Below are 53022 nucleotides of genomic sequence, written 5' to 3' on the forward strand. Positions count from 1 at the left end.
GGAGTCAGCGCTTATGCGCCATTGCGCTCGGCTTCTTCGAAGGCTTTGCGAACATCGTCGGCGTCAGGCTGCGTATAGACTTTGTATGAATTCGGATTTTTATGGTGCATGGCTTTTTGGATGATATTCGGCTTAACACCCTTCTCGATCATGCGATATCCGTAAGCATGGCGGTGACCGTGCTCGGTTGTACCCAGTTTTTTCCTGTGGACAAGCCCGATTCTATTCACCGCGTCACAGTGTTGCCGATTGAAGTTCTTCAGCGTTTCGGGACGACCATGAGTGTTAGTGAACGCATATGGGTGATCATCGTCAGGTTCTGGGTCTACCCGCTGATGCTGCAAGTACATGATGAAGTTATACAAGAAGTCCTTCGATGCTTCAGGAGGGCAGAAATGTACTTCTACATAATCCTCAGTAAGCATCGGCGACTTCCAGCCAGCATGGAGCGCGTTTGACGTTGGATACTTATGCCTAGGCTGCATGCTATACCGTCGATTCAGATAATCTTGGCGATTCGTATAGCCTTCTTCAGGTGCTCTGCCCAAAGACGGATGACTGATCCGAACCACCGCCTCATTCAGCTTGCGGTCGATAATGATATCTTGCAGATACGTGTGAAAAATCTCACTCTTCCTAAGGCCACCGTAGTGCATCAGTATCGTCATCGCCCTACCTTTGTAGTCAATAAAGGCATGCTCTGTAGCGTTGGGATCGCTACACGACCTCGTCCAACCGTTGGTAAGCAGATTATGGAACTCACGCTCAGGAAACCGCTTGGTAATTTTCTGTGACATGGGTATATCAGGCCCTCGCACAGTGCGCACCAATTTCAATTTCCTGGCTGCCTCGTCGGGATTGCGAAGGTGAGCCAGGAAAACATTAGCTTCCTTGTGATAGTAGGCACACCAGTTCATACGCTCCTCAAGTGAGGTAGCAGTACGAAATGGATTGAGTCGGGGCTGACCAAACTCGGGCTGTTCGGCGAGCCAGTCTGTGTAGGCGGTAACATGGCCTATCATTGTACGTGCATCAGTTGCGGAACGCGTTAACCAATAAAGCCCACTAGGATCTCGCTGCGTATCGATATCAATAGTCCCGTATTCGACAGCGACCGCAAAAGACTTGAGCAATTCAGTAGCTTTTTCGAACACGCCTTCATTAGCTTGAATGTACTTAACCAGCATTCGAATCGCGTAAATGTTCCTCGTTCGCCATTCTTCACTTTTCCTATAGTAATCCGGATCAGCCAAGAATCGTAAATGAGATATTAAAATACCATCTTGAGTGAGCAACGCAGGGAGCTGACGCTCCTTGCCGGTACTGTCATTCCTATATAGTGTTTTGATTTTCCTTACAAACGCCATGCTTTTTCCGTCGCAGGATATAAAACTTTCACGAGCACATCGCTACCATCGATTTTTTAGAAATAGCAAAAATACATGAGCGCCGCCACCCAAGAATGCAAAATTTGGCCGGCCATATTAGAGACAATAAGCCCCTTAATACTGCCTAAATTTAAAATTGGGATGTGAGGGTGTTCGTTTTAGCGCGAAAATTCAAAATCATGGTGGTCAAATTTGAAATGCGAGAGGGCTAGGGGGCTTTTCGTGCGCAGAATTCACGTAGCGAACGCTAATTCAGAATTGGAGATTTCTGCGATTTCTGTGAACTGCATCACATTATGTGGAGGGGCGTGACGTTTTTGCGCTCACGCCCGACGCCATGTCGGCCTGTCAAATCGAGGCTAATGCAGCATCGAGCGCTATGGCTAAGCTGGCTGCCAGAAGCGGCAACTGAAGTTATTCAGCGTCCCACTATAGGGATCTGGTTTAGCATCAAGGGCTTCAGGGATGTCGTGTCCAGTTCCACCCTGGCGGAAGAAATCCCTAACAGCGCACAATGCCTGTCCCTTCAAGTATTCCCATTGGCGGTACAGTTCATCTTGGTGATCACGTGCTGCCTTGGCTTTGCTGGGCTTACGTTTAGAAAGGGGCTGTGAGTAATCCGGTAGCGGTGAATAGGCGTAGATAAACGTGATCTGTCCCCTCGCCCAATCTGATGCTGGGGAAGACCGCCAACTATAATCAATGCTGACGGTTAACCGATTACTGAGATGAAAGGGCGATCTCATTTGGTCATCAATTCGAAACAGCTGCCCTTCTTCCTGTTCTGTTTCAACGCGATCTTTCATTGCAGCTACAGCATGGGCCAGGTCTCGACCGGCGTGTAACAGATCGGCCTTGGTTTGCTCGCGTTTTGCAAAAGCCTTGGCTTTGTTGTGTGCGGCCATAGCACGCTCGAACGCCCCTAGTTCGGAACCCACATGCTCCCCGCACTCCCTGAGGCCAAACTCATAGAGTGGAGAAATGCGCTCTTCCATCACACATCTGTCAATTGCCGAGTCAAGAGCCCGCATGTCCACAGCGCTGATCGCTCTCTGCTGATCTTGCGGCAAGTTTATGTAGGTCATAGCTAGTACTTTCCTTATCTACTATCTTGCCCCTTTCCCCGGCCAACCTGAACAAGGCAACGCTTGGGTCAACGCCAATGAAGGGGATGGATCAAATCCCGCAATCGATACGGTCAGTGTCTCTGAGCACAAATCGTCGAATAGGCGCATCGATTGCAGTGCTTGCCTCGGCTCGCTTTACGCTCACCAGCACGCAATGCCGCGATCGCCTTAAACACACTGGTACTGCTCGCTCTTGCAGACGGAACTGCGTCTTCAGAAAGGCCCGTGACGAGCGAATGAATAGACATTCGGTTGCAGCGTCTGCCTCCCAGGTTCTCCAGGATGGGTCGAACATTTCGCGCTACGGTACTCAGGCCTACCCCCGTGCGCAGCCAGATCACATCACCACTCGCATCACGAAGCATCCAGGGCATGGTTATGGCCTGGCCATTCACGCTGGCAGTCGTTTCGGGAACGTAAGACGCGCTGCCCGGCTGCCATGCAGCACCTCGATTGAAGGCGATCCAGGCATGCTCAATCAGCATTTTGTCCTCCTCCAATGTCGGCAACGGCTTCTCGCCCCACGCTTGCAGGAAGGCATCATCGGTCTTCATTCCATCGCGGTAGACGTACTCAAGCCCTGCCAGCACTGCTCGACGAGCCCGAATTGAGACATCCAACTCCTGCTCGATCGGAAGGCCCAATTCGTGGGCATAGTGATATTGCAGGGAGCAGGTCATGAATCCATCAAGGACGGCGTAGGTCATCGCCACGGGTGGTGTCATGGATACGCGCGAGACAGGCGCCGCTACTGGAACAGAGGCTCGCGCGACACTGGCAGGGATGGCTGAAGGATCACACAAGGGGTCGGGAATCGTCGCTGCGTCAGTGCCGCCGTAGACCTTCAACCGATCTTTCGCCCTGGACAGGCCAACGTACAACAGATTGTTCCGCTCGATTGCCTCACCTTGGAGCCGCAGGGCTTGCGTGCTGTGCAACGCTTCAGGGGGCAGCAGCAACGCCTGGCGCTCATCAAAACGTGGCGGTGCCTCTGCGCCAAACTTGCTCTTTTCCACGTTGGCCATGTGCACGACGTCGAACTCAAGCCCTTTGCTGCCATGGACGGTCATGAGCCTCACAGCGTCGATCGCAGCCGCCTCGGGTGGAAGCGCGCGCTCCGCCGAGCGTTGCCCGATGTAGCGCCGAAAATCTTCTCTGACCAAAAACTTCGATAACGTCGCCTGGCTACCTACGCCATCGCTGTTGCGAACCCCGTAGAGGAATTGCCACAACGCCAGGCGATTGATCTGCGCCGCAGCAGACTGGTCAGCCAGCGACTCCAACCCAAAGCCTTTTTCAAACAGGAGGTCACAGACAAACACCCAAGGGCGAGAGCTTCGCGTTGCACCTTCCAACAAATCACTCAATTCCTGGACAACCTGCTGCCCTTGCGCCGAGAGGCCTGCAGTGGGACGGCTCAGCCAACGACCACGCTGGTGGTTGAAACCGATCTTAGACTGGTTCGTCAGCGCCTCGATGTCTGCCGCCGGCATCCTCAAGTTTGCACGCCCGAACAAGCCGAGGAGCGCTCCAGGCGAACGCTGCGTCAGCAGTTGCATCAGGCACATGAATTCTTTGACTTCAGCCCTCTGATTCAACTCACCCAGGTGCAACACAGGAATGCCAGCCGCCTCGATGTCTTGAGCAAGCTTGTCTACTTGGGCATTCGTTGAGCTGATGATGCCCTGACTGCCGTACGAGTGCCCCGCCGCTCGACACTGAGTAATCTCGCCGACGATGACACTGCTCTGAGCATCCCTTTGGGTGTGGAATAAAGCTGGCATGACCCCGCTCACGGAGCGAGAAGGTGATACAGGATCCAGAGGCACGAATGGCTGCAACACATGGTAGGTTCCAGCCCGCTCAACCAGACGAAGAATCTCTGGAGAGCTGCGCCGGTTGATGTCCAAGCTGTACCGCCTGATAGAGGCGGCCTGTCCTCTAGCAACGTACGCCTCGTCAAACTTGAGCAAACTTTGGATCGACGCACCACGCCAGTGATGAATAGCCTGACGAATATCACCGACCACCCACAGGTAACGTTGCGGCGATCCGATCTTTTTGACGAACTCGATCATCACATGATTGACGTCCTGGTACTCATCTACCAAGACGTGATCGTACTGTTCTAGGAAGGCAGCCAGGGACGCACGATCATCACGAGCCTGTACAGTGGGTCGAACCAGAAGGTCTGCATAGTCCACCCACCCTTCCCGCCGTAGTACGGCTTCGTAGGCCCTGTAGAGGGTCACTATGTCGTTCCGCTCTCGCTCGACATCGGGCTGAACCGCCGGCAATGCTCGAACGATCGCAGCGTATTCGTCCGGGGTGACCAATTCTTCTTTGAGACGATGGATGATCCTCAACACATCAGGCAACCAGTCATACGGGTTGCTCAACCTGAAGAAATATTCGAGCTGCAGGGTGGGCAATTCTTCGACCATCATTCTGACTTGCTGCAGCGCGTCAGCAATCTTGATCTGAGGTGTCAGACCGAAGAGAAGGTGGTGCTTTCGCAGGAGCTCAAGCCCAAACGAATGGAAGGTGCCAGCCCATACCTGTGAAGCATTCGGAACATTGGCTGCGGTCAGTCGCTCGACAAGCTCCTGGGCGGCACGGTTGGTAAAGGTCATCACCAAAATTCTATTGGCGGGAACCCCAATGGCGATCAAATGGGCCACTCGGTGTACCAACGTCGTGGTCTTACCGGTTCCTGGGCCCGCAACCACATTGACGAACTTCTCCGGAGCCTCAGCCGCAAGACGCTGGGCATCGCTTGGGGGATGTGCAGGCGCCGGAGGAACTGGAGGGACATCTGGGAGCAGCAGCGCATCAGCCAGTTGCTGCCTTACGACTTCTAGCGGCAGCAGAAAATGCGACGCTATCAATCGAGAACGCCATCTAGCTGACCACAATGCCCTGGCCGTCGTCCTAGGTAGCAACAGTTCTCGCGCAAAAACGTTTGCTTGGAGCTCGTTGCGCTCCCATGCACCATACCCTTCCACCACCGCACTTCCGGGACTAGTGCTGCTGGGGGTGCTAGCAGCGGTGGTTGTATCAGCTTCATCGTCGGGGTCTGCGATGAAAGACACGGTAGAGGTACCTGGAGCAGGTTGGGGTGAGTCGAGATACCAATGGCCCAGTTCGTGAGCCAACAGATAAGCCTTCGCCTCCTGTCGAACGTCATCACGAATCAGGATCGTGCGCATCGACCGCTGCAGGAGCGCATCTGCCCCGCCCAATGCATAGTCATCGGGTGACACCCACTCGATCGCAATGCCTAACGTCGCTTCAGCAACGTCAATCAGTTGCTGGCTGGTCGGATACTGTTCACCGCACGCAGCGATGAGTTTCGCCCGTGCATTGATAGCCTGAATTCGTGCACGGTCGAAAGGATTCATATCAGTCCCCTAAGCCCAACAGTTGCGCCTCTTCGTCATGAGGTAAGTGGAGCGCTTTCACCGCCTCCTCCCAAGAAACAGGCTCTGTTAGCACTCTTGGTTGGCCGTTGGGCGCCTTAAAGGAAGGTGCCGCTAGCTGACGGAAATTCAGACTCACCGCTTCATTCATCGCTTCTGGCGAAACCTGGAAGTACTCGGCGACATCTCTCATCAAGACTCCCGGTGCACGAACTATCCCAACCAGCACCTCGTTGACCAATCTTCGCTTGCCGGGAAGGCCCAGGTGATTGGCCAGCTCATTGGCTTTAGGGCCTACAAAGCCTGCAATCGCGGCTTGAGCACGTACCACTTCAGCTGGATCAGCGATTACTCGGGCAGCGGTAGTAGCGACTGCTTGGGCAGTGGTAGAGACTGCCTGGGCTTGTGGGCAATGAGAAAGCTCCTCAGCCAATAGCCCACCGACGATTTGAGAAGCAGACCGTCCGTATTCTTTCGCGGTCAACTTGAGCTCCAGACTGAGCTTGCGATCAAGTCGGGCCATCCATTGTTCGGACTGGCCATCATAGCTCGCCACCTTCTGCTCATAGCCGTCGAGCACCTTTCTCCCGCTATGCTCTTCGATCGCATCCTCAAAACGCTCGTGGCCACGCTCGACCATCTCTCGAACGAGCACAGAGAATTTCTTACCCTGCTCCTCCGCAACGGCCTTAAGCACTTCATGCATCGCTACCGGCACATACACGCCTACCGTCTGCAATGTGCCCTTGGTGCTAGACACGGATGCAGATCGCGGCGCCTGCGATGCACGAGGCAAAGCGGGTTCGTAATGACTGCGCATAGACACCTCCTGTGGCGACGCTTGGGTTTGTAGACCTTCGGGAATCACGGGCCCGGGTTCGTCCTGCCCTGGCTCACCCTGCTGCTGTTGCTTCTGGCGCTGTTTCGGTTGTTTCGGCTGTTTCGGTGCATCGTGAAGCGATGATGTTGTTGAGCGATCCATGGTCGGCGGAACCACCATGTTGGCAGTCAGGTCGGCCATGACCTGCTTGGCCAGAAGATCTGGGGTCGCCGCCTGCACCTCCAGGATCTGTCCCTCCGGCATCGCAACCGTACACCGACAAACGCCCCCTACCACCTGAAAATCCGCCGTCGCAGACACCCATCCCAGGTAATCCGACCACGCCCTAAGCGGAGCGCTGAGGGCTGGAGACGGCAAATTGACATTACGTTTCATGGTAGACTCTGGGCATCTGGACGGAAGCAGTGGCGCGCTAAAAGGCGCCTGTATATCATCTTTATATCACTTGCGATGATAGGGACACAATTGATCGACGCTCATTTTTCCAAGGCTATCCGAGGTTCAGTGAGCCAATGGATGCACGATAACTCGCTCGAATCCTGCCTCGCAGCGCTCGACAACCCAGTGGATCTTGGCGCCTACCTGCTACCCCAGGTCATCGCTGCTCTCACCGCTGTGGGCGTCGATCTGTACGACGTCCAGCGCAGTGCTTGGACGAATCCGTTGATTCATCTGCGCGCTGTTTTTGACATTCACGATCTGCCAGATACGCCAACTGCGTTCATCCCCGTGCCTGACGTTGCCAGCACCGTCGCTGCCAGGGCCAGTGCAGTGGTCTGCCTCGCCGCGCTCAATTCGGACACCATTTCATATGGCTCCGAGAATGACGGCCACCTGTTCGTGAACTTGGTGGTGCTTCCGGGCGACGGTGACTTCGCTGACAAATCAAAGAGCAATATGCGCGGCCACACCGACGGCGTGTCGTTCCCGGTTCGCGGACAGCCGCATGAGTTTGACCAGCGCGTAGCACCCTCCCCTGACTTCGTTTGCCTGAGCGGTCTTCGTAATCCCAACAGCACTGCCACCACGGTCATGCCACTCTCTGCAGTCCTGCAGAAGCTGACGGACGAGGAGATCGAAGAGCTCACGAAGCCTCAGTACATCCTCCGCCCCCAAAAAACTTTCAAGGTTGGGCTGCGCAAGCTCTTGGGCAAGGACAGTCCTCTGCTGGAGGTAATGGTGGACATCCAGCTGCTGTTCGAAACCCAGGATGGACACTGGATTCGCTACAGCCACAGTGCGGCAGATACCGATTTTGACTCTGAGCTTGCGAGCCAAGCGATCAAGAGTTTCGAGCAGGCCTGTCAGGAATGCTCCGCGTCGGTGGTCATCGCACCTGGCGATATCCTGCTCGTGAACAATCGCGTTGGACTGCATGGGCGCGGCGTAGTGGGTGGCGAGGCAGGTGGCGACTCACGGTGGCTGCTGCGTACCTACGGCCTGGATACCCTGGAGTTGCGGGCTGAACAGCGCTATCCCGACAGTACCTTCAAGCTCTACCCGTGATTTGGGCGGGATGCTGTATGTGGCATCCCGCACTACTTCCTAGCGCTGTACGAAATGTGTTCGAGCGAAGGCCAGACAAGGCGAAAACAGGCGACGAAGCGGAGTTTACTGGAGTAAATGAGCATCCGAGCGCGTGTTCAACGCAGCATGGGCGAGCTCGGATGCATTTCGTACAGAGCCTAGCGCTGGACGGTTTTTTCACTTAGCAAGATCAGTTCATGCCGACCGACTGACCATACGAGTTTCGTTCGTCGTTGTACGCGGTACAAAGCACGTGGATCACGCTTTGAGTATCTTCTTCAGTCCAATCTGGAGTCGGCTGCCATTTGGAGTCGTAGAGACCCATCAAGGCATCCTCTTGCCCCCAAAACGTGGAGAATATAACCGCACCGCTCGGGAATGGGATGAACTCATCCACAAGTAGCCCATGTTTGGACATATGACCATCGAATGTCGGAGCACCTTCAAAGTCGGGCACTTTGGAGATTGGTGTACCTATTTTGGCGAAGCATGCATTCCAAAGCACACCAGAAATGTCTGACTCATAATCATGGTCGAAGTACTGAGGGGCGACGCTATCGTTGCCCTTGGGAATTCGCAATCGATCACAAAGCATAAAAGCGAATGTTGGGCCCTGGGCAAACTGAGAATCTTTGAAGGCAGACCTTGCCTTCTTCATCAGCGTATTAATAACTAGCAAAAAAGAACGCGGATCGTATGAGCCATCATCAAACGGCGGTTTAAATGGAGCGATCTCCCTTTCTGCCATCGCGATTCTATTACCCTTCCGAAGCTGGTCTTCGATTTCGATATTCTGATTCATCGCGTCTTCATGCATCTGATCTGATCGAAGCGAAGCCTCCACCAGATCCAAAGATTTCAACTCAACATAGAACTCCTTTCCATTCGGCAGAGCGCAAACGAAGTCAGGCTTCGAATCTTTTTTCGCCACGATCCGCTTAGTCTTGAAGTGCTTGCTGAGCTTCGAATATACAAGTGCTTCGCCGTAGAACTCAAACATCTGCCTGAACCCTTGGCTATCGGACACATCCTTCACACGACCAAATGACAACTTCAGCTCATGAACAAGAGCCTTTAACTCATCATCCGCATATGATTCTTCTTCCAGCCTTTTCAAATGATCCCACGATATAGAGCTCAAACTGTGATCTGCCGAAAGCCTATGGAGCTGGTGGTGCCAGTAGAGATACTTATCATTTACAGGAAATACGCTCTCATGGGTGCGTTTGTAAGTTTCTTTCAGCTCAGCCGCTTGTTCAGGTTTGAGAGTTGTTTGGGAGGCAATATTTAGAAGATTTTGTAGCGAATTTAGGTCTGGCTTGAGGGATGGCAAATGCTGTTCTATCACTCGCGTTATAGCGTCGAGTCTTTCGTAAGCAAACTCAACCAAGTGGGTAGTGCGCTCTTCTCGCGGGAGAGTGCGCTGGTACATCAGAGCGTTGTGGAGAGCCAGGGACAGAGCTGATGCGCCTTCAGGTTGAGGGTGCTGGGCTTGCTGGGATTGTGAGGGCTGGTGAGCTTCTGGAGGGGTTGGGCTGAGCTTTGTGAAGGCAGGCGTTAGCTCTCGGGGGTTCAGGTTCTGCTCTGGCAGCTGGGCCGGAGGAGTGCTAGATGATTCCATTCGGGGTAGCTCCTTGTAGGGGTTTCTGGACTTAGTACTTAGTACATAGTTTGTGGAGATTGGGTCAAGGCACCGGGAGACATCCTCTGTCGAAAACCTGGGTTAATGAGTGGACTGGTGGTTTTTTGGGCGTTTCGGGGGTAAGGGACTGCGGGGAAGGTCTAGATAGTATGAAAAATTACCGGTTGTAATGGCGCGGCATGCAGGCCTCCGGTGGCCGGCGGATCAAGCGCAGCCTGTACATCGACGCCAGCGGCGTGCGCTTCATCCGCGACGACGAAGAGCTGAGACTCTCCCAGGTACACCTGCTGACCGACTACATGAGCCGCAAAAAGGCCGAACTCAAGGCCTGGAACGAAGCCCAGGGCAATGTCGCCGCGATGTCCGCCAACCGCCGGCGCATGACCAATATCGGCACCTTCCGCGCCTATGCGTTGGCCTATCTGAAAAGCCACCCGGAAATCCAGCCGAACATGACCTGCATGGTGCGGCAGATGCAGACCACGGCCCAGGGCATTCCGCTGGAGATCTACTGCTTCACCCGCACCACTGCGTGGGCCGATTACGAGCGCATCCAGGGCGATATCTTCGATTACCTGCTGGCGGTGCTGCCGGAATTTGGCTTGAGCCTGTACCAGCAGCCGAGCGGCGGTGACTTGCGGGCGGGGATGTTGCCGGCGGTGTTGGGCGCCAGCCATTTGCCGGCGCCCGAAAGCCGCGCGCTTTAAGCCACGGAGCGGCTGGGCGACTTGATGCCCAGCCGACTGATCCACACCGCCCCCAGAATCACCAACCCGCCCAGCAGCAACCTGCCCAGCGGCTCGTGCTGGTTCCAGATCAGCAGGTTGAGCAGCAACCCCACCGGCACATGCAGGTTATTCATCACCGCCAGGGTGCCGCCATTGACCATGCATGCACCCTTGTTCCACCAGTACATGCCCAGTGCCGTGCTGACCAGCCCCAGGAATACCAGCACGCCCCATTGCAACGATGCTTCCGGCAGGTAGTTGGCTTTGCCGAACATCAGGAACGCAGGCAACGCCACCGCCAATGCGCCGAGGTAGAAGTACCCGAAACGCCGGTAATGCGGCAGATCGCTCGGATGACGGGCCACCAGATGCTTATAAAGCACTTGCCCGGCGGCGTAGGTGAAGTTGGCCAGTTGCAGCAGCAAAAAGCCCATGAAGAAGTTCGGGGTGATCTGGTCAAAGCGAATCACCGCAGCACCCGCTACCGCGACCAGTGCGGCCACCAGCGCCCACGGGTTGAAGCGGCGATTCAGCGCGTCTTCGATCAAGGTCACGTGCAACGGCGTCAGGATGGTGAACAGCAGCACCTCCGGCACCGTCAGCACGCGGAAGCTCAGGTACAGGCACACGTAGGTCACGCCAAACTGCAGCGCGCCGATCAGCAGCATGCCGCGCATGAACGCCGGCTCCACCGAACGCCAGCGGGTCAGCGGGATAAACACCAGCCCGGCCAGCACCACGCGCACCAGCACCGCGAAGTAACTGTCGACGTGACCGGCCAGGTATTCGCCGATCAAGCTGAAAGAAAACGCCTGGATCAGCGTCACAACAAGTAGATAGCCCATGCTCGCCTCATTTTGAATGGGCGCGACATTAGCGGTTTTCGGCCTTTTACGAAACTCAAGGCAAAAAAAACCCGACCTCGCTAAAAGCGTCAGTCGGGCAGGAGCACTCAGGAGCAAAAAGTGCAAAGGGAGGTTCGATACGCGTACTTGAAGGGTTGCGTGGAGCTATCTAAACAGCGGGCGATTATCTGACGATTAACATCTCACGCCACTTGTGCCAGCAGTGCCTTGGCCTGGTTCACGCCCTTTTCCTGGAAATCACCGCCCAGGTTCACCCCTTCGGCGTGAATGAACGTGACGTCATGGATGCCGATAAAGCCCATGACCTGACGCAAGTACGGTTCCTGGTGGTCGGTGCTGCCACCGGCATGGATACCACCGCGAGCGGTCAGCACAAAGGCGCGCTTGTCAGTCAGCAGGCCCTGTGGACCGGTGGCGGTGTACTTGAAGGTCACGCCGGCACGCAGCACATGGTCGAGCCAGGCTTTGAGGGTGCTGGGAATCGCGAAGTTGTACATCGGCGCGGCCATTACCAATACATCGGCGGCCAGCAGTTCGTCGGTCAGTTCGTTGGAGCGGTCCAAAGAGGCCTGTTCGATGGCGGTGCGCTGCTCGGCAGGTTTCATCCAGCCACCCAACAGGTTGGCGTCCAGGTGCGGCACCGGGTTGACGGCCAGGTCACGCACGGTGATCTGATCCGCCGGGTGGGCGACTTTCCATTGGCTGATGAATTGTTGGGTCAGTTGGCGGGAGATTGAGTCCTGCTGACGGGCGCTGCTTTCGATGATCAGAACACGGGCCATGATTATGTAAGCTCCATCGGTGAATGCTGTAAGGCGATGGAGTGAAGGTTAATCAGGGCTCGTTCGATTAAAAAGCGTAAAAAACTGCTATAACCCATCTAGAAATTTGTTTATAAGCGGAGTATCGCTGTACGCAATCTCCGCTTTTGCCTTATTTCGGTGCGCACGTCAGCTGGATACGCATCTTGATAATGGCACGGCTGAAATTGACCGTGGTGTTGGTGGTTTTCCCCGCAGCCACCGTGAGCTTGCGAGTACGCGGGGCTTCCGGGCCGTTGGTAAAGCGTACCTTGCACTCAGCATCATTGGAGCCGTAGTTGGTGAGTTGGATCGAACTGATATTGCTGTCGACGTCCGACGCGCTGTAATCGATCTTCACGCCCTGAATGTCTTTCGTAACGTCGGTAGTAAATGCAAACGCGCTCAATGGCAGCAGCGCCAGCAGCACACAACAGAATTTTCTCATTCGGCAGTCTCCAATAAGGACCGCCAGCTTAGGACAAGAGGAGCTCATCTTGAAAGCGCCCCGCGTTACCCTCGATCAATGGCGCACTTTGCAAGCCGTGGTCGACCATGGCGGCTTCGCCCAGGCCGCCGAAGCCCTGCACCGTTCGCAATCCTCGGTGAGCTATACCGTGGCTCGCATGCAAGACCAGCTCGGCGTGCCGCTGCTGCGCATCGACGGGCGCAAGGCGGTGCTCACCGAAGCCGGCGAAGTGCTGCTGCGCCGCTCCCGGCAACTGGTGAAAAACGCCAGCCAACTGGAAGACCTCGCCCACCATATGGAACAGGGTTGGGAAGCCGAGGTGCGGCTGGTGGTCGATGCCGCTTACCCCAACGCCCGCCTGGTGCGCGCCCTCACCGCTTTCATGCCGCAAAGTCGCGGTTGCCGGGTGCGCCTGCGGGAAGAGGTGCTGTCCGGTGTCGAAGAGCTGCTGATCGATGGCATGGCCGACCTTGCCATCAGCAGCTTTATCATTCCGGGTTACCTGGGAACGGAAATGAGCGACGTCGAATTTGTCGCCGTGGCCCATCCCGATCATCCGTTGCATCGCCTGCACCGTGAACTGAGCTTCCAGGACCTGGAAAGCCATATGCAAGTGGTGATCCGCGACTCCGGCCGCCAACAGCCACGGGACGTCGGCTGGCTCGGTGCCGAACAGCGCTGGACCGTCGGCAGCCTGCCCACCGCCGCCACCTTCGTCAGCAGCGGCCTGGGCTTTGCCTGGTTGCCCCGGCATCTAATTGAACGCGAACTCAAGGAAGGCTTGCTCAAGCTGCTGCCCCTGGAACGGGGTGGCAGCCGCAACCCGACGTTCTATCTTTACTCGAACAAGGACAAACCCCTGGGCCCGGCCACGCAGATTCTTGTCGAGTTGTTGCGCACCTTCGACACTGCTCCGCTGGACGCACCTTTCGCCGCACCGCAACAAGCCTGAACAAGGAGTTCACATGGCCTATTTCGAACATGAAGGTTGCACCCTGCATTACGAGGAATATGGCCATGGCACGCCGCTGATCCTGATCCACGGCCTGGGCTCGAGCTGCCTGGACTGGGAGCTGCAAGTGCCGGTGCTGTCAAAACACTATTGGTTGATCGTGGTGGATGTACGCGGTCACGGCCGCTCCGACAAACCCCGGGAACGCTACAGCATCTCGGGCTTCACCGCCGACCTGGTGGCCTTGATCGAACACCTGCAACTGCCGCCGGCCCATGTGGTCGGCCTGTCCATGGGCGGCATGATTGCGTTCCAATTGGCGGTGGACGAACCACAGAGGCTCAAGAGCCTATGCATCGTCAACAGCGCGCCCCAGGTCAAGGTTCACAGCGCCAGTGACTATTGGCAGTGGGCCAGGCGCTGGAGCCTGGCGCGCATCCTCAGCCTGAACACCATCGGCAAAGCCCTGGGCAGCATGCTGTTCCCCAAGCCCGAACAGGCCGAACTGCGCCGCAAGATGACCGAACGCTGGGCAAAAAACGACAAACGTGCTTACCTCGCCAGCTTCGATGCAATTGTTGGCTGGGGCGTACAGGAACAACTTTCGAGAATTTCCTGTCCAACCCTGGTCATCAGCGCCGACCACGACTACACCCCCGTGGCGCAGAAAGAAATCTATGTAAAACTGCTGCCCGATGCGCGACTGGTGGTGATCGAGGATTCCCGCCATGCCACGCCGCTGGACCAACCCGAACACTTCAATAACACCCTGCTCGATTTTCTCAAGACAGTCGAAACCACAACCCAGGATCACTGACCCATGCTGAAAAAAATCGCCTTCTTTGCCGGTTCCGTACTGTTCGCTGCCAACCTGATGGCGGCCGAGCCTACCAAGGCACCGCACGTATTGATCACTACCACCAATGGCGACATCGAAATCGAACTGGACCCGGTCAAGGCCCCGATCAGCACCAAGAACTTCCTGGCCTATGTCGACAAGGGCTTCTACACCAACACCATTTTTCACCGGGTAATCCCGGGGTTCATGGTGCAGGGCGGCGGTTTCACCTCGCAAATGTCGCAAAAGCCGACCGAAGCACCGATCAAGAACGAAGCCAGCAACGGCCTGCATAACGTGCGCGGTACCTTGTCGATGGCCCGTACCAACGACCCGAACTCCGCCACCAGCCAATTCTTCATCAACGTTGCGGACAATGCCTTCCTCGACCCGGGCCGCGATGCCGGTTACGCCGTGTTCGCCAAAGTGGTCAAGGGCATGGACGTGGTCGACATCATCGTCAACTCGCAAACCACCACCAAACAGGGCATGCAGAACGTGCCAATCGATCCTGTCCTGATCAAGTCGGCCAAGCGCATCGACTGAAGGCTACAGGGAGTTTCGCGCGGTGCCCAAAAGGCACCGTGCGCATTTGAACAGGAGAGCCCGCCGCGCGGGCGTCAGACCTAATGCTCTATCGTCGTTTTGAACAACTGATCGACATCTTCCGCGACGCTCCCAGCGCCGCTCCTCCCGATAAAGTCCTGCCCTTCTATATCTATTACCTGCGCCAGGTATGGCCATGCTTTGCCGCCTTGCTGGTGGTGGGCCTGATCGGCGCGCTGATCGAAGTGGCGCTGTTCAGCTACCTGAGCCGCATCATTGACCTGGCCCAGGGCACGCCACCCACCAACTTCTTCCAGATCCACGCCACCGAGCTGATCTGGATGGCCGTGGTCGCCCTGCTGCTGCGCCCGATCTTCGGCGCCCTGCATGACCTGCTGGTGCACCAGACCATCAGCCCCGGCATGACCAGCCTGATCCGCTGGCAGAACCATAGCTATGTGCTCAAGCAGAGCCTGAATTTCTTCCAGAACGACTTCGCCGGGCGTATTGCCCAGCGCATCATGCAAACCGGCAACTCCCTGCGCGACTCTGCAGTGGCCGCCGTGGATGCGATCTGGCACGTGGCGATCTACGCCATCAGCGCCCTGGTGCTGTTCGCCGAAGCCGACTGGCGCCTGATGATCCCGCTGATTACCTGGATCGTCGCCTACAGCCTGGCCCTGCGTTACTTCGTGCCGCGGGTCAAGGAACGCTCGGTGATTTCCTCCGAGGCACGCTCCAAACTGATGGGGCGGATTGTCGACGGCTACACCAACATCACCACCTTGAAGCTGTTCGCTCACACGAATTTCGAGCAGAACTACGCCAAGGAAGCCATCGTCGAGCAGACCGAGAAAACCCAGATGGCCAGCCGTGTGGTGACCAGCATGGACATTGTGATCACCACCATGAACGGTCTGCTGATCGTCACCACCACCGGCCTTGCCCTGTGGCTGTGGACCCAGTCGCTGATTTCGGTGGGCGCCATCGCGCTGGCCACCGGCCTGGTGATTCGTATCGTCAACATGTCCGGCTGGATCATGTGGGTGGTCAACGGCATTTTCGAAAACATCGGCATGGTGCAGGACGGCCTGAAAACCATCGCCCAGCCGCTGGCGGTAACCGACCGGGAGAACGCCCCGCGCCTGGAAGTGCCCCATGGCGAAGTGCGGTTTGATCAGGTGGATTTTCACTATGGCAAGAAGAGCGGAATCATCAGCGGCCTGAACCTGGACATCAAGCCAGGTGAAAAAATCGGCCTGATCGGGCCGTCCGGTGCGGGTAAATCCACCCTGGTCAACCTGCTGCTGCGCCTGTACGACCTGCAAGGCGGACGCATCCTGATCGACGGCCAGAACATCGCCGAAGTCGCCCAGGAAACCCTGCGCGAACAGATCGGCATGATCACCCAGGACACCTCGCTGCTGCACCGTTCAATCCGCGACAACCTGCTGTATGGCAAGCCGGACGCCACCGATGAAGAACTCTGGGCTGCCGTGCACAAGGCCCGGGCCGACGAATTCATTCCGCTGCTGTCGGACGCCGAGGGCCGCACCGGCCTGGATGCTCACGTCGGCGAGCGCGGGGTCAAACTCTCCGGCGGGCAACGCCAGCGCATCGCCATTGCGCGGGTACTGCTCAAGGACGCGCCGATCCTGATCATGGACGAAGCCACCTCGGCGCTGGATTCGGAAGTCGAAGCGGCGATCCAGGAAAGCCTGGAAACCCTGATGCAGGGCAAGACGGTAATCGCCATCGCCCACCGCCTTTCCACCATTGCCAGAATGGACAGGCTGGTAGTGCTGGAAAAAGGCCAGATTGCCGAGAGCGGCAGCCATGCCGAACTGCTCGCACACGGCGGTTTGTATGCGCGATTGTGGCAACACCAGACCGGCGGGTTCGTCGGAATAGACTGATTCCGTTGGTTAACGACTACCTCAATTCCGAACAATTCTGACAGTTTTCTCTATCCCGCTGGTCTCGCGACACAATCCTGCTGTACTCCAATCAGGCCCCAGGAGGGCCCTGATTTAAGGCAGCAGGGACGCATTACAGACCCGTTAATCAGATAGAGAAATCTACTAAGGATGTGTTCATGTCACTGTTCAAACGTTCCGTTACGGAAGGACTGGGTACGTTTTGGCTGGTGTTGGGCGGCTGCGGGAGTGCGGTGTTGGCCGCAGCGTTCCCCAACGTCGGGATCGGTCTGCTCGGTGTGGCCCTGGCGTTCGGGCTCACGGTGCTGACCATGGCATTTGCCATCGGGCATATCAGCGGCTGTCACCTGAACCCGGCAGTCTCGGTGGGGCTGGTAGTGGGCGGAAGATTTCCGGCCAGGGAGTTACCGGCGTACATCGTGTCCCAGGTGATCGGCGGCACCATCGCCGCCGCGCTGTTGTACTTCATCGCCAGCGGCAAGCCCGGGTTCGAACTGGCCTCGGGGCTCGCCAGCAACGGCTATGGCGAGCATTCGCCCGGTGGTTATTCGATGGCAGCGGGGTTTGTCTGTGAGCTGGTGATGACAGCGATGTTTGTGCTGATCATCCTCGGCGCCACCGACCGCCGTGCCCCGGCAGGCCTGGCGCCGATCGCCATCGGCCTGGCGCTGACGCTGATCCACCTGATCTCGATCCCCGTCACCAACACCTCGGTCAACCCGGCCCGCAGTACCGGCCCGGCGCTGATTGTCGGCGGATGGGCGCTGCAGCAGTTGTGGATGTTCTGGCTGGCGCCGATCCTGGGTGCAGTGGTCGGCGGTTTCACCTATCGATGGCTGGGCAAGGAAGAAACAGCCTGAGCCAACCGGGTTCAGCCCTGCCGGTAAGGCAGGGCTGTTCTCGCCTCTTCGGCATACGCCAGAATCCCCACGCTTTCGCGCTCCAGGAAATCCGCCACCGCCGCCTTCAATCCCGGATGCCGCAGGTAGTGCCAGGAATGGGTGATCACCGGCTCAAACCCGCGAATCAACTTGTGCTCGCCCTGGGCGCCGGCGTCGAAACGCTGCAAGCCATGGGCAATCGCATAGTCCATGCCTTGATAAAAACACGTCTCGAAATGCAGCCGGTCAAACTCCGCCAGGCAGCCCCAATAACGGCCATAAAAGCTGTCGCCGCCGATCAGGCTGAAGGCCATGGCCACCGGCCGTGAACCTTGCTTGGCCAGCACCACGCGAATGGCCTCGGGCATGCGTTCGGCCAGCAGGCTGAAAAACGCCCGGGTCAGGTAGGGCGATTGTCGGCGCACGGCGTAGGTATTGGCGTAACAGGCATAGACAAAATCCCACTGCGCCTCGCTCAACTCATGGCCTTGCAACCACTCGAACTCGATGCCCTGCCCCGCCACCTGTTCGCGCTCCTTGCGCATCTGTTTGCGCTTGCGTGAACTCAGGGCGTCGAGGAAGTCCTGAAAGTCACGGTAACCGCGGTTCTGCCAATGAAACTGGCAACCCAGGCGCTGCAGCCAACCCGGCTGCTCAGCCAGTGCCGTGTCTGCCAAGGCATCGGTAAAGTTGATATGCGCGCTGGAAAGGCCTTCGATCTCCAGGTAACCGGGCAGGCTTTTAAGCAATTCGAAACCGTCCTGGGCGCTGGCCGCCAACAGGCGCGGACCGCTGACCGGACTGAAGGGCACGGCCGTCAGCAACTTCGGGTAGTAGTCGATGCCCGCACGCTCGCAGGCGTCGGCCCAACCGTGGTCGAACACATATTCACCGTAGGAATGCCATTTGCGATAGCTGGGCAACGCGGCAATCAACCGGCCACCTTCGTAATGCAGCAAATGCTCGGGCTGCCAGCCGGAATGCGGGCCAATACTGGCACTGTCTTCCAGGGCACTGAGAAACGCATGGCGCAGAAACGGCTGATCGACGGGGACCAAAGCGTTCCATTCATCGGGCGCAATCTCGGACAGGTTATTCAAACGTTGTAACGGCATCCCATTCCCCGACGGTCACAGCTTTGTGTAGGAGCGAGCTTGCTCGCGATGGTCGTTAACGAAAACGCGACCATTCTGACAGAACACGGTGGTCTCTGGTTCTTCGCGAGCAAGCTTGCTCCTACAAGGCTCGACGCAAAAAAAAGCCCCGCCAAACGGCAGGGCAAAACCAAATGAGGAGCGCTTTAACGGATGAAGAAAGAGCGCGTTGGAGCGGTGTTACAGGTTGCTTAGAACACGTATTGCACGCGGGCTACGATGGCGTCGCCGCTGTCGTCGCCATTGGCGTTCTGGATCTTGTCAGTGCTGACCTTGAGGTAGTTGGCAGAGATCTTCACCGCTTCGTTGGCGTACCAGTTGACGCCGATGGTGTTCAGGCTGGCCTTGGCGTCGCCCACTTCACGGGTCGCGCTGTTACGCACCACGTTTTTGTCATCAACGCTGATGTTGTCGTAGCGGTAGAACACTTCCCACGCACCGAACTGCTTGTTCTGCGGCTTGATGGTGTCGAACTTGGCGCCGTCGAGTTTGTAGACCCGGGACTCGCCGGTCAGGGTGTAGGCCACCTGACCGTAGAAACCTGTGGCCTTCACGTCCTGATAAGCGCTGCTGTCGGCCTTCATCTTGCGATTCAGGTATTCGGCCTGCACAGACAGCGGGCCACGGGCGAAGGCAAATTCACCACCGAACACCGTGTCGGTGTCGTAGGCATCGTTCGCGGTCAGGTTGCCGGAGTCCAGCCCCACGCCGCCGCCGAAGGTCGCACGGTTGCCGTTGGCGCCGGCATCGTTGCCGCCGTTGGTGGCAACGCCGCGAGCGTCCAGGCGAGGACGGATTCGTGAGTCGAACGAGGTGTCCTTCAGGTCACGCACCGCTACGTCCACACCCAGGTGCAAGACGTTGCCGCTGTCGTGCATCGGCGCAAACACGGCACGGGCGTTGAACTGCTTCACACCTTTGCCGTTCTTGTCGTTGATGTCCTTGGACGACACGCCGGAGGACAGGTAGGCCATGTCGGCCACCACGGCACTGACTTGCAGGCCCATGCCGTTTTCATGGGAGTTGACCCAGTCGGCGACTTCATAACCCAGGTTACGCTCGATGGCGGTCACCCACTTGGAGCTGGTGGCTTTTTCCAGGCCAAAGTCCTGGTCGAAACGACCCGCGCGAATCACCACCGGCTTGAAGCCTACGTACGAGAAGGACGCTTCGTCGAAGTAGCCATCGTCGGCGTTACCGGAGTTGTGGGAGAAATCGTAGTTGATCTGGTATTTCCAATCCTTGTACACCGTGCCGCCCAATTCGAGGTAGGCGCGACGGAAGTACGTCGCGTCGGCCGAGTTGCCGTTCTTGGTGTAAAAGCCATCAAAGGTGCCGTAATCAGCCTGCAAGCGACCACCCAGCTTGAAGCTGAAATTCTGGTCGGTAGTTGCAACCTCAAGGCCGCCCTTGGTTTTGACAACGATATCGGCACCGTCAGTAGTGACAGTACCGGCGAAAGCCTGGGCGGTGACAGCCAGGGCCAGGACGCTGGCCGCGAAACCGGCGAAGTGCTTACGGATCATCGAAGAATCCCCCTAATTGATGGTCTTGTGCATTGGCAAAACACGCGGTTTAGAGCCGCTCGTGTTGGGGGGCGATCTTGGCGAGGGGATATTTCAGGTGGGTTGCTGAAACATAAAGATTTTGTTACTCGGGAACTTTTTAATAGCCAATCGAAATAAGCCAAAGGCCCCATACATCAAGGCTTAAGAGCGATAAAATGGTGAAAATGCCAGATGTTGCAAAATGTAAAAACACCCGAGAAAAATGAAATATTTTTCATATTGATTATTTTTTGAGCAAAAAAAAGCCCGCATCTTTTACCGATGCGGGCTTCGTTTCAGTGTGAAAAGTGACGGGTATTACTGGTCGCGGGAACGCTCGGCGGCCAGGCGTTCGGCCAACGCATCAATATCGGCGATTGGCGGCTCGGGCAGGATCTTCAGCGTCGCCTGCATCAAGCGCATCTGCCGGATAAAGCGCCGGCAGTTGGGGCAGAACATCAGGTGATGGCGCACCAGCAGACGTTCGCGAAGGGTCAGTTGCCCATCGAGAAAGTCACTGGAGCGCGCCACTTGTTCCTTACAGGTCAACATTCGCCGGTTTCCTCAAAATGCTCCACCGTGGCGAAGACTTTAAGCCGTGCTCGATGCAGCAGCACACGAACATTGGAGAGCGATAGTGTCAGAAGATTACAAATCTCTTCCAATTCCAGGCCCTGACGCTCCCGCAGCAGCAACACACTGCCTTGCAGCTCGGAAAGACTGGCCAGGGTGTGCTCCAGGCATTCGCGCAGTTCGTCTTCGGTAAGCAGCGCTTCGGGTGTGTCCTGGTGCCAGGCAAACGGCGCGACGGCCCAGTGACCGTCATCCGGCACAAAGCGATCATCGCCGATGGTGCCGTGGGGTGACGGCAGGTCATCGAGCAGCACTTCCCGGCGATTTTGCTTGTAGCGGCCCTTGGCCGAGTTGGCCGTGATGGTCAGCAGCCAGGTCTTGAGGCTGGAGCGCCCCTCGAACTTCGCCAGGTTGCGCACTACCGAGAGCCAGGCGTCCTGCACCACCTCATCGGCATGGCGCTGGCCGACGATGGCATAGGCCACGGCGCGCATGGCGCTCTGGTAGGTGGTGACCATTTCCTTGTAGGCCCGCTGCTCGCCCTTGAGCAATCGTTCAAGCAGGTGCGCGTCGTCCGCTGCTGCCATTCAAGACCTCGATTTCAAAACATGATCAGCGTTTGCGCAGAATCACGCTACCAATCGAATACCCAGCGCCAAACGAGCTGAGCACGGCCACAGCCCCCTTGGGCAAGTCGTCCTGATAGGTGTGAAACGCAATCACCGAACCGGCCGAGCTGGTGTTGGCGTAAGTATCGAGGATCACCGGCGCTTCTTCCACCGATGCCTCGCGGCCCAGCAGTTTCTTGACGATCAGGTGGTTCATGCTGAGATTGGCCTGATGCAGCCAGAAACGCTTCACATCGCCCACATTCAGCTGGTTTTCCGTCAGGTGCTTGCCGATCAACTCGGCGACCATCGGGCAGACATCACGGAAGACTTTGCGGCCTTCTTGCACGAACAGCTTGTCTGGAGCACCGATGCCCTCTTCCGCCGCGCGGTTGAGGAAACCGAAGTTATTGCGGATGTTGTTGGAGAACTTGGTCAGCAGCTTGGTGCTCACTACGTCGAATTGATGCTTCGATGTAGCAAGGTCCGCGCGCTCCAGAATCACCGCAGTGGCCGCGTCACCGAAGATGAAGTGGCTGTCACGGTCACGGAAGTTCAGGTGACCGGTGCAGATCTCCGGGTTGACCATCAGGATCGCCCGGGCCTGGCCGAGCTGGATGCTGTTGGCGGCGTTCTGGATGCCGAAGGTCGCCGACGAGCACGCCACGTTCATGTCAAAGCCGAAACCCTGGATGCCCAGCGCTTCCTGGACTTCGATGGCAATCGCCGGGTACGCCCGCTGCAGGTTGGAACAGGCGACGATCACGCCATCGATGTCGGCGGCGGTCTTGCCGGCACGCTGCAAGGCTTGCTCGGCAGCACCCACGGCCATCTGGCAGAGGATCGACCACTCGTCGTTGGAACGCTCGGGCAGGCGCGGCGCCATGCGCTGCGGGTCGAGAATGCCGGCCTTGTCCATGACAAAGCGGCTCTTGATGCCCGAGGCCTTTTCGATGAAGGCGGCGCTGGATTCGGTCAGGGCCTGAACCTCACCGCGTTCGATGGCGGCGGCGTTATCCAGGTTGAACTGTTGCACGTAAGCATTGAAAGACTGCACCAGCTCTTCGTTGGAGATGCTGTTGGCCGGGGTGTACAGGCCTGTGCCGCTGATGACGACGTTATGCACGGTCGTTCCTCTAAATCTGTTCAGGCAGAAGGGTATTGGTACCGTCGTACCAAACCGTAAGTAGTTTTATGCCGCCCAGCGGCCTTCAAACTGGAAACGCTTTATTCCATCGCGCCACGGCTGCACCAGCCCAACTCGACGATCCCGGCATTTATAACCGCGAAGTTTGCCACAACATCGAGAACTTGGCGCCCTGTCCCGGACAAACACCTTTACCCCTGTGGCGAGCGACTGTGGCTTGCTCGCTCACCACAGTCGCTCGCCACAGTTGCTTGCCGCACGTCGGTCATGCTTCGACCAGGCTCCATTGTTTACTCAAACGCTTGTCGGAAATCGGCACCTTGGTACCCAACTGCTGGGCAAACAACGACACCCGATATTCCTCCAACCACCAGCGATAGAGCTCCAACTGAGGGTCGCGCTTGCCTTCCTGGGCGTGTTTGTTCAGGCGGTTCTGATACTGGCTCCACAGGCCGCCCAGTTCGGTACTCCAGACCCGATCCTTCTGCACCTGGCTCGGCAATTTCTCCAGGCGCAGTTCGATGGCCTTGAGGAAACGCGGCAGCTCCTTGAACCACTGAGCCGGGGTTTCCCGCACGAAACCGGGATACACCAGGTTGCTCAGTTGTTGCTTGATATCGTTCAGGGCCACGGCCTGGGCCAGGTCAATCTTGCCTTTGAAGCGTTTTTGCAGGCCATGCCACAGCTTCAGGATTTCGAGGGTCAAGCGTGCCTGGCGCTCGGCATGCTCGGTCCAGCTGCCGCGCTTGCGCTCGGCCAGGGCGGCCAGGCCTGCGCCGTCTCGCGGCAGGCTGGCCTCGCCTTCCAGCACGCAGCTGTCGAGGCTGGCCAGCAGAATGTCTTCCACCAGGGCTTCGATACGCCCCAGCTCGCGGTACATCAGCCCCAACTCGGTAAGGCCGGGCAACTTGCCCCGCAGGAATTTTGCCGGTTCGGCCAATTGCTGCAACAGCAAGCGCTGCAATGCCCGACGGTGCTGGAACTCGGCCTCGGCGGCGGTGGAGAAACGCCCTTCCTTGACCGTGCCACTTTCTTCTACCAATGCCGGATAAACCGTCATCGACAGCCCGGCGATGTTTTGCTGGGTTTTCTCGGCCACCGCCGCGAACACCTTGGCCTCCACCGGCTGCTGGCTTTTCGCAGTCTGCGGCACGGCCAACGCCGCCTGGCTGGCTTCGGCAAAACGCGCGGTCAGCTCGGCCAGGTCGCGGCCTTCGCCGAGGAACTTGCCCTGGCCGTCGACCACTTCCAGGTTCATCTTCAGGTGGTTTTCCACCTGCTGCGCGGCCTCGGCCCAGGCTTCATCGCTGACCCGTGCCCCGGTCATGCGCAACAGCTCGCGCCCCAAGGCCTGGGGCAACGAACCTTGGCCGAACTCGATACGCTGCAACGCTGCCTTGACGAAATCCGGCACCGGCACGAAGTTCTTGCGCAACGCCTTGGGCAAGTTGCGCACCAGGGCAATGCACTTGGCCTCGATCACACCCGGCACCAGCCACTCCAGGCGCTCGGGAGGCAACGCCGGCAACAGAGGCGCCGGCACGCGCAAGGTCACGCCGTCCCGCGGGTGATTGGGCTCGAAGTGATAACTCAAGGCCAGGGCCAGGTCGCCCAGGTGCAAGGTGTCGGGGTAATGGGCGGCGGTGACTTCACTGGCCTCGCGGGCCAGCACATCCTCCTCGCGCATGATCAACAGTTGCGGGTCTTTCTGGCTGTTGACCTTGTACCAGCTGTCGAAGGTCGCGGTCTGGTGAATCTCCGCCGGCAAGCGCGCATCGTAGAACGCGTACAGGGTTTCTTCGTCCGCCAGGATGTCGCGCCGGCGGGCCTTGGCTTCCAGCTCGTCGAGCTGCTCCAGCAGTTGCTGGTTGGCCGTCAGGCAGCGGGCCCGGGACTGAATCTCGCCGCGCACCAGGCCTTCGCGGATAAACAGTTCCCGGGACGTCACCGGATCAATCGGCCCGTAGTGCACCGGCCGGCGACCGACGATGATCAACCCGAACAGGGTGATCTGCTCAAACGCCACCACCTGGCCGCGCTTCTTCTCCCAATGGGGTTCGAAGTGGTTTTTCTTGATCAGGTGCCCGGCCAACGGCTCGATCCAGTCGGCATCGATCTTGGCCACCATCCGCGCATACAGCTTGGTGGTCTCCACCAGTTCGGCGGTCATCAGCCATTGCGGGCGCTTCTTGCCGATGCCCGACGAAGGGTGAATCCAGAAACGCCGCTGACGCGCGCCGAGGTAATCGCCCTCTTCGGTCTTCTGGCCAATCTGGCTGAGCAGGCCGGACAGCACGGCTTTGTGCAGTTTCGGGAAGTCTGCTGGCTCTTTGTTGACGGTCAGCTGCATGTCGCGGCAGATCAGGCTCAACTGGCGGTGGGAATCACGCCATTCCCGCAGGCGCAGGTAATTCAGGAAATTCTTGCGGCACCAGTTACGCAGCGGGCTGGCGGTCAGCTCCTGGCGCTGTTCTTCAAAGCCGCGCCACAGATTCACCAGCCCGGCGAAATCGGAGTCGGCATCTTTCCACTGTGCGTGAGCCTGGTCGGCGGCCTGCTGGCGCTCCGGCGGGCGCTCGCGCGGATCCTGGATCGACATCGCACTGGCGACGATCAGCACTTCCTGCAAGCTGCCAAGCTTGGCGGCTTCCAGCAACATGCGGCCCATGCGCGGGTCCACCGGCAAGCGCGCCAGCTGGCGGCCCATCGGCGTCAGTTGGCTGTTGCGGTCGACGGCCGACAATTCTTGCAGCAGGTTGAAACCGTCGCTGATGGCCTTGCCATCCGGCGGCTCGATAAACGGGAAGTCGGTGATCTCGCCCAGACGCAGGTGCAACATCTGCAGGATCACCGCCGCGAGGTTGGTACGCAGAATCTCGGGGTCGGTAAATTCCGGGCGCCCGATAAAGTCTTCTTCGCTGTACAGGCGCACGCAGATGCCCGGCTCAACCCGCCCGCACCGGCCTTTACGCTGGTTGGCGCTGGCCTGGGAAATCGCCTCGATCGGCAAACGCTGGACCTTGGCCCGGTAGCTGTAGCGGCTGATGCGCGCGGTGCCGCTGTCGATCACATAGCGAATGCCCGGCACGGTCAGCGAGGTTTCCGCGACGTTGGTCGCCAGCACCACGCGGCGGCCCGGGTGGGACTGGAAGATCCGCTGCTGCTCGGCCGGCGACAGGCGCGCATACAGCGGCAGGATTTCGGTGTGCTTGAGCTGGGCCTTGCGCAGCATGTCGGCGGCGTCGCGAATCTCGCGCTCGCCGGGCAGGAACACCAGCACATCGCCAGGGCTCTTGCGCTCGCTGCGTTCAAAGGCGGCGATCTCATCGAGGGTGGCGAGAATCGCCTGGTCGACGGTCAGGTCGTCCTCGACGCGGTTGCCCTCCTCGTCCTGCTCCAGAGTCAACGGGCGGTACCAGGTTTCCACCGGGAAGGTGCGGCCCGACACCTCGACAATCGGCGCATCGTCGAAGTGCTTGGAAAAGCGCTCCAGGTCGATGGTGGCCGAGGTGATGATGACCTTGAGGTCCGGGCGCCGTGGCAGCAGGGTTTTCAGGTAACCCAGCAGGAAGTCGATGTTCAGGCTGCGTTCATGGGCCTCGTCGACGATGATCGTGTCGTAGCGTTCGAGGTAGCGGTCATTCTGGGTTTCGGCCAGCAGGATACCGTCGGTCATCAGCTTGATCAGGGTGTTGGAGTCACTCTGATCCTCAAACCGCACCTGATAACCCACCAGCGACCCCAGCGGCGTCGCCAACTCTTCGGCAACCCGGCTGGCCACGCTGCGCGCCGCAATCCGTCGTGGCTGGGTGTGGCCGATCAGGCCGTATTGGCCGCGGCCGATTTCCAGGCAGATTTTCGGCAACTGCGTGGTTTTACCCGAACCGGTCTCACCGGCAATGATCAGCACTTGATGCTTGAGCAGCGCCTCTTTGATCTCGTCGCGCTTGGCGGCGATCGGCAGGCTGTCGTCGTAACGAATCACCGGCAGGCTGGCACGCCGCGCCGTCACCTGGGCACAGGAGGCCTGCATCCGCGTCACCCACTGCGCAAGTTTTTCCTCATCGGGTTTCTTGCGCAGCTCAAGCAGCTGCCGCCGCAAGCGGTGGCGGTCGGCGAGCATGGCGTGATCGAGGTTTTTCAGCAGTTGGTCGATAGCGGGCGCTTGGTCAGTCATCAGATACGCAAAGGTCTTCTTAGTGAGGCAGGTGGGCCTGCGGTGACGTGATCGGCAAAATTCAGGGCCGCGATTGTCGCAGATTTCGGCGAACAAGGACGAGTCTGTCGCCGAATGCTCTTTCCTACGTCGTTGGTAAATAGATCACACGTCCCACTCAGAACAATCTTTACAGTTCAAATAGCGAGAGTCGTTCTAATGGGGCGTTGATGATCGCAGCCTTTGCGATACACAACGCCAGGGAGAAGTTCTTTATGCCCGCGGATGGGGCCTTTTTGAAAGAGGATTATCCTGATGCTGATCGGAAAGACACTGCATGACCCGCAGCCCCAAAGAGCCAATACCCTAACCCTCACATCACCCACAACGGGCAACCAGGCCGTCACCAACGCCGACAAACCACTTGATCCTCACCGGGTGCGCGACCTGACCTTTGTCGGTGTCGGCAGCAGCGTGGCCTATCTGGCCAACGAACTGAACGGGCGATTTTCCGCAGGTGACCAACAGCAACCCCTGCGGGGCAAAGTGAGCATTATCGGCCAGGAAGACCCTTGGTCGGCATCTGTTCGCGGCCAAGGCTACATCAATCACCAACATGAAATCATCGACCAGTGGGGCCCCAAGGCTCCCGCCTACAACCCCGGATACGCGGATCGGGCCGAGTTTGCAGCGAGTAACCAGCAGCAGCTGGATCGGGCACAAGCGCTTGGGGCAGAACACCTGCCGACACAGGTCAGCAGCATTCGCCAGCTGAAAAACGGCACCTATCAAATTCAGCTGGACAACGGCCAGACGTTAGACAGCCGCCAAGTCGTGCTCGGCATGGGCGCCGGGCCGCACACTCGCTTATGGAACAACGACGGCCCCCAGACATTGGCAGAAAAACGCCTGGATAACATCCAGCTGCACCAGCAGGAGGCCCTGCGCGGCAAGGTATTGGACCTGGACGAGTTCATGCGGGAAACCGACAGCCATCCTGAAAAATTCGCGGGTAAACACGTGGTAGTGCACGGCCCCAACGCCGGCATTGATGCGGTCGAGCGCGCGGGAGAACTGGGGGCCCATGTTGATTGGCTGATTCGGAGCACCCGACCGGTGCTGCTCGACGGTCATCAGCTGAAATTTGCGCCAGAGGTGGCGAACAACCACCTGGTCTCGGTGGATGCACTGGACATCCACCCGGCTACCACGCCTGGAGGTGCCCCTTTACGGCTGAGCTACAGTGCTCCCGGCGATAACCCACAGGCAACGCGCAAAACCCTGGACGCCGATTACTACGTGTACGCCCTGGGTCAGGATATCAATAAACCTGGAAGCGCCGGCGCAATACTGGGAGCCCTGCAGGGGACACTGGAACCAATCTACGACTACGATCAGATTTATAGCGACCAGCCCTACAAGACCGTCCTGGGCCTGCAAACACGCGGTAGCGACAGCAGTAACGGCCTGCTCATTGTCGGTGCCGCCGTGGCGCAACTGGCGGGGAATGTTCAGCACAGTTATCTGGACCATGCCGCCGAGCGTATTTTCCAGCAGCTGGAGCACCTTCCTGGCGAACAGGCCGAGCGGTTGTCGCAGTTGATCTTGCAAGGCGCCAGCGCGACAGACATTCAGCAATACCAGCAGGCGTGGGCCGCAACCACGGTCTTCGCACCGGCAATGCAGGTATTGAAGCATCAGGTGACGGACTACCTGGCGGCCCGGGCTTATTTCCAACAGCAGGCGCTGGAGAAAAAAGGCCCACGTGGCGTTGCGGCAGAAGTGGAAAACCAGACATCGAGCCAGGTACCGTCGGTGGTCGTATCCCCTCAATTGGGCACGGTGAAGGCCTCAACGGCCGCCCTGTCGGGGCTCATGCCCGCCTATGTGGCCAAGGGTGAGAATAACTTTACGGCGGATGATCGCACCATGCTGCGTGCCGGAATCGCCGATCGATACCCGAATATCGACAATGCCGGCGCCACTGATTTCATTAATGAAGTGATCAACTTGCGCCACCTTGGCAGCCAGGCCTTTATTGAAAAGGCCATGGCCGAGGGAGCAAACACGCCTCCCGTGCACGCGCCCGTCGTGGGTGTACCGGCGCAGGTCAGGGAAGGCTATGAAGCACACCTAAAAGCCTTGAACGAGGGGGCCGATACCCCGCCGTTAAGTCGTCAGTGGCAGCCGCCTGCATAACAGGAGCTCAAGGGCAATGTTCCGCCCGTTGCCCTATTCGTTATCCAGCCCCTTGCGCCGGTAAGGAAACACATCGATCACCTTGCCGGCGCGAATCGCCTCTTGCAGGCTTTTCCAATAGTCGGCGTTGTACAACTCGCCATGCAGTTCATCGAATAGCCTGCGCTGGCCGGAATCGGCAAACAGGAACGGCGGGAATTCCTCCGGGAACACATCCAGCGGGCCGATGGAGTACCAGGGCTCGGAGGCCATTTCATCTTCGGGGGTGCGCGGCGCCGGGATATGCCGGAAGTTGGCCTCGGTCAGGAAGCATATTTCGTCGTAGTCGTAGAACACCACGCGGCCGTGACGGGTGACGCCAAAATTCTTCAGCAGCATGTCGCCGGGGAAAATATTCGCCGCCGCCAGTTGTTTGATCGCCAGGCCGTAGTCTTCCAGCGCTTCGCGCACCTGAGCTTCGTTGGCGTTTTCCAGGTAGAGGTTGAGCGGAGTCATGCGCCGCTCGGTCCAGCAGTGGCGGATCAGCACGGTATCGCCTTCCACCTCGACAGTGCCGGCGGCGACTTCAAGCAGCTCAGCCAGGCATTCGGGCTCGAACTTGCTCAGCGGAAAACGGAAGTCGGCGAACTCCTGGGTGTCAGCCATGCGCCCTACCCGGTCGACACTTTTCACCAGCCGGTACTTCTCGATCACGGTGGCGCGGTTGACGTTTTTCGACGGCGAAAACCGGTCCTTGATGATCTTGAACACGGTATTGAAGCCCGGCAGAGTAAACACGCTCATGACCATGCCGCGCACGCCCGGCGCCATGATGAACTGGTCGTCGGTGGTGGCGAGGTGGTTGATCAGCGCCCGGTAGAACTCGGATTTGCCGTGCTTGTAGAAGCCGATGGAGGTGTACAGCTCGGCAATGTGCTTGCCCGGCAGGATGCGCTTGAGGAAGCCGATAAACTCGGCCGGTACCGGCACATCCACCATGAAATAGGAACGGGTGAACGAGAAGATGATCGACACATCGGCCTCGTCGGTGATCAGTGCATCGATCTGGATACCGCGGCCTTCCCGGTGCAGCAGCGGAATCACCAGCGGCCATTGCTCATCGCGGGTGTAGATACGCCCTACGAGGTACGCGCCTTTGTTGCGGTACAACACCGAGGAAAACAGTTCGACGTTGAGGTCCGGGTCTTTGCACACCCAGTCCGGCAGGTTTTCCCGCAGTTGTGCTTCCAGGCGGCGCAGGTCAGCGGGCAGGTCGGCGTAAGGCTCGCTGAAGCGGTAGTCGGTGAACATCTGTTCCAGCATGCCCGCCAGCTTGCCGCCGGGCTTGTAGGTGCGGGTTTGCGCAGCACGGGCGCGGCGCAGGCTGGGCCGGGTGGTATGAATGAACATGCAGCCGTCACTGATCAGGTCATGGCTGAACAGGCCGCAGAACGTCGAGTTGTACCAGGTCTCGGACAGCTCATCGTCAAACCGCAGGTCGATCAGGCTGATGTAGGCGCTTTTCACCAGCGGCCAGAGGCCAATGTCGAGTAATACGGCCTCATCAAAGGCTTCCCGCAACCGCGCCGTGACTTCGCTGACCTTGTCTTCATACAGATTGATGCGTGCAGCCGAAGCCGCCTGCCCTTGCTGCCACTGCGCCTTTTCGAAACGTTCCCGGGCGCCGTCGGTGATCTGGCGGAAGTGCTCGCGGTAGTCGTCGAAGCCGTCGAGGATCATCTGCGCAATGTCGAGGGCTGGCGTTTGCTGCGGCATTTGGGAAACCTCTGCGGGCATCTGGAGTGAGCTGAGCTTAGCCAGTGTACGAGAACAGGAGAAGGGTCATTTTTCATACAGCCTTGTACAAGATTGTTCATTTCGTACATTTATTTACTGTTTATTTAATTCGACCAATCGGTCAGTAAAAGCATCACTCAGTCACTCTTTCGCCATTAAACGTTTCACCTGCAGGCCTTGAGCGGCGTGCCTTGCCCGCGAGCCCCCGGGTAAATGAGAGTTTTTGCTCTACCGCGCCTGGCCTCAGTTACCAGGCGAGCATTGGATCCAACGTAAGGGAAACCCTGATTACAAGAGTGATGGCTCTTTGCTATATAGCGCGCCCTCTCCCACCCTAACAAGGTCAGAAGACCGATCCGGGAACAGGTTCTAATCGCCCAAGGAGCATTGAGATGTCATTGAGGAATATGGGGATCGGTCTGCGTGCCAGTCTGAGTTTTGGGGTTCTGGCCAGTCTGTTGATCGTAGTCGGCCTGTTTGGCCTGGGCCAGATGGCCAAGCTGCGAGAAAGCGCGCTGGTCATCGAAGAATCATGGATGCCGAGCATTGAGAACATCCACGACAGCGCCGCCTATGTCGCCAGCATCCGTCTGGAAGCGTTGCGCTTGCTGACCACTGATGAATCCAGAGTGCGGGACAACAGCAAAAACCTGATCACCCGCCAACGCGCTGACCTTGAAGAATTGCTTAAGCGCCACGAAGCCCTGCTGAACAACGAGCAAGAACGCGACATGCTCAAGCAGTTGAAAGCCAACGTTGCGAGCTACATGACGATCGTCGCCCAGATGATTCAATTGGTCGACCAGGACCAACAGCAAAACGCCATGGACCTGCTCAACAGCCGCCTGGCGCCCCAGGGCACGGTCCTCAATAAAAGCCTGGAAGACATGATCACCTTCAACCAGAAAGGTGTGGAGGACGCAGCAGAATCAGCGGCCCGGATGTACACCAGCGCCCAGTGGGTAGTGGGCACCATTATCCTTACCGCCCTGCTGGCCACCTTGTTGCTGGCCTGGCTCCTGACCCGCAGCATCACCACGCCCATCGGCCAGGCACTGACAGTGGCCCGCACCATCGCGTCCGGCGACCTGAGCCGGCCGATCATCGTGGAGGGCAAGGATGAAGCGGCCCAACTGCTCACCGCCCTGGCCACCATGCAGGCCAACCTGCAGGAAACCATCCGTGGCATCAGCGAGTCCTCGCAACAGCTGGCATCGGCGGCGGAAGAGATGAGTTCGGTGATGGAACAGAGCACCCGTGGCCTGCAGGCGCAGAACGACGAGATCGAACAGGCGGCCACCGCCGTGACGCAGATGAGTGCGGCAGTCGACGAAGTGGCAGGCAATGCGGTGTCCAGCGCCGAAGCCTCAAAGGCCTCCGACGAAGACAGCAAACACGGCCACTACCAGATCAGCGAAACCATCAGCTCGATCCAGAACCTGGTGGACGAAGTGCTCGGCGCCTCGACCAAAGCCGAAGGCCTGGCGGCGCAGGCCCAGGACATCAGCAAGGTACTGGAAGTGATTCGCGGGATCGCCGGGCAGACCAACCTGCTGGCACTCAACGCAGCGATTGAGGCGGCCCGCGCAGGCGAGGCCGGTCGTGGTTTTGCGGTGGTGGCGGACGAAGTGCGCTCCCTGGCACAACGCACCCAGGACTCCACCGAAGAAATCGAGCAGATGATCAACGGTATCCAGCAAGGTACCCAGGACACCGTCGGCGCCCTGAACAGCAGCGCCGAACACGCCGGCCAGACCTTGCAACGGGCCAATAGCGCCGGCAGCGCGCTGGAGAAAATCACCGCGGCGATCTCGCAGATCAGCCAGCGCAACCTGGTGATCGCCAGTGCCGCCGAGCAGCAGGCGTTGGTGGCCCGTGAAGTGGACCGCAGCCTGGTGAACATTCGGGATCTGTCGACACAAACCGCAGCCGGAGCCACCCAGACCTCGGCGGCCAGCCAGGAGCTGTCGCGGCTGGCGGTGGACCTCAATGGCTTGGTGACCCGTTTCGTGCTGTAAAAACATGTATTAGCGATTGTGTCAGGCAGGCCCGTGGGCAACACTTCCGCCCTTATCGAGTAGGAGTTTTTCCGTGAGACCTGTCGACACCCTGCACCTGTTGGTGCTGGCCGCTATCTGGGGCGCGAGTTTTCTGTTCATGAGGATTATCGCGCCGGAAATCGGCATCCTTCCTACTGCGTTTTTCCGGGTGTCGATTGCCGCCACCGGGCTGCTGGTGATCCTCGCCTTGATGCGGGTGAGTTGGGATTTCCAGGGCAAGTTCAAGACGGTGCTGTTGCTGGGCGTGATCAACTCGGGTATTCCCGCCACTATGTATTCGGTGGCGGCCCAAGTGCTGCCGGCCGGTTACTCGGCGATCTTCAATGCCACGACGCCTCTGATGGGCGTGATGATTGGCGGGCTGTTTTTCAGTGAGCGCTTGACCCCGTCAAAAATTGCCGGGGTGTGCCTGGGTTTGTTCGGTGTGGGCATCCTGACCCGCGCGGGGCCGGTGGCCTTCGATATGGAATTGCTGATGGGCGCGCTGGCGTGCCTGTTGGCGACCACCTGTTATGGCTTCGCGGGCTTTTTGGCGCGGCGCTGGCTCGATCAACGGGGCGGCCTGGACAGTCGCCTCGCGGCCTTGGGCAGCATGCTGGGGGCCACGCTGTTTCTGCTGCCGCTGTTTGCCTGGAGTGCCATCAGCCATCCACCGGTCAGTTGGGGTGGTTGGCCTGTGTGGCTGTCGCTGCTGGGATTGGGGCTGGTGTGTACGGCGTTTGCCTACATCCTGTACTTCCGCCTGCTGACGTCCATCGGCCCGGTGAAGTCGATGACCGTGACCTTCATGATTCCGCCGTTCGGGGTGTTGTGGGGCGCGTTGCTGCTGGATGAGCCGCTGTCCATGGCGCATCTGTATGGCGGGTTGTTGATTGCGGGGGCGTTGTGGCTGGTGCTTCGGCCAGGGAAATTGGCCAAATCCTTGTAGGAGCTAGCTTGCTAGCGAAAAACGAAAGATCAACGCGGGGGGTCAGGCTTCCCGCGTTATCGTTGACGTCCTTCGCGAGCAAGCTCGCTCCTACAGGGGGGGTTGATCAGCTCTTACGGAACACAAAAGCCAATCCGACAATGATCAAGCCCATCCCCAGCAAGCTCAGCATTGCCAGGCGGTTGCCGAAGATCAGGTAGTCCATCACCGCCGTCACTGCCGGCACCAGGTAGAACAGACTGGTGACATTCACCAGATTGCCCCGGGCGATCAGCCGGTACAGCAACAGTGTCGCCAGCAGTGACACCACCAGCCCCATCCACAGCACCGGCACGAAAAAGCCGATGCTGTGTTCGAAGTGAAACGGCTGGAACGGCACAAACACCGAGCACAGGACCAAGCCGGCCAGGTACTGCACCGGCAGCGTACCCAACGGGTTATCGGTGATGCGTTTCTGCATGATCGAGCCGAAGGTCATGCTGGCCAGGGCCAGCAAGCCGAAGAGCATCCCCGCCAGGGACATACCGGACATGCCGATGCCCTGATACACCACCATGATCAACCCCGCCAACCCCAGCGCCAGGCCGAACATCCGGCTCCAGGAACGCCGGCGCTCCATCAACACCACGGTAAGGATAGGTTGCACGCCCATGATGGTCGCCATCATGCCCGGCGTCACTTTGAGGTCCAGGGCCAGCAGATAGAAAATCTGGTAAGCCCCCAACAGCACCAGGCCGGTGGCCGCCGCGTAGAGCATCGGCTTGCCGGGGCGTGGCAATTTCAGTTTGAGGACCGGCACCAGAATCACCAGCCCCGCCAGGGCGATGGCAAAACGGATCAGCAGAAATGCAAAGGGTGAGGCGTGGGCCAGGCCCCATTTGGAGAAAATTGCCCCGCTGCTCCACAGCAAGACAAACAGGCTCGTCGAGGCCGCCGCGGCCACGGATTGTTTCGAAAGAACAGACATGGATACCACCTGTGATCAGGCAAAAAGCCAACTCAGCAACAGCTGAAATTCAGTAGGTTTTTTTCAGGCGGGCACAGGGGAACAGCAATCAGCTGATCAGCCCGAAATGCCAACACCCGGCGGTGATACGACTGCGTACACCGGCGTGCTACTGACAGGTGGGGGGTAGTGACTGATCTGCGCAGGCTGCTGGTTCCCGCACGGCACGACCGCAGCGTTGACCGCTGAATCGACTACCGCTATGCGCAGGGAAGCTGGCATGTGCTGATCTTTTTTGAGGGGATGAATACGGTGTCTGAAAACACCAGTGGCCGACTATAACCAGCAGGGGACATGCTTTGCAATGAGTTTGCCAAAAGGCCAGTAAGGACAGGCGATGGGTGCATGCCTAGGCTGGAAAAACCAGCCCCCACAACCTCAAGAGAAAAAATGCCGCGACCACACACCTTTCTCAGGTACCAGTTGAATAGGTCAAAAGCCCGCAACTTTGCCAACGCAACACTTGCCCGATTGCCGACCAAATTGGAGCACGCAACCGACGGTATACCAAACCTCACGCACGTCCGATTTGAAGCAATAAATGGGGCTGCCCTGGATGCTTATCACACATGGGAGTCGCCCTGCTTTTCATGGGAAGAGGTCGTACAGTGGAAAGCGAAAGAGCTGATGTATTTCGACCTTTCAATCTGGTTGGATCGTGAACTCTGTGGACTGTGCTTTGCCAACCCGAACCACAGCCGGCTAAGGATGCGGATCGTCCGATTAGAGGCAAAACCAGGAGGTGGTCATTCACTGCGCGGTTACATTGCCCCGCTAGCGTTGATGGCGGTAGAGCATTACGTACGGATCGTTGGCAGCAAGGCCATCGAAATCCAGGAGCCTTTACCGGGAGCAGTTCCAGCCTACGAAAAACTGGGCTTTACATTCGATGCGTCAGGCAGGCTTGCAAAGGAAATAGGCAGCGCTTAGGATCCAGACCATCGATCAATTAATGATCAATTCGGAGACACCATGAAAGGTCTCGTTCAAAATAAAGCAACAAAAAACAAAAAATCAGCCCGTAGCCACGAACAGCTTACCGATGAGCTCCCGGCAATTGATCCACGCATACTTCGAGCTCTCCTTGAGGGAGTCGACGAGCCAGCAGGCGTATTGGCAGGCCGTAAATAATCCCCCATAAAAAAACCGCTCCAACAGAGCGGCTTTTTCGTTTCAGGCACTTGGATCAGCCAAACAACCAATACCCCAACGCCGTCAGCACCACCACTGCCAGCACCGGCCGCAGGATGCGATACGCCTTCGGATGCTTGCGCTTCCACTGCTTGACCACACCGCTGAAGCTGTCGCTGAAGCGCTTGCTCCAGGCATACGCCTGGTTGATCCCGCCAACGCGTTCGTCGTCCAGGTTCTGTGGCGCGGTAGCACGGCCCAGTTGGGCGCTGACCCAACGGTTGATGCGGGTCATCAGGCGGCTGCTCAGCGGGCGTTCGATGTCGCAGAACAGAATCACCCGGGTGTGCTCGGTTTCGTTCTTCACCCAATGCACGTAAGTTTCGTCGAACATCACGTCTTCACCGTCGCGCCAGGCGTATACCTGGCCGTCGACGAAGATGCGGCAGTCATCGGAGTTGGGCGTAGACAGCCCCAGGTGGTAACGCAGGGAACCGGCAAACGGGTCGCGGTGCGGGTTGAGGTGGCTGCCACCGGGCAACAGGGCAAACATCGCGCCCTTGACGTTGGGAATGCTGCTGACCAGGGCCACGGTTTTCGGGCACAGCAGTTCAGCCGACGGCAACGGTTTGTCGTACCACTTGAGGTAGAAACGCTTCCAGCCCTTCTTGAAGAACGAACCGAAACCGGCGTCATTGTTCTTCTCGGCGGCGCGGATGTAACCCTCGTCGAACAGGTGCATGGCCTCTTCGCGAATCACTTCCCAGTTGTCCTTGAGCACATCCAGCTCCGGGAACTTGCTGCGGTCCAGGTACGGCTTGGACGGCACGGCAGAGAAGATATACATCAAGGCGTTATACGGGGCGAACAGCGCCGAATGGTTGACGAACTGACGCAACATCGGCAAACGGGCCTTGCCACGCAAATGCACATACAGCGTGCTGCCGATAAACAGCAGCAACACCGACAGTTTGGCGGCCAAAGAAAAGGTCATGCAGCAACTCCTGGAAATAGGCGTCTGGCCATTAGCCTCCCGTTATCGGGAAACCAGACGTAGCAGCCGGCCATGATAAACACTCCGGGCCTCGGGAAAAACCCGCGCACTCCAACAATAAGCATCCTGCGGTGCGCGATGATGGGCCAATTATGCATAAGGCCCGTGCCATCGCGCTGATTTGAATCAAGCCTGGTTTTCCTGATCGGTAAACAAATCGGCGAACAGCATGCTCGACAGGTAGCGTTCACCGGAGTCCGGCAGCACCACGACGATGGTCTTGCCCTGCATTTCCGGCTTCTCTGCCAGGCGCACCGCCACGGCCATCGCCGCGCCACAAGAGATACCGCACAGAATCCCCTCCTCCTGCATCAGGCGCAAGGCCATGGCCTTGGACTCTTCGTCGCTGACCAGTTCGACCCGGTCGACCATCGACAGGTCGAGGTTTTTCGGCACAAAACCGGCGCCGATACCCTGGATCTTGTGGGGGCTGGGCTTGATCTCTTCACCGGCCAGCGCCTGGGTAATCACCGGCGAGCTGATGGGCTCCACCGCCACCGACAGAATCGGCTTGCCCTGGATGTTCTTGATGTAGCGCGACACCCCGGTGATGGTGCCGCCGGTGCCCACGCCCGCCACCAGCACGTCCACGGCGCCATCGGTGTCATTCCAGATTTCCGGACCGGTGGTTTTCTCGTGGATCGCCGGGTTGGCCGGGTTTTCGAATTGGGCCGGCATGAAGTACTTGGCCGGATCGCTGGCGAGGATTTCGCCGGCTTTTTCAATGGCGCCCTTCATGCCCTTGGCCGGCTCGGTCAACACCAGTTCGGCGCCGAGGGCCTTGAGCACCTTGCGGCGCTCGATGCTCATGGATGCGGGCATGGTCAGCAACAGTTTGTAACCACGGGCGGCGGCGACAAACGCCAGGCCGATCCCGGTGTTGCCGGACGTTGGCTCGACAATGGTCATGCCCGGCTTGAGTTTGCCGCTGCCTTCAGCGTCCCAGATCATGTTCGCGCCAATCCGGCACTTCACCGAATACCCCGGGTTACGCCCCTCAATCTTGGCCAGGATGGTCACGCCACGGGGGGCGATGCGGTTGATCTGAACCAGGGGCGTGTTACCGATGGAGTGCGCGTTGTCTGCAAAAATGCGGCTCATGACGGGTCCTTAAGGCAATTTCAGGAAGGCCCCAAGGGTATGCCTCGTGTTGCAACGCGTCCAGTCAAGCGAACGTCCGGCGGCGCCCGCAGTCAATCGCCTACACGGATGGAGAAAATTCCCATGAAACGTCGCTACAGTTGGCCGCTCTGGACCCTCGTCGGGGTCGTGGTACTGCTGGTCGTCCTGGATATCGCCCTGCCCTATCTGGTGCGCAATTACCTGAATGACAAACTCGCCGACATGGGCGATTACCGTGGCCAGGTCACCGACGTTGACCTCGCGTTATGGCGCGGCGCGTATCGAATCAACGGCTTGCAGATCGTCAAGGTCGACGGCAAGGTACCGGTACCGTTCGTCAAGGCGCCGGTGATCGACCTGTCGGTCAGCTGGCACTCGCTGTGGTACGACCACGCAGTAGTGGCCGAGGCACAGTTCATCAAGCCGGAGCTGAACTTCGTCGACGGCGGCACCAACAAGCAGGCGTCCCAGACCGGTCAGGGCACCGACTGGCGGGCACAGCTGGGCAAACTGTTGCCGATCACCCTCAACGAGGTGCGCATCGACGACGGAAAGATCGCCTTCCATAACTTCAGCTCGAAACCGCCGGTCAATCTATACGCCACCCAAGTCAACGCCAGCTTCTACAACCTGACCAATGTGGTGGATGTAAAAGGCCAGCGCGACGCGCGCTTCGACGGCAAGGCGCTGTTTTTGGGCCAGGCACCGTTGGAAGCCACCGCCACGTTCGACCCCTTGAGCAATTTCGAAAACTTCGAATTCCGTTTCCGGGCCAAGGATATCGAGCTCAAACGCATGAATGACTTCGCCTCGGCCTACGGCAAGTTCGACTTCAATGCCGGCACCGGCGACCTGGTGGTGGAGGCCCAGGCCGAAAAAGCCCAGTTGACGGGCTACATCAAGCCCTTGCTGCGCAACGTCGAGGTGTTCAACTGGCAACAGGACGTGGAGAACAAGGACAAGGGCATCTTCCGTTCGATCTGGGAGGCAGTGGTGGGCGCCAGCGAGACCGTGCTGAAAAACCAGAACAAAAACCAGTTTGCCACCCGCGTGGAGCTGAGCGGCAACGTACACCAGCAAGATATCAGCGCGTTCCAGGCGTTTTTGCAGATTTTGCGCAATGGTTTTGTCCAGGCCTTCAACGCCCGTTATGAACAGCCCAAGCCCTCGACAGATTGATATTCAACGTGACTGCCCATTCAGAGACTGAATAGCCCGTCTGCGTTCACAGTCGCCGGGGCTGCGCGGTATAGTCGGGCAAAGCTGATTACTCGCCCGCTTCGGTGCTGCACCGTTCGGCGTCACGTTCGAGGATTGATAGATGAAGTTCGAAGGCACCCAGGCCTACGTTGCCACCGATGACCTGAAACTGGCCGTCAACGCCGCCATCACACTGGAGCGGCCACTGCTGGTCAAGGGTGAACCGGGCACCGGCAAGACCATGCTCGCCGAACAACTGGCCGAGTCCTTTGGTGCCAAGCTGATCACCTGGCACATCAAGTCCACCACCAAGGCCCACCAGGGCCTCTACGAGTACGACGCGGTGAGCCGCCTGCGGGACTCGCAACTGGGTGTGGACAAGGTGCATGACGTTCGCAACTACCTGAAAAAGGGCAAGCTCTGGGAGGCTTTCGAGTCCGAGGAGCGGGTGATTCTGCTGATCGACGAAATCGACAAGGCCGACATCGAATTTCCCAATGACCTGCTGCAGGAACTCGACAAGATGGAGTTCTACGTCTACGAAATCGACGAGACCATCAAGGCCAAGAAACGCCCGATCATCATCATTACCTCCAACAACGAAAAAGAGCTGCCGGACGCCTTCCTGCGCCGCTGCTTCTTCCACTACATCGCCTTCCCGGACCGCACCACCCTGCAAAAGATCGTCGACGTGCACTACCCCGACATCAAGAAAGACCTGGTCAGCGAAGCCCTCGACGTGTTCTTCGACGTGCGCAAGGTACCGGGCCTGAAGAAAAAACCGTCCACCTCCGAACTGGTGGACTGGCTCAAACTGCTGATGGCCGACAACATCGGCGAAGCGGTGCTGCGCGAGCGTGACCCCACCAAGGCCATCCCGCCCCTGGCCGGTGCCCTGGTGAAAAACGAGCAAGACGTGCAGCTGCTGGAACGCCTGGCGTTCATGAGCCGTCGCGGTAACCGATAAGGGCGATTGCCATGCTGCTCAATCTGTTCAATGAAATGCGTGCAGCCAAGGTGCCGGTCTCGGTGCGCGAGCTGCTGGACCTGATCAACGCGCTGAAACAGCGCGTGACCTTCGCCGACATGGACGAGTTCTACTACCTGGCCCGGGCGATCCTGGTGAAGGACGAACGGCATTTCGACAAGTTCGACCGGGCCTTTGGCGCCTATTTCAATGGCCTGGAAAAACTCGACGATCACCTACAGGCGCTGATCCCCGAAGACTGGCTGCGCAAGGAGTTCGAGCGTTCGCTGACCGACGAAGAGCGCGCGCAGATCCAGTCCCTTGGCGGCCTCGACAAGCTGATCGAAGAATTCAAGAAACGCCTGGAAGAACAGAAAGAACGCCACGCCGGCGGCAACAAGTGGATCGGCACCGGCGGCACCAGCCCGTTCGGTTCCGGCGGTTTCAACCCCGAGGGCATTCGCGTGGGTGACGCCGGCAAGCGCCAGGGCAAGGCGGTCAAGGTCTGGGACCAGCGCGAGTACAAGAACCTCGATGACTCGGTGGAACTGGGCACGCGCAATATCAAGATCGCCCTGCGCCGCCTGCGCAAGTTCGCGCGCCAGGGTGCGGCCGAAGAGCTGGACATCGACGGCACCATCGACCACACGGCCCGGGATGCCGGGTTGCTGAATATCCAGATGCGCCCGGAGCGGCGCAACACCATCAAGCTGCTGTTGCTGTTCGACATCGGCGGTTCGATGGATGCCCACGTGAAGACCTGCGAAGAGCTGTTCTCCGCGTGCAAGACCGAGTTCAAGCACCTGGAGTACTTCTACTTCCACAACTTCATTTATGAATCGGTGTGGAAGAACAACATGCGCCGCACCTCCGAGCGCACATCGACCCAGGACTTGCTGCACAAGTACGGCGCCGACTACAAAGTGATCTTTATCGGCGATGCGGCCATGGCGCCGTATGAAATCACCCAGGCTGGCGGCAGCGTCGAGCACTGGAATGAAGAGCCCGGGTACGTGTGGATGCAGCGGTTCATGGAGAAGTACAAAAAGCTGATCTGGATTAATCCGTATCCGAAAGATACCTGGGGCTACACGGCCTCCACCGGGATTGTTCGGGATTTGATCGAGGACCAGATGTTTCCGTTGACGTTGCGGGGGCTTGAGGAAGGGATGCGCTTTCTTTCCAAATAGGCGGAGCACTCACCGACGTCATCGCAGGCAAGCCAGCTCCCACAGGGAAATGCATTCCAAACTGTGGGAGCTGGCTTGCCTGCGATGCTTTCAGCGGTTCATAAAGCGGCGCAAATACTCCACTTGCTGTCGATGCGCCGTCTCCTGCACGACCGGCGCCAAACGCACTTTCTCCCCCGGTAAACACTGCGCCAGCCGCGCCAGTGCCAATGGCGTCAACGCGCCCAATCGCGGATAACCTCCGATGGTCTGCCGGTCATTGAGCAACACGATCGGCTGCCCGTCCGGCGGCACCTGGATAGCCCCCAGCGGGATGCCTTCCGAGATCAGCGACGGCCCCTGATACTCCAGCGGCGTGCCCAACAAGCGCATGCCCATGCGGTCGGCGCGGCTGTCGAGGGTCCATTCGCTGTTGAACACATCAAACAGGCTCTGGCCGCCAAACTGGCCGATCTGCGCGCCGAGGATCACTTCCAGTGGCGCCTTCGTGTCCAGTTTCGGCAACTGCCCGGCGGACAACTCCCGCATTGCACCGCCCGTGCCTGAATACGTCAGCTGCGCACCTTCAGCCAGCGCCCGGCCAAAACCATCCAGCCCGCCCAGCTCCTCACGGCCCACCGTGGCGCAACTGCCCAGCACCTGCGGCGCATCAAACCCGCCCGGCGCAGCCAAGTAGGCCCGTGCACCGCTGAAAGGCTGGGTAAAACGCAAACGCTGGCCTTTTTGCAGAATAAAACTGCGCCCCGGGCTGATCGCGCGCTCATCGATATAAGCGCCCAAGTCCGCCCCGGCCAGTGCCAGCAGGCAGTAATCCTCGGCCTGCACCGTCAAGCCACCCAGGGTGATTTCCACCACCGGTGCATCCAGGGCGTTACCCAGCAACCAGTTGGCCCACGACATCGACACCCAATCCAGCGCGCCGCCCTGGGTGACGCCCAAATGCCTTACGCCAAAGCGTCCAGCGTCCTGCAACAGGCACAGCGGTGTGCTGGCCTCGATCAGCAAGCGGCTCATACCTGTGCCTCCAACGGCGTGTCATCACCGCCCAGGTTGATGAATTCACGATGACTGACCGCTGCGTAACGCACGGTGTCCCCCGGTTGCATCAGGCTGTAGCCCTCGCGCTCGCGGTCAAACAGCTTGGCCGGCGTGCGGCCGATCAGGTTCCAGCCACCCGGCGACACCACCGGATAGGCCGCTGTCTGCCGTTCGGCGATCCCCACGCTGCCCGCTGCCACTCGCTTGCGCGGGGTACTGAGCCGAGGCGTCGCGAGCAATTCGTCCACCAGGCCCATAAAGGCAAACCCCGGGGCAAAGCCCAAGGCGAAAACCTGGTACTCGTGCTGACTGTGGCGACGAATCACCTCCTCCACCGCCAACCCGCTGCGCTGGGCGAGTAATGTCAGTTCGGGGCCGACACTCAGGTCATACCAGACCGGTAACACATGGCACTGCCCGCTGCCCTTGGGTTCTGGCTGCAAGTCTTCGAGCGCCTGATTGATCAGCTCCCGCGCCTGGCCTGGGTCGAGCGCCAGCAGGTCGTAGTGCACCATCAGGGTCGTGTAGGACGGCACCAGGTCCACCAGTGCCGGGCCAAAACTCTCCCGCAAACGCCGGGTGGCGGCGAGCATCCAGGGCATGTTGTCTTCGGCGATCACCTCAAACAGGCGCACCATCAGGCAGTCGATGGCCACCACTTCAATCCGTGGCTTCATGCTGGGGTCAACGCCTCGCGGATGCGCTGCACGGCGGCCACCGAACTGGCGTTATCGCCATGCACGCACAAGGTATTGGCTTGCAGGTGCAACGGGCTGCCATCACTGGCGACCAGCTGTTCACCGCGGGCGATGATCAAGGCCTGCTGGATGATCTTTTCCGGATCGTGGTGCACCGCGCCCGGCAACTGCCGGGAGACCAGATGGCCAGCGCTGTCATAGGCCCGGTCGGCGAAGGCTTCGAACCACAGGGTCACGCCATATTCGTCACCCAGGGCCTGGGCGGCGCTGTTGTCGCGCGTGGCCATCAGCATCAAGGGCAGGCTGGCGTCGTAGGCCGCCACGGCCTGGATCACCGCGCGCAATTGCGCGGGCTTGGCCATCATGTCGTTGTACATCGCGCCATGGGGTTTGACGTAGCTGACCCGCCCGCCCTGGGCCCGGCAAATGCCGTCGAGGGCGCCGATCTGGTAGTGCAACAGGTCCTGGATTTCCTGCGGGGTGTAGGCCATGGAACGGCGCCCGAAACCCTGCAGGTCCTGGTACGCCGGGTGCGCCCCCACCTGCACGCCATGCTGGAAGGCCAGGCTGACGGTCTTGCGCATGATGCTCGGGTCGCCGGCGTGGAAGCCGCAGGCAACGTTGGCGCAATCAATGAACGGCATCACCTCGGCGTCCAGACCCAAGGTCCAGTTGCCAAAGCTTTCGCCGATGTCGCAGTTCAATAGCAGGCGGCTCACGGTGAGGGCTCCTGTAGTCTTTATATTTTTCTAGTGTGGGACCTTTCTTCAAGATCCCGCAACGTTCAGGTTACTGTGCTTCCAGCTGCTTGCCACGGGTTTCCGGCAGGCTCAGGGCCGCGAGAATCACCACGCCGTAGGACACCGCCGCAAACCCGCCAATGCCCATGCTCAGCGGCACCTTCTGGCTCAGCAGGCCAATCAGCAGCGGGAAAAACGCCGCGAGTGCCCGGCCGATGTTGTAGCAGAAGCCCTGGCCGGAACCGCGAATCCGCGTGGGGAACAGCTCGGTGAGAAACGCGCCCATGCCGCTGAAAATCCCCGAGGCAAAAAAGCCCAGGGGGAAGCCCAGCCACAGCATGACCTGGTTGCTGACCTGCAATTGGGTGTAGAGCACGACGATGATGAACGAGCCGACGGCGAATAAAATAAAGTTCTTTTTGCGCCCGAGCAGGTCGGTCATGTAGGCACTGATCACGTAACCGACGTAGGAACCCACGATCACCATCGCCAGATAACCGCCGGTACCGAGGACGCTCAGGCCCCGTTCGTTTTTCAGAAAAGTCGGCAACCAGGAGGTGATGGCGTAATACCCGCCCAGCGCGCCGGTGGTCAGCAACGAAGCGCGAATCGTCGTGCTGAGCATGCCGGGGGCAAAAATCTCGTAGAACTTCGCCGGGTTGCTCGGCGCTTCCTTGGCCTTGGCTTCGCGATAAATCTCCGGGTCCTTGACCAGCCGACGCACAAAAATCACGAAGATCGCCGGCAGCAGGCCCAACATGAACAGCGCACGCCAGGCGTCTTCCGGTGGCAACCAGGAGTAGAGCAATGCGTAGAGAATCGCCGTGATGCCCCAGCCCAGCGCCCAGCCGGATTGCACCATGCCCACCGCCTTGCCGCGGTCCTTGGCGCGAATCACCTCGCCCATCAGCACTGCGCCGGCGGTCCATTCACCGCCAAACCCAAAGCCCATCAAGGTACGGGCCACCAGCAACTGGTCGTAGCTTTGCGCCAGGCCACACAGGAAGGTGAAGACCGCAAACCACAGCACCGTCAATTGCAGGGTGAGCACGCGGCCAATGCGGTCCGACAGGATGCCGGCGATCCAGCCGCCCAGCGCCGAGGCGATCAGGGTGCTGGTGTGGATCAAGCCTGCCTGGCCAGTGGTAATGCCCCACATCGCAATCAGCGTGGGGACCACAAAGCTCAGCATCTGGGTGTCCATCCCATCCAGGCCGTAACCGATCTTGCAGCTCCAGAACGTACGACGCTCCTGCTGGTTGATATTGCGGTACCAGTCAAAAGGTCCGGCGCGGCGTTCGGGCTTGGCCACCTCCAGGGTATCGGGCGCACTCATGGCGGATCTCCACGTGAATATTATTGGTATTGTTCTGGGCCCCTACGACGCTTATCGTGAGACGGGCCGATTTTTGGCGTGCGACCCCTGCTGCGTCCAACTAATAAAAACCGCCCCAATGCATAAGAAAAAGTTGATCCCATGAATTTGAAGTTCCTTGAAACCTTCGTCTGGGTGGCCAAGCTCAAGAGCTTTCGCCTCACCGCCGAAAAGCTCTTCACCACCCAGGCGTCGATTTCCAGCCGCATCGCGGTGCTGGAAAGTGAACTGGGGGTGAAACTGTTCCTGCGCGATTCCCGCGGCGTGAGCCTGACGCCGGAAGGCGTGAAGGTGCTCGATTACGCCGAGCAGATGATGGCCACCATGCAAGGGCTGAAGCAGTCCCTGGAAACCACCAGCAGCCAGGTCGGACGGATCCGCATCGGTGCAATGGACACGGTGATCCATACCTGGCTCAGCCCGCTGGTGACCGAGCTGATGGAGCGCTTCCCGCGGGTGGAGATCGAACTGGTGGCCGACACCTCGTTCAACCTCATCGATCAACTGCAAAAAGGCTTTCTGGACCTGATCCTGCAAACCGACCTGCTGCGCCAGGAAACCCTGCGCAGCCTGGAACTGGGCAGCCACCCCATGGGCTGGATCGTCGCCAGCGATTCGATCCACAACCGCGACTACGCCTCCCTCGCCGAACTGGCCCAGGAGCGCATCATCACCTACTCGAAAAACTCTTGCCCGCACCAGGACGTGCTCAGCCTGATGCAGGCCAACGGCGTGGCCGCGCCCCGGATGAACTGCGTGAATTCGGTGTCGGCAATCACCCGCTTGCTGCGCGACGGGTTCGGGATTGGCGCATTGCCACCGGTGCTGGTCAGGGAAGAATTGGCGCGGGGCGAGATGACCCTGCTGGCCATGGCGCAACGCCCGCCGAACCTGCAGGTGGTGGTGTCGTGGCGGGTCGGGGTGGAGTTGGTGGAGGAGATTGTGGCGCTGTGCCAGATCGTGGTGGGGCGGTATGCGCAGAAAGTGGGCGAGGATTTGATGGTGCTGAGCAAGCCCATTCCACTGAAGGAACCGATTTAAAACTGTGGGAGCGGGATTATGTGGGAGCCGGGCTTGCCCGCGATGCAGTCAACTCGGTCTGTCAGTTACACCGAGGTGATGCTATCGCAGGCAAGCCAGCTCCCACATTTTAAAGTCCTTTGAGGTCGCGCTCTTCGATTGGCCGGCTCTGGCGCAGGCGCTTGCCGCCCAACACCACCCAGTCGATCAGGCGGAACAGGCATTCGATGCCAAACGACAACAGCATCGCCCCGCCCAAGCCCCACCCCATGGCTTCCGGAGTCAGCAACAGCATGTAGCTGTAGCCGTTCCAGGTTTCCTGGCGAATCGCCGGGTCGGCGGCCACGGCCACTTGCAGCGCGCGGATGTACCACGGGCCCTGCATCGCCTGGAACTGTTTATCCAGCGCTACCTGACGGTCAAGCAAAGTGCCCAGGCTGTTGGCATCACTGCGAAACACCGGGTCGTCACTGGCGCGGTAATGGGCCACCAGCGCCTGCAAGTCACCGTTGAAGAACTGCTGCGCCGTGGCGTCGAAGCCGCGCAAACCGGTCTGGGCTTCGATCAGGTGGGCTTCGACGCGCTTGGCGTAGTCGCTGATAAACCCCGGCACCTGCACACCCACTAAGAGGCCCACAGCAAACAGCACCAGTCGCAAATAGCTGAGCAACATATTCGGCGTCCTTACTCGGTTGTACCTTGGGACACGCATTCGCCGCGTCGCCACAGGCTCCACTGGCCCGGTTCGTAGCGGGTCCAGGTCTCGTTTTCGGTCAGGGGTTCGGTGGCAATCACCGTCACCACATCATTTGGCGTGGTTTCGGCCTGAAAATCGACGATCACGTCGACATCTTTCAGGCGCGCAGGGCCAAACGGCGCACGCCGGGTGATCTGCGCCAGTTTGGTCGAGCAATAGCAGAACAGCCAGTCGCCGTCGCTCAGCAGGCAATTGAACACGCCTTTGCTGCGGTATTCGCTGCAGGCCGCAATCAGGTCCGGCAGCACCTGTTCGATGTCCACCGGCTCCGGGAAGGCTTCACGCACGCGGTTGAGCAAATCGCAGAACGCCGCTTCGCTGTCTGTATCGCCCACCGGGCGGTAGAACGTGGCGCGGGGATTGAAGTCCGCCAGTTGGCCGTTATGGGCAAAACACCAGTTGCGGCCCCACAGTTCACGCACGAACGGGTGGGTATTGGACAGGCACACCTTGCCCACATTGGCCTGGCGGATATGGCCAATCACCACTTCACTCTTGATGGGATAACGCTGCACCAGCAGCGCGACTTCCGATTCGCTGCTGGCCGCCGGGTCCTGGAACAACCGCAGGCCGCGGCCCTCGTAGAAGGCGATGCCCCAACCGTCGCGGTGGGGGCCGGTACGTCCGCCACGCTGCATCAGCCCGGTAAAGCTGAACACGATATCGGTCGGTACGTTGGCACTCATGCCCAATAATTCACACATGCCAGGCTTCTCGATTGCTGAGCGTACGACGTTAAAGGCGCGGTTCGACCCGCATGCCGCCGACAGGTGCCGGACGACCATAGCGCTCATCGGCGAAGGGTTCGTCGTCCTCCGGCTCAGCCGCTGCAGCGGCGGCGGCTGCCGCTTTGTGCTCACGGCGAGCCTTGGCGGCACGTTCGATGGGCCAGCGGATCAGCACAAACACCAGGTACACACCGAACGCGATCATGGAATACATGAACAAATCCGAAATCGCCCGCCAGGCGTTGTTGCCGACCTTGAGCACCAGGTCCAGGGCGGTGATGGCCACGGCCGGGGCAAACTGGGTCTTCACCGGGTCGACAATGGTCGGACTGAACAGCAGCACCGCCATCAGCAGCCGCAACGGCTCGCGCAGCCAGCGCCACATCCAGCGGGTCATGGCAAACCACACCAACAGGCAACCCAGGGCTGCGAAGGCGTAGAGGCCCCAAGCGATCAGATAGTCGTTCTCGGTCATGGTGTCCATGGCAAGGTAGGCAAACAGGCCGCTATGATAACGGCTTTTCAGTGCCGAGGCTGCAATGCCGTCGGCCAACCGCCAGACAGAGAGTGATCCATGCCCCCATCGACCCACATCACTGCCGCCCCGATCGCCCGCAAGGCCCCGGGCACCGACCCGTACGCCTGGCTGCAAGAGCGCGACAGCACCGAGGTGCTCGATTACCTCAAGGCGGAAAATGCCTGGCAAGAAGCAGAATTGTCCGACCAGCAGGCCCTGCGCGAAACCCTGTTCGAGGAGATCAAGGGCCGCATCCTCGAAACCGACCTGTCGCTGCCCTCGCCCTGGGGCCCGTACCTGTATTACACCCGCACCACCGCCGGCGACGAGTACGCCCGCCATTACCGCTGCCCGCGCCCGGCCGATGACAGCCAACAGGTCGACGAAAGCGCGCAAGAGTTGCTGCTGGACCCGAACGAACTGGCCAACGGCGGCTTTTTCTCCCTCGGTGCCTTCAGCATCAGCCCCGACCACCAGCGCCTGGCCTACAGCCTGGACACCAGCGGTGAAGAGATCTACACCCTCTACGTGAAGGAATTGGCCACCGGCAAGGTCAGCGAACTGGAGTTCGAAGACTGCGACGGCAGCATGACCTGGGCCAACGACAGCTTGACCCTGTTCTTCAGCGAACTGGACGACACCCACCGCCCGCACAAGCTGTATCGCTATCGCCTGGACGGCACCGCCGCCGAAGAAGTGTTCCACGAGCCCGACGGTCGTTTCTTCCTGCACTGCTACCGCTCAAGCTCCGAGCGCCAGTTGCTGCTGGCCCTGGGCAGCAAGACCACCAGCGAGATCTGGGCGCTGGACGCCGAGCAGCCGCAGCAGGCGTTTACCTGCATGGCGCCACGGGTCGAAGGCCATGAATATGACGTGGACCACGGCAAGCTGGACGACCAGTGGGCCTGGTTTATCCGCAGCAACCGCGACGGCATCAACTTCGCGCTGTTCCAGGCCGCCGACACCGGCAGCGTGCCGACCCAGGACGACTGGCAGAACCTGATCCCCCACGACGACGCGGTGATGCTCGATGGTGTGAGCCTCAATGCCCGAGCCATGACCCTGAGCTTGCGCATCGGCGGCCTGCCGATCATCGAAGTGCACCCGCAAGGCCAAGCGCCTTATCGGGTGGAACTCCCGGACGCGGCCTACAGCCTCTATGTGCAAAACAGCCTGGAATTTGTCAGCGACAAGATTCGCTTGCGCTATGAAGCGCTGAACCGCCCGGCCCAGGTCCGTCAACTGGAGCTGGCCAACGGCGCACAACAGGTGCTCAAGGAAACCCCGGTGCTGGGGGTGTTCAACGCCGACGACTACGTCAGCCAGCGGTTGTGGGCGACCTCGGCCGATGGCACCCAGGTGCCGATCAGCCTGGTGGTCCGCCGCGACCAGTTGGGCAAGCCGACCCCGCTTTACCTGTACGGCTACGGCGCCTATGGCCATAGCCTCGACCCGTGGTTCTCCCACGCGCGCCTGAGTTTGCTGGACCGTGGCGTGGCCTTCGCCATTGCCCATGTCCGCGGCGGCGGCGAGCTGGGTGAAGCCTGGTACCGCGCCGGCAAGCAGGAGCACAAGCAAAACACCTTCAGCGACTTTATCGCCTGCGCCGAACACCTGATCGCCCAGGGCCTGACCACCTCCAAGCAACTGGCCATCAGCGGCGGCAGCGCCGGCGGCCTGTTGATCGGCGCGGTGCTCAATCAACGCCCGGAGCTGTTCCAGGCGGCGATTGCCGAAGTGCCGTTCGTCGACGTGCTCAACACCATGCTCGACCCGGAGCTGCCGCTGACCATCACCGAGTACGACGAATGGGGCAACCCTGAAGAGCCCGAGGTGTATGAGCGAATCAAGGCCTATGCGCCGTACGAAAACGTCAGCGCCCAGGCCTACCCGGCCACGCTGGTGATCGCCGGCTACAACGACAGCCGCGTGCAGTATTGGGAAGCGGCCAAGTGGGTGGCCAAGCTGCGAGACACCAAGACCGACGAAAACCTGCTGCTGCTCAAGACCGAGCTGGGCGCCGGCCATGGCGGCATGAGTGGTCGTTACCAGGGATTACGTGACGTAGCACTCGAATATGCATTTGTTTTCAAGGCGCTGGGGCTGATTTAAGGAACTCCGCTCGGCGGGCGGGTCTGAACACCTGACCGCCGGGCGCGCGCCCTGCACGATTTATGGACAAAGACTGTAAGCCTCATGCCAGAACCGACCTTACTCAATAACGAAATCCGCGACATGCTGATGGATTGCGGCCTGTTCGACCCGTTGCTGCCGGAAGACTTCCATGTGGCGGCGGGCTATTTCAACATCAGCAGCATCGCCCGCGATGAGGTGATTTTCCTCGAGGGCGACGCCGGCACGTTCATGTGCATCATTCACAGCGGCCAGGTGGCGGTGCAGAAGACCAACCATGAAGGCCAGCGGCTGACCATCGCCACCTTGCGCAGCGGGCGTGCCTTTGGCGAGATGGCGGTACTCGATGGCGAGCGCCGTTCCGCCAGCTGTGTGGCGGCCAGCGATTGCGTGCTGTTGAACCTGGGCAAGGATTCCCTGGAAAAAATGCTCAACGACGCGCCGAAAATCGCGGCCAAGATCATCCGTGCGATTGCGATCGCCCTGTCCAAACGCCTGCGCATGGCGGACGGGCAATTGCTGTCCCAGCAGTTTTAACCGCCCGGGGACTTGGGCTTGATGTCGTTCTGCTGCAAGCCGGGGATCGTCTGGTCCTTCGGCGGCGTCGGCAACACGATAGGCGCCAGCATCGGTTCACCGCCGCCGGAGGTCTTGGGCGTCGCCGGTGGCGTGACTTGCGGGTAAGGTGTGGGCGTTGCAGTACCCGGCGAACCCGCAGCGGGTGCGGGCGTAATCGGCACGGTTTGCGACTCCTGGGCCCCGGCCGCACCGCTAAGGGTGAGCGCGCCCCATACAATGACCGTTAGAATGCTGCACTTCATCGATGGCTCCATGGCCTGACCGTAAAGTCGTAAGGCTACTCCCAACCGCGCAAGAATGCCCTTCCCAATGAGATTTCCATGAAACGTTTCGTTCTGCTGGACACCACTCCGATCCCCGACAACGGCGGTGCCTTGTGCCTGTTCGAATACGGTGAGGATTTTGTCATCAAGATTCAGGGCGGTGACGGTGGCCAGTTGATGAACACGCGCATGCACGGCTCCGAAGACGCGCTGGCGGAGATTCCGTGCCGCAAGGTCGCCGGTCGGCCCGGTTCCCGGGTATTGATTGGCGGCCTGGGCATGGGCTTTACCCTGGCGGCGGCGCTCAAGCACTTGGGCAAGACCGCCGAAGTGGTGGTCGCCGAGCTGGTGCCCGGCGTAGTGGAGTGGAACCGTGGGCCGCTGGGGGAAAAGTCCGGCCGCCCGCTGCTGGACCCGCGCACCGTGATCCGCCTGGAAGACGTGGCCAAGGTGCTGCAGGCCGAGCCCCAGGGGTTTGACGCGATCATGCTGGACGTCGACAACGGCCCCGAAGGCCTGACCCAAAAAGCCAACAGTTGGCTGTATTCCGCCGGTGGCCTCAGCGCCTGCGCCAAGGCCCTGCGGCCCAAGGGCGTGCTGGCGGTGTGGTCGGCCAGCGCCGACAAGCAGTTCAGCGACAAGCTGCGCAAGGCCGGCTTCAAGGCCGAGGAAGTGCAGGTGTTTGCCCATGGCAACAAGGGCACCCGGCATACCATTTGGATTGCCGAAAAACTGAAAGGCTAGCGGTTGCGCACCACCTCGATTGAATTCTGACACTCCTCACCGGCATGCCCTGCGGCTGAAAAAGCCGGAGGTTTATTGGCCCGCAAGCAGCTAGAATCAACGCTATCCGTGATCCACTAAAAGACAGGAGCCATGATGAGCTCGACCAACCCGCCCTCCCACACCGCCAAGCTGGACCGCATCCTCGCCGATGCCCAGCGCGACCGGGAAATGGGCTACCGCGACAAAGCCCTGAAGATGTACCCCCATGTGTGCGGCCGCTGCGCCCGTGAATTCGCCGGCAAGCGCCTGAGCGAACTGACCGTGCACCACCGCAACCACAACCATGACGACAACCCCCAGGACGGCTCCAACTGGGAGTTGCTGTGCCTGTATTGCCACGACAACGAGCACTCGCGGTATACCGACCAGCAGTATTTCGGCGAAGGCTCCACCAGCAGCCCGACGATTGCCAAAGCGACGCACAACCCGTTTGCGGCGTTGGCCGGGTTGATGAAGAAGGACGACTGAAGCAATGTGATGAACGACTTGCTGTGGGAGAAGGCTTGCTGTGGCAAGGGTGCTTGCTGTGGCGAGGGAGCTTGCTCCCGCTGGAGTGCGAAGCGCTCCCAAAAATCTTGGGGCCGCTACGCAGCCCAGCGGGAGCAAGCT

44 protein-coding genes and 1 pseudogene are annotated in these 53022 nt (G+C 59.3%); 19 read left to right on the plus strand and 26 right to left on the minus strand.

Translation table 11 applies throughout. The annotated features are described in order from the left end of the window. Window positions 1-11: 11 nt before the first annotated feature. From gmtY to M2400_RS21780, 4 genes are all read right to left on the minus strand, one after another. Window positions 12-1367, minus strand: a complete 1356-nt coding sequence (gene gmtY / locus M2400_RS21765) for a gamma-mobile-trio recombinase GmtY (protein ID WP_259198001.1) — start codon at window positions 1365-1367, stop codon at window positions 12-14. Between the two features lie 404 nt (window positions 1368-1771). After that, a complete protein-coding gene (locus M2400_RS21770) occupies window positions 1772-2473 on the minus strand; it encodes a hypothetical protein (protein WP_259198003.1) in 702 nt (233 codons plus the stop codon). A 113-nt stretch (window positions 2474-2586) separates the two neighbouring features. Further along, window positions 2587-5916, minus strand: a complete 3330-nt coding sequence (locus M2400_RS21775; RefSeq protein WP_259198005.1) for a UvrD-helicase domain-containing protein — start codon at window positions 5914-5916, stop codon at window positions 2587-2589. Window position 5917: 1 nt separating this feature from the next. Further along, on the minus strand, window positions 5918-7150 hold the full coding sequence (locus M2400_RS21780) for a hypothetical protein (RefSeq protein ID WP_259198007.1): 1233 nt from the start codon (window positions 7148-7150) through the stop codon (window positions 5918-5920). A gap of 141 nt (window positions 7151-7291) precedes the next feature. On the opposite strand from M2400_RS21780, the gene M2400_RS21785 reads away from it, so the two are divergent. Then, window positions 7292-8281 carry a TauD/TfdA family dioxygenase gene (locus M2400_RS21785; RefSeq protein ID WP_259198008.1) on the plus strand — a complete coding sequence of 330 codons (990 nt, stop codon included), beginning with the start codon at window positions 7292-7294 and terminating at the stop codon, window positions 8279-8281. A gap of 211 nt (window positions 8282-8492) precedes the next feature. On the opposite strand, the gene M2400_RS21790 is transcribed toward M2400_RS21785, so the two are convergent. Beyond that, a complete protein-coding gene (locus M2400_RS21790) occupies window positions 8493-9923 on the minus strand; it encodes a hypothetical protein (RefSeq protein WP_259198009.1) in 1431 nt (476 codons plus the stop codon). A gap of 191 nt (window positions 9924-10114) precedes the next feature. On the opposite strand from M2400_RS21790, the pseudogene M2400_RS21795 reads away from it, so the two are divergent. Beyond that, window positions 10115-10651: pseudogene (locus M2400_RS21795) on the plus strand (mechanosensitive ion channel family protein); the annotation flags it as partial. Here the strand turns inward: M2400_RS21795 and M2400_RS21800 are convergent. The 3 genes from M2400_RS21800 to M2400_RS21810 form a co-directional block, all read right to left on the minus strand. Next, complete coding sequence (locus M2400_RS21800) at window positions 10648-11517, minus strand: carboxylate/amino acid/amine transporter (RefSeq protein ID WP_259198011.1); 870 nt, start codon at window positions 11515-11517, stop codon at window positions 10648-10650. The pseudogene M2400_RS21795 and the gene M2400_RS21800 overlap by 4 nt on opposite strands. Window positions 11518-11720: 203 nt before the next feature. Continuing rightward, complete coding sequence (locus M2400_RS21805; protein WP_177113844.1) at window positions 11721-12320, minus strand: FMN-dependent NADH-azoreductase; 600 nt, start codon at window positions 12318-12320, stop codon at window positions 11721-11723. A 151-nt stretch (window positions 12321-12471) separates the two neighbouring features. After that, window positions 12472-12786, minus strand: a complete 315-nt coding sequence (locus M2400_RS21810) for a 3-phosphoglycerate kinase (protein ID WP_259198013.1) — start codon at window positions 12784-12786, stop codon at window positions 12472-12474. A 49-nt stretch (window positions 12787-12835) separates the two neighbouring features. On the opposite strand from M2400_RS21810, the gene M2400_RS21815 reads away from it, so the two are divergent. From M2400_RS21815 to aqpZ, 5 genes are all read left to right on the plus strand, one after another. Then, window positions 12836-13759, plus strand: a complete 924-nt coding sequence (locus tag M2400_RS21815) for a LysR family transcriptional regulator (protein ID WP_010176499.1) — start codon at window positions 12836-12838, stop codon at window positions 13757-13759. A gap of 13 nt (window positions 13760-13772) precedes the next feature. Beyond that, window positions 13773-14576: an alpha/beta fold hydrolase gene (locus M2400_RS21820; protein ID WP_259198018.1), complete on the plus strand. Its 804-nt coding sequence runs from the start codon at window positions 13773-13775 to the stop codon at window positions 14574-14576. Window positions 14577-14579: 3 nt separating this feature from the next. Next, window positions 14580-15143: a peptidylprolyl isomerase gene (locus M2400_RS21825; protein ID WP_259198020.1), complete on the plus strand. Its 564-nt coding sequence runs from the start codon at window positions 14580-14582 to the stop codon at window positions 15141-15143. Window positions 15144-15226: 83 nt separating this feature from the next. After that, window positions 15227-17059 carry an ABC transporter ATP-binding protein gene (locus M2400_RS21830; RefSeq protein WP_259198021.1) on the plus strand — a complete coding sequence of 611 codons (1833 nt, stop codon included), beginning with the start codon at window positions 15227-15229 and terminating at the stop codon, window positions 17057-17059. A 179-nt stretch (window positions 17060-17238) separates the two neighbouring features. Beyond that, window positions 17239-17940, plus strand: coding sequence for an aquaporin Z (gene aqpZ / locus M2400_RS21835; protein ID WP_177044896.1), 702 nt, complete (start codon window positions 17239-17241; stop codon window positions 17938-17940). A gap of 11 nt (window positions 17941-17951) precedes the next feature. Here the strand turns inward: aqpZ and M2400_RS21840 are convergent, their stop codons facing one another. From M2400_RS21840 to hrpA, 6 genes are all read right to left on the minus strand, one after another. After that, complete coding sequence (locus M2400_RS21840; RefSeq protein WP_177044898.1) at window positions 17952-19076, minus strand: GNAT family N-acetyltransferase; 1125 nt, start codon at window positions 19074-19076, stop codon at window positions 17952-17954. Window positions 19077-19306: 230 nt separating this feature from the next. Further along, a complete protein-coding gene (locus M2400_RS21845; RefSeq protein ID WP_177121661.1) occupies window positions 19307-20641 on the minus strand; it encodes an OprO/OprP family phosphate-selective porin in 1335 nt (444 codons plus the stop codon). A 339-nt stretch (window positions 20642-20980) separates the two neighbouring features. Next, entirely contained in the window at window positions 20981-21214 is a 234-nt protein-coding gene (locus M2400_RS21850) for an anti-sigma factor (RefSeq protein WP_259198027.1), read from the minus strand. Then, complete coding sequence (locus tag M2400_RS21855) at window positions 21208-21822, minus strand: RNA polymerase sigma factor (RefSeq protein ID WP_177079502.1); 615 nt, start codon at window positions 21820-21822, stop codon at window positions 21208-21210. The genes M2400_RS21850 and M2400_RS21855 overlap by 7 nt, the downstream gene beginning before the upstream one ends. A 25-nt stretch (window positions 21823-21847) precedes the next feature. Beyond that, window positions 21848-22969 carry a beta-ketoacyl-ACP synthase III gene (locus M2400_RS21860; protein ID WP_177044906.1) on the minus strand — a complete coding sequence of 374 codons (1122 nt, stop codon included), beginning with the start codon at window positions 22967-22969 and terminating at the stop codon, window positions 21848-21850. Window positions 22970-23255: 286 nt separating this feature from the next. Beyond that, window positions 23256-27167 (minus strand): ATP-dependent RNA helicase HrpA, encoded by a 3912-nt coding sequence (gene hrpA, locus M2400_RS21865; RefSeq protein WP_259198032.1) that lies wholly within the window; start codon window positions 27165-27167, stop codon window positions 23256-23258. Window positions 27168-27461: 294 nt separating this feature from the next. Here hrpA and M2400_RS21870 point away from each other — a divergent pair, with 294 nt between their 5' ends. After that, entirely contained in the window at window positions 27462-29345 is a 1884-nt protein-coding gene (locus tag M2400_RS21870) for a restriction endonuclease (protein ID WP_259198034.1), read from the plus strand. A gap of 33 nt (window positions 29346-29378) precedes the next feature. Here the strand turns inward: M2400_RS21870 and aceK are convergent, their stop codons facing one another. Further along, complete coding sequence (gene aceK / locus M2400_RS21875; protein WP_177044910.1) at window positions 29379-31100, minus strand: bifunctional isocitrate dehydrogenase kinase/phosphatase; 1722 nt, start codon at window positions 31098-31100, stop codon at window positions 29379-29381. A gap of 428 nt (window positions 31101-31528) precedes the next feature. Here aceK and M2400_RS21880 point away from each other — a divergent pair, with 428 nt between their 5' ends. Together M2400_RS21880 and M2400_RS21885 are read left to right on the plus strand one after the other, a co-directional pair. Then, window positions 31529-33139 carry a methyl-accepting chemotaxis protein gene (locus M2400_RS21880; protein WP_405046200.1) on the plus strand — a complete coding sequence of 537 codons (1611 nt, stop codon included), beginning with the start codon at window positions 31529-31531 and terminating at the stop codon, window positions 33137-33139. A gap of 73 nt (window positions 33140-33212) precedes the next feature. Further along, complete coding sequence (locus M2400_RS21885; RefSeq protein WP_259198036.1) at window positions 33213-34109, plus strand: DMT family transporter; 897 nt, start codon at window positions 33213-33215, stop codon at window positions 34107-34109. Window positions 34110-34215: 106 nt separating this feature from the next. On the opposite strand, the gene M2400_RS21890 is transcribed toward M2400_RS21885, so the two are convergent. Beyond that, on the minus strand, window positions 34216-35076 hold the full coding sequence (locus tag M2400_RS21890) for a DMT family transporter (RefSeq protein ID WP_177113854.1): 861 nt from the start codon (window positions 35074-35076) through the stop codon (window positions 34216-34218). 429 nt (window positions 35077-35505) lie between these two features. Between M2400_RS21890 and M2400_RS21895 the strand changes: the two genes are divergently transcribed. After that, the gene (locus M2400_RS21895; protein WP_177079569.1) at window positions 35506-36045 is read left to right on the plus strand and encodes a hypothetical protein; all 540 of its coding nucleotides are present in this window, start codon (window positions 35506-35508) and stop codon (window positions 36043-36045) included. A gap of 256 nt (window positions 36046-36301) precedes the next feature. Here M2400_RS21895 and M2400_RS21900 read toward each other — a convergent pair whose 3' ends face one another. After that, entirely contained in the window at window positions 36302-37240 is a 939-nt protein-coding gene (locus tag M2400_RS21900) for an aspartyl/asparaginyl beta-hydroxylase domain-containing protein (protein WP_017479171.1), read from the minus strand. 186 nt (window positions 37241-37426) lie between these two features. Next, on the minus strand, window positions 37427-38401 hold the full coding sequence (gene cysK, locus M2400_RS21905; protein WP_010176514.1) for a cysteine synthase A: 975 nt from the start codon (window positions 38399-38401) through the stop codon (window positions 37427-37429). A gap of 123 nt (window positions 38402-38524) precedes the next feature. Between cysK and M2400_RS21910 the strand changes: the two genes are divergently transcribed. The 3 genes from M2400_RS21910 to M2400_RS21920 all read left to right on the plus strand — a co-directional run bounded on the left by M2400_RS21910 (window position 38525) and on the right by M2400_RS21920 (window position 41779). Further along, window positions 38525-39601 carry a DUF748 domain-containing protein gene (locus M2400_RS21910; RefSeq protein ID WP_177044915.1) on the plus strand — a complete coding sequence of 359 codons (1077 nt, stop codon included), beginning with the start codon at window positions 38525-38527 and terminating at the stop codon, window positions 39599-39601. Window positions 39602-39743: 142 nt separating this feature from the next. After that, window positions 39744-40589: a MoxR family ATPase gene (locus tag M2400_RS21915; protein WP_003210690.1), complete on the plus strand. Its 846-nt coding sequence runs from the start codon at window positions 39744-39746 to the stop codon at window positions 40587-40589. Window positions 40590-40600: 11 nt separating this feature from the next. After that, window positions 40601-41779 (plus strand): VWA domain-containing protein, encoded by a 1179-nt coding sequence (locus tag M2400_RS21920; RefSeq protein ID WP_010176516.1) that lies wholly within the window; start codon window positions 40601-40603, stop codon window positions 41777-41779. A 90-nt stretch (window positions 41780-41869) separates the two neighbouring features. Here the strand turns inward: M2400_RS21920 and M2400_RS21925 are convergent, their stop codons facing one another. The 4 genes from M2400_RS21925 to M2400_RS21940 all read right to left on the minus strand — a co-directional run bounded on the left by M2400_RS21925 (window position 41870) and on the right by M2400_RS21940 (window position 45591). Continuing rightward, window positions 41870-42793 carry a biotin-dependent carboxyltransferase family protein gene (locus M2400_RS21925; protein ID WP_259198037.1) on the minus strand — a complete coding sequence of 308 codons (924 nt, stop codon included), beginning with the start codon at window positions 42791-42793 and terminating at the stop codon, window positions 41870-41872. Next, window positions 42790-43494, minus strand: a complete 705-nt coding sequence (gene pxpB, locus M2400_RS21930) for a 5-oxoprolinase subunit PxpB (RefSeq protein ID WP_259198038.1) — start codon at window positions 43492-43494, stop codon at window positions 42790-42792. The genes M2400_RS21925 and pxpB overlap by 4 nt, the downstream gene beginning before the upstream one ends. Further along, window positions 43491-44234, minus strand: coding sequence for a 5-oxoprolinase subunit PxpA (locus tag M2400_RS21935; protein ID WP_177121666.1), 744 nt, complete (start codon window positions 44232-44234; stop codon window positions 43491-43493). Before M2400_RS21935 ends, pxpB begins: the two co-directional genes overlap by 4 nt. Window positions 44235-44304: 70 nt before the next feature. Beyond that, window positions 44305-45591, minus strand: a complete 1287-nt coding sequence (locus M2400_RS21940; RefSeq protein WP_177044921.1) for an MFS transporter — start codon at window positions 45589-45591, stop codon at window positions 44305-44307. Between the two features lie 141 nt (window positions 45592-45732). Between M2400_RS21940 and M2400_RS21945 the strand changes: the two genes are divergently transcribed. Continuing rightward, a complete protein-coding gene (locus tag M2400_RS21945; RefSeq protein ID WP_177113862.1) occupies window positions 45733-46671 on the plus strand; it encodes a LysR family transcriptional regulator in 939 nt (312 codons plus the stop codon). 109 nt (window positions 46672-46780) lie between these two features. Here M2400_RS21945 and M2400_RS21950 read toward each other — a convergent pair whose 3' ends face one another. Genes M2400_RS21950 through M2400_RS21960 form a run of 3 tightly spaced genes read right to left on the minus strand, consistent with a single transcriptional unit; the run spans window position 46781 to window position 48619 of the window. Next, window positions 46781-47323: a DUF2937 family protein gene (locus M2400_RS21950; protein ID WP_003210684.1), complete on the minus strand. Its 543-nt coding sequence runs from the start codon at window positions 47321-47323 to the stop codon at window positions 46781-46783. Window positions 47324-47334: 11 nt separating this feature from the next. Beyond that, window positions 47335-48111: a class II glutamine amidotransferase gene (locus M2400_RS21955; protein ID WP_010176522.1), complete on the minus strand. Its 777-nt coding sequence runs from the start codon at window positions 48109-48111 to the stop codon at window positions 47335-47337. A 31-nt stretch (window positions 48112-48142) separates the two neighbouring features. Then, on the minus strand, window positions 48143-48619 hold the full coding sequence (locus M2400_RS21960; protein WP_256348139.1) for an MFS transporter: 477 nt from the start codon (window positions 48617-48619) through the stop codon (window positions 48143-48145). Between the two features lie 90 nt (window positions 48620-48709). Here M2400_RS21960 and M2400_RS21965 point away from each other — a divergent pair, with 90 nt between their 5' ends. Together M2400_RS21965 and M2400_RS21970 are read left to right on the plus strand one after the other, a co-directional pair. Continuing rightward, the gene (locus M2400_RS21965; protein WP_259198039.1) at window positions 48710-50764 is read left to right on the plus strand and encodes a S9 family peptidase; all 2055 of its coding nucleotides are present in this window, start codon (window positions 48710-48712) and stop codon (window positions 50762-50764) included. Between the two features lie 84 nt (window positions 50765-50848). Continuing rightward, window positions 50849-51322 carry a cyclic nucleotide-binding domain-containing protein gene (locus M2400_RS21970; RefSeq protein ID WP_010176525.1) on the plus strand — a complete coding sequence of 158 codons (474 nt, stop codon included), beginning with the start codon at window positions 50849-50851 and terminating at the stop codon, window positions 51320-51322. Here the strand turns inward: M2400_RS21970 and M2400_RS21975 are convergent. Continuing rightward, complete coding sequence (locus M2400_RS21975; RefSeq protein WP_177113868.1) at window positions 51319-51606, minus strand: hypothetical protein; 288 nt, start codon at window positions 51604-51606, stop codon at window positions 51319-51321. The two genes, M2400_RS21970 and M2400_RS21975, sit on opposite strands and share 4 nt — an antisense overlap. A 78-nt stretch (window positions 51607-51684) precedes the next feature. Between M2400_RS21975 and M2400_RS21980 the strand changes: the two genes are divergently transcribed. After that, a complete protein-coding gene (locus tag M2400_RS21980; RefSeq protein WP_003210678.1) occupies window positions 51685-52371 on the plus strand; it encodes a spermidine synthase in 687 nt (228 codons plus the stop codon). A 135-nt stretch (window positions 52372-52506) separates the two neighbouring features. Beyond that, on the plus strand, window positions 52507-52881 hold the full coding sequence (locus M2400_RS21985) for a YajD family HNH nuclease (RefSeq protein ID WP_003210675.1): 375 nt from the start codon (window positions 52507-52509) through the stop codon (window positions 52879-52881). Window positions 52882-53022: the final 141 nt, after the last annotated feature.

The sequence above is a fragment of the Pseudomonas sp. BIGb0558 genome (genome assembly GCF_024807515.1).
GTDB classification, from domain to species: Bacteria; Pseudomonadota; Gammaproteobacteria; order Pseudomonadales; family Pseudomonadaceae; genus Aquipseudomonas; species Aquipseudomonas yamanorum_A.

Coding starts and splice junctions, on each gene's coding strand:
- gmtY (WP_259198001.1), bottom strand. CDS start 1,367: ATGGCGTTTGTAAGGAAAATCAAAACACTATATAGGAATGACAGTACC.
- M2400_RS21770 (WP_259198003.1), bottom strand. CDS start 2,473: ATGACCTACATAAACTTGCCGCAAGATCAGCAGAGAGCGATCAGCGCT.
- M2400_RS21775 (WP_259198005.1), bottom strand. CDS start 5,916: ATGAATCCTTTCGACCGTGCACGAATTCAGGCTATCAATGCACGGGCG.
- M2400_RS21780 (WP_259198007.1), bottom strand. CDS start 7,150: ATGAAACGTAATGTCAATTTGCCGTCTCCAGCCCTCAGCGCTCCGCTT.
- M2400_RS21785 (WP_259198008.1), top strand. CDS start 7,292: ATGCACGATAACTCGCTCGAATCCTGCCTCGCAGCGCTCGACAACCCA.
- M2400_RS21790 (WP_259198009.1), bottom strand. CDS start 9,923: ATGGAATCATCTAGCACTCCTCCGGCCCAGCTGCCAGAGCAGAACCTG.
- M2400_RS21800 (WP_259198011.1), bottom strand. CDS start 11,517: ATGGGCTATCTACTTGTTGTGACGCTGATCCAGGCGTTTTCTTTCAGC.
- M2400_RS21805 (WP_177113844.1), bottom strand. CDS start 12,320: ATGGCCCGTGTTCTGATCATCGAAAGCAGCGCCCGTCAGCAGGACTCA.
- M2400_RS21810 (WP_259198013.1), bottom strand. CDS start 12,786: ATGAGAAAATTCTGTTGTGTGCTGCTGGCGCTGCTGCCATTGAGCGCG.
- M2400_RS21820 (WP_259198018.1), top strand. CDS start 13,773: ATGGCCTATTTCGAACATGAAGGTTGCACCCTGCATTACGAGGAATAT.
- M2400_RS21825 (WP_259198020.1), top strand. CDS start 14,580: ATGCTGAAAAAAATCGCCTTCTTTGCCGGTTCCGTACTGTTCGCTGCC.
- M2400_RS21830 (WP_259198021.1), top strand. CDS start 15,227: ATGCTCTATCGTCGTTTTGAACAACTGATCGACATCTTCCGCGACGCT.
- aqpZ (WP_177044896.1), top strand. CDS start 17,239: ATGTCACTGTTCAAACGTTCCGTTACGGAAGGACTGGGTACGTTTTGG.
- M2400_RS21840 (WP_177044898.1), bottom strand. CDS start 19,076: ATGCCGTTACAACGTTTGAATAACCTGTCCGAGATTGCGCCCGATGAA.
- M2400_RS21845 (WP_177121661.1), bottom strand. CDS start 20,641: ATGATCCGTAAGCACTTCGCCGGTTTCGCGGCCAGCGTCCTGGCCCTG.
- M2400_RS21850 (WP_259198027.1), bottom strand. CDS start 21,214: ATGTTGACCTGTAAGGAACAAGTGGCGCGCTCCAGTGACTTTCTCGAT.
- M2400_RS21855 (WP_177079502.1), bottom strand. CDS start 21,822: ATGGCAGCAGCGGACGACGCGCACCTGCTTGAACGATTGCTCAAGGGC.
- hrpA (WP_259198032.1), bottom strand. CDS start 27,167: ATGACTGACCAAGCGCCCGCTATCGACCAACTGCTGAAAAACCTCGAT.
- M2400_RS21870 (WP_259198034.1), top strand. CDS start 27,462: ATGCTGATCGGAAAGACACTGCATGACCCGCAGCCCCAAAGAGCCAAT.
- aceK (WP_177044910.1), bottom strand. CDS start 31,100: ATGCCGCAGCAAACGCCAGCCCTCGACATTGCGCAGATGATCCTCGAC.
- M2400_RS21880 (WP_405046200.1), top strand. CDS start 31,529: ATGGGGATCGGTCTGCGTGCCAGTCTGAGTTTTGGGGTTCTGGCCAGT.
- M2400_RS21890 (WP_177113854.1), bottom strand. CDS start 35,076: ATGTCTGTTCTTTCGAAACAATCCGTGGCCGCGGCGGCCTCGACGAGC.
- M2400_RS21895 (WP_177079569.1), top strand. CDS start 35,506: ATGCCGCGACCACACACCTTTCTCAGGTACCAGTTGAATAGGTCAAAA.
- M2400_RS21900 (WP_017479171.1), bottom strand. CDS start 37,240: ATGACCTTTTCTTTGGCCGCCAAACTGTCGGTGTTGCTGCTGTTTATC.
- cysK (WP_010176514.1), bottom strand. CDS start 38,401: ATGAGCCGCATTTTTGCAGACAACGCGCACTCCATCGGTAACACGCCC.
- M2400_RS21910 (WP_177044915.1), top strand. CDS start 38,525: ATGAAACGTCGCTACAGTTGGCCGCTCTGGACCCTCGTCGGGGTCGTG.
- M2400_RS21915 (WP_003210690.1), top strand. CDS start 39,744: ATGAAGTTCGAAGGCACCCAGGCCTACGTTGCCACCGATGACCTGAAA.
- M2400_RS21920 (WP_010176516.1), top strand. CDS start 40,601: ATGCTGCTCAATCTGTTCAATGAAATGCGTGCAGCCAAGGTGCCGGTC.
- M2400_RS21925 (WP_259198037.1), bottom strand. CDS start 42,793: ATGAGCCGCTTGCTGATCGAGGCCAGCACACCGCTGTGCCTGTTGCAG.
- pxpB (WP_259198038.1), bottom strand. CDS start 43,494: ATGAAGCCACGGATTGAAGTGGTGGCCATCGACTGCCTGATGGTGCGC.
- M2400_RS21940 (WP_177044921.1), bottom strand. CDS start 45,591: ATGAGTGCGCCCGATACCCTGGAGGTGGCCAAGCCCGAACGCCGCGCC.
- M2400_RS21945 (WP_177113862.1), top strand. CDS start 45,733: ATGAATTTGAAGTTCCTTGAAACCTTCGTCTGGGTGGCCAAGCTCAAG.
- M2400_RS21950 (WP_003210684.1), bottom strand. CDS start 47,323: ATGTTGCTCAGCTATTTGCGACTGGTGCTGTTTGCTGTGGGCCTCTTA.
- M2400_RS21955 (WP_010176522.1), bottom strand. CDS start 48,111: ATGTGTGAATTATTGGGCATGAGTGCCAACGTACCGACCGATATCGTG.
- M2400_RS21960 (WP_256348139.1), bottom strand. CDS start 48,619: ATGGACACCATGACCGAGAACGACTATCTGATCGCTTGGGGCCTCTAC.
- M2400_RS21965 (WP_259198039.1), top strand. CDS start 48,710: ATGCCCCCATCGACCCACATCACTGCCGCCCCGATCGCCCGCAAGGCC.
- M2400_RS21970 (WP_010176525.1), top strand. CDS start 50,849: ATGCCAGAACCGACCTTACTCAATAACGAAATCCGCGACATGCTGATG.
- M2400_RS21975 (WP_177113868.1), bottom strand. CDS start 51,606: ATGAAGTGCAGCATTCTAACGGTCATTGTATGGGGCGCGCTCACCCTT.
- M2400_RS21980 (WP_003210678.1), top strand. CDS start 51,685: ATGAAACGTTTCGTTCTGCTGGACACCACTCCGATCCCCGACAACGGC.
- M2400_RS21985 (WP_003210675.1), top strand. CDS start 52,507: ATGAGCTCGACCAACCCGCCCTCCCACACCGCCAAGCTGGACCGCATC.